General features: G+C 23.4%; 44 protein-coding genes, 1 tRNA gene and 3 pseudogenes (2 of these 48 only partly in view). 14 read left to right on the top strand and 34 right to left on the bottom strand.

Annotation, left to right across the window (positions count from 1 at the left end):
• The 7 genes from RJT32_RS02400 to RJT32_RS02370 all read right to left on the bottom strand — a co-directional run.
• Positions 1-710: the 5' end (the start) of a SmdA family multidrug ABC transporter permease/ATP-binding protein gene (locus RJT32_RS02400; protein WP_343154150.1), read on the bottom strand. 1,039 nt of this gene lie to the left of the window's left edge; only the first 710 of its 1,749 coding nucleotides appear in the window; the start codon lies at positions 708-710; the stop codon falls past the left edge of the window.
• An 822-nt stretch (positions 711-1,532) separates the two neighbouring features.
• Complete coding sequence (locus RJT32_RS02395) at positions 1,533-3,395, bottom strand: SurA N-terminal domain-containing protein (RefSeq protein WP_343154149.1); 1,863 nt, start codon at positions 3,393-3,395, stop codon at positions 1,533-1,535.
• Between the two features lie 83 nt (positions 3,396-3,478).
• Entirely contained in the window at positions 3,479-5,812 is a 2,334-nt protein-coding gene (lon, locus tag RJT32_RS02390) for an endopeptidase La (protein ID WP_343154148.1), read from the bottom strand.
• Positions 5,813-5,974: 162 nt separating this feature from the next.
• Positions 5,975-7,255 carry an ATP-dependent Clp protease ATP-binding subunit ClpX gene (gene clpX, locus RJT32_RS02385; RefSeq protein WP_343154147.1) on the bottom strand — a complete coding sequence of 427 codons (1,281 nt, stop codon included), beginning with the start codon at positions 7,253-7,255 and terminating at the stop codon, positions 5,975-5,977.
• A gap of 87 nt (positions 7,256-7,342) precedes the next feature.
• Positions 7,343-7,936 (bottom strand): ATP-dependent Clp endopeptidase proteolytic subunit ClpP, encoded by a 594-nt coding sequence (gene clpP / locus RJT32_RS02380; RefSeq protein WP_343154146.1) that lies wholly within the window; start codon positions 7,934-7,936, stop codon positions 7,343-7,345.
• Positions 7,937-8,038: 102 nt separating this feature from the next.
• Positions 8,039-9,349 carry a trigger factor gene (gene tig / locus RJT32_RS02375; protein ID WP_343154145.1) on the bottom strand — a complete coding sequence of 437 codons (1,311 nt, stop codon included), beginning with the start codon at positions 9,347-9,349 and terminating at the stop codon, positions 8,039-8,041.
• A gap of 222 nt (positions 9,350-9,571) precedes the next feature.
• Positions 9,572-9,880 (bottom strand): BolA/IbaG family iron-sulfur metabolism protein, encoded by a 309-nt coding sequence (locus tag RJT32_RS02370; protein ID WP_343154144.1) that lies wholly within the window; start codon positions 9,878-9,880, stop codon positions 9,572-9,574.
• Between the two features lie 286 nt (positions 9,881-10,166).
• Here RJT32_RS02370 and cyoA point away from each other — a divergent pair, with 286 nt between their 5' ends.
• The 5 genes from cyoA to cyoE are packed head-to-tail and all read left to right on the top strand — an operon-like array spanning position 10,167 to position 14,848.
• The gene (gene cyoA, locus RJT32_RS02365; protein ID WP_343154143.1) at positions 10,167-11,006 is read left to right on the top strand and encodes a ubiquinol oxidase subunit II; all 840 of its coding nucleotides are present in this window, start codon (positions 10,167-10,169) and stop codon (positions 11,004-11,006) included.
• Between the two features lie 57 nt (positions 11,007-11,063).
• Positions 11,064-13,043 carry a cytochrome o ubiquinol oxidase subunit I gene (gene cyoB / locus RJT32_RS02360; protein ID WP_343154142.1) on the top strand — a complete coding sequence of 660 codons (1,980 nt, stop codon included), beginning with the start codon at positions 11,064-11,066 and terminating at the stop codon, positions 13,041-13,043.
• Positions 13,040-13,642, top strand: coding sequence for a cytochrome c oxidase subunit 3 (locus RJT32_RS02355; protein WP_343154141.1), 603 nt, complete (start codon positions 13,040-13,042; stop codon positions 13,640-13,642). Before cyoB ends, RJT32_RS02355 begins: the two co-directional genes overlap by 4 nt.
• Before the next feature lie 5 nt (positions 13,643-13,647).
• A complete protein-coding gene (gene cyoD / locus RJT32_RS02350; RefSeq protein WP_343154140.1) occupies positions 13,648-13,971 on the top strand; it encodes a cytochrome o ubiquinol oxidase subunit IV in 324 nt (107 codons plus the stop codon).
• A 25-nt stretch (positions 13,972-13,996) separates the two neighbouring features.
• Complete coding sequence (cyoE, locus tag RJT32_RS02345; protein WP_343154139.1) at positions 13,997-14,848, top strand: heme o synthase; 852 nt, start codon at positions 13,997-13,999, stop codon at positions 14,846-14,848.
• A 6-nt stretch (positions 14,849-14,854) separates the two neighbouring features.
• Here cyoE and RJT32_RS02340 read toward each other — a convergent pair whose 3' ends face one another.
• Positions 14,855-15,202: a TusE/DsrC/DsvC family sulfur relay protein gene (locus RJT32_RS02340; RefSeq protein ID WP_343154138.1), complete on the bottom strand. Its 348-nt coding sequence runs from the start codon at positions 15,200-15,202 to the stop codon at positions 14,855-14,857.
• Positions 15,203-15,246: 44 nt separating this feature from the next.
• Between RJT32_RS02340 and RJT32_RS02335 the strand changes: the two genes are divergently transcribed.
• Genes RJT32_RS02335 through dxs form a run of 3 tightly spaced genes read left to right on the top strand, consistent with a single transcriptional unit; the run spans position 15,247 to position 19,162 of the window.
• Positions 15,247-16,437, top strand: coding sequence for an MFS transporter (locus RJT32_RS02335; RefSeq protein WP_343154137.1), 1,191 nt, complete (start codon positions 15,247-15,249; stop codon positions 16,435-16,437).
• Positions 16,438-16,497: 60 nt separating this feature from the next.
• Positions 16,498-17,382 carry a polyprenyl synthetase family protein gene (locus RJT32_RS02330; RefSeq protein WP_343154136.1) on the top strand — a complete coding sequence of 295 codons (885 nt, stop codon included), beginning with the start codon at positions 16,498-16,500 and terminating at the stop codon, positions 17,380-17,382.
• A gap of 19 nt (positions 17,383-17,401) precedes the next feature.
• Complete coding sequence (gene dxs / locus RJT32_RS02325; RefSeq protein ID WP_343154135.1) at positions 17,402-19,162, top strand: 1-deoxy-D-xylulose-5-phosphate synthase; 1,761 nt, start codon at positions 17,402-17,404, stop codon at positions 19,160-19,162.
• 53 nt (positions 19,163-19,215) lie between these two features.
• On the opposite strand, the gene nusB is transcribed toward dxs, so the two are convergent.
• The 5 genes and pseudogenes from nusB to mltA all read right to left on the bottom strand — a co-directional run bounded on the left by nusB (position 19,216) and on the right by mltA (position 23,370).
• Entirely contained in the window at positions 19,216-19,635 is a 420-nt protein-coding gene (nusB, locus tag RJT32_RS02320) for a transcription antitermination factor NusB (protein WP_343154536.1), read from the bottom strand.
• Positions 19,635-20,747, bottom strand: a pseudogene (gene ribD / locus RJT32_RS02315) (bifunctional diaminohydroxyphosphoribosylaminopyrimidine deaminase/5-amino-6-(5-phosphoribosylamino)uracil reductase RibD). Before ribD ends, nusB begins: the two are co-directional and overlap by 1 nt.
• Positions 20,748-20,791: 44 nt before the next feature.
• Positions 20,792-21,763: a thiamine-phosphate kinase gene (gene thiL, locus RJT32_RS02310; protein ID WP_343154134.1), complete on the bottom strand. Its 972-nt coding sequence runs from the start codon at positions 21,761-21,763 to the stop codon at positions 20,792-20,794.
• Between the two features lie 3 nt (positions 21,764-21,766).
• On the bottom strand, positions 21,767-22,246 hold the full coding sequence (gene ribH, locus RJT32_RS02305; RefSeq protein WP_343154132.1) for a 6,7-dimethyl-8-ribityllumazine synthase: 480 nt from the start codon (positions 22,244-22,246) through the stop codon (positions 21,767-21,769).
• A 14-nt stretch (positions 22,247-22,260) separates the two neighbouring features.
• The gene (mltA, locus tag RJT32_RS02300; protein ID WP_343154131.1) at positions 22,261-23,370 is read right to left on the bottom strand and encodes a murein transglycosylase A; all 1,110 of its coding nucleotides are present in this window, start codon (positions 23,368-23,370) and stop codon (positions 22,261-22,263) included.
• Between the two features lie 98 nt (positions 23,371-23,468).
• Here mltA and RJT32_RS02295 point away from each other — a divergent pair.
• Together RJT32_RS02295 and argA are read left to right on the top strand one after the other, a co-directional pair.
• Positions 23,469-23,545, top strand: a tRNA-Met gene (locus RJT32_RS02295).
• A gap of 149 nt (positions 23,546-23,694) precedes the next feature.
• Positions 23,695-25,023: an amino-acid N-acetyltransferase gene (argA, locus tag RJT32_RS02290; protein ID WP_343154129.1), complete on the top strand. Its 1,329-nt coding sequence runs from the start codon at positions 23,695-23,697 to the stop codon at positions 25,021-25,023.
• A 4-nt stretch (positions 25,024-25,027) separates the two neighbouring features.
• On the opposite strand, the gene recD is transcribed toward argA, so the two are convergent.
• The 7 genes from recD to RJT32_RS02255 all read right to left on the bottom strand — a co-directional run bounded on the left by recD (position 25,028) and on the right by RJT32_RS02255 (position 37,607).
• A complete protein-coding gene (recD, locus tag RJT32_RS02285; protein WP_343154128.1) occupies positions 25,028-26,839 on the bottom strand; it encodes an exodeoxyribonuclease V subunit alpha in 1,812 nt (603 codons plus the stop codon).
• A gap of 12 nt (positions 26,840-26,851) precedes the next feature.
• On the bottom strand, positions 26,852-30,322 hold the full coding sequence (gene recB, locus RJT32_RS02280) for an exodeoxyribonuclease V subunit beta (RefSeq protein ID WP_343154127.1): 3,471 nt from the start codon (positions 30,320-30,322) through the stop codon (positions 26,852-26,854).
• Complete coding sequence (locus RJT32_RS02275) at positions 30,306-33,521, bottom strand: exodeoxyribonuclease V subunit gamma (protein WP_343154126.1); 3,216 nt, start codon at positions 33,519-33,521, stop codon at positions 30,306-30,308. Before RJT32_RS02275 ends, recB begins: the two co-directional genes overlap by 17 nt.
• A 46-nt stretch (positions 33,522-33,567) precedes the next feature.
• Positions 33,568-34,419 (bottom strand): small-conductance mechanosensitive channel MscS, encoded by an 852-nt coding sequence (gene mscS / locus RJT32_RS02270; protein ID WP_343154125.1) that lies wholly within the window; start codon positions 34,417-34,419, stop codon positions 33,568-33,570.
• Between the two features lie 144 nt (positions 34,420-34,563).
• Complete coding sequence (gene fbaA / locus RJT32_RS02265) at positions 34,564-35,652, bottom strand: class II fructose-bisphosphate aldolase (protein WP_343154124.1); 1,089 nt, start codon at positions 35,650-35,652, stop codon at positions 34,564-34,566.
• A 33-nt stretch (positions 35,653-35,685) separates the two neighbouring features.
• On the bottom strand, positions 35,686-36,873 hold the full coding sequence (locus RJT32_RS02260; protein WP_343154123.1) for a phosphoglycerate kinase: 1,188 nt from the start codon (positions 36,871-36,873) through the stop codon (positions 35,686-35,688).
• Between the two features lie 146 nt (positions 36,874-37,019).
• On the bottom strand, positions 37,020-37,607 hold the full coding sequence (locus RJT32_RS02255) for a YhgN family NAAT transporter (RefSeq protein WP_343154122.1): 588 nt from the start codon (positions 37,605-37,607) through the stop codon (positions 37,020-37,022).
• Between the two features lie 305 nt (positions 37,608-37,912).
• On the opposite strand from RJT32_RS02255, the gene asd reads away from it, so the two are divergent.
• Positions 37,913-39,025, top strand: a complete 1,113-nt coding sequence (gene asd, locus RJT32_RS02250; RefSeq protein ID WP_343154121.1) for an aspartate-semialdehyde dehydrogenase — start codon at positions 37,913-37,915, stop codon at positions 39,023-39,025.
• Between the two features lie 89 nt (positions 39,026-39,114).
• Here asd and tusA read toward each other — a convergent pair whose 3' ends face one another.
• From tusA to prfB, 12 genes and pseudogenes are all read right to left on the bottom strand, one after another.
• A complete protein-coding gene (gene tusA, locus RJT32_RS02245; protein WP_343154120.1) occupies positions 39,115-39,351 on the bottom strand; it encodes a sulfurtransferase TusA in 237 nt (78 codons plus the stop codon).
• A gap of 54 nt (positions 39,352-39,405) precedes the next feature.
• Positions 39,406-40,036, bottom strand: a pseudogene (gene nadD / locus RJT32_RS02240) (nicotinate-nucleotide adenylyltransferase).
• A gap of 28 nt (positions 40,037-40,064) precedes the next feature.
• Positions 40,065-41,066, bottom strand: coding sequence for a DNA polymerase III subunit delta (gene holA / locus RJT32_RS02235; protein WP_343154119.1), 1,002 nt, complete (start codon positions 41,064-41,066; stop codon positions 40,065-40,067).
• Positions 41,067-41,092: 26 nt separating this feature from the next.
• The gene (gene leuS / locus RJT32_RS02230; RefSeq protein WP_343154118.1) at positions 41,093-43,681 is read right to left on the bottom strand and encodes a leucine--tRNA ligase; all 2,589 of its coding nucleotides are present in this window, start codon (positions 43,679-43,681) and stop codon (positions 41,093-41,095) included.
• Positions 43,682-43,870: 189 nt separating this feature from the next.
• Complete coding sequence (gene corC, locus RJT32_RS02225) at positions 43,871-44,731, bottom strand: CNNM family magnesium/cobalt transport protein CorC (protein ID WP_343154117.1); 861 nt, start codon at positions 44,729-44,731, stop codon at positions 43,871-43,873.
• A gap of 91 nt (positions 44,732-44,822) precedes the next feature.
• Complete coding sequence (ybeY, locus tag RJT32_RS02220; protein ID WP_343154535.1) at positions 44,823-45,248, bottom strand: rRNA maturation RNase YbeY; 426 nt, start codon at positions 45,246-45,248, stop codon at positions 44,823-44,825.
• 36 nt (positions 45,249-45,284) lie between these two features.
• Positions 45,285-46,604, bottom strand: coding sequence for a tRNA (N6-isopentenyl adenosine(37)-C2)-methylthiotransferase MiaB (gene miaB / locus RJT32_RS02215; RefSeq protein ID WP_343154116.1), 1,320 nt, complete (start codon positions 46,602-46,604; stop codon positions 45,285-45,287).
• Between the two features lie 71 nt (positions 46,605-46,675).
• A complete protein-coding gene (gene thyA, locus RJT32_RS02210) occupies positions 46,676-47,470 on the bottom strand; it encodes a thymidylate synthase (RefSeq protein ID WP_343154114.1) in 795 nt (264 codons plus the stop codon).
• Positions 47,467-48,245: pseudogene (gene lgt / locus RJT32_RS02205) on the bottom strand (prolipoprotein diacylglyceryl transferase). Before lgt ends, thyA begins: the two are co-directional and overlap by 4 nt.
• Before the next feature lie 116 nt (positions 48,246-48,361).
• Positions 48,362-49,609 (bottom strand): diaminopimelate decarboxylase, encoded by a 1,248-nt coding sequence (lysA, locus tag RJT32_RS02200; RefSeq protein ID WP_343154113.1) that lies wholly within the window; start codon positions 49,607-49,609, stop codon positions 48,362-48,364.
• A 44-nt stretch (positions 49,610-49,653) separates the two neighbouring features.
• Positions 49,654-51,168 (bottom strand): lysine--tRNA ligase, encoded by a 1,515-nt coding sequence (gene lysS, locus RJT32_RS02195; RefSeq protein WP_343154111.1) that lies wholly within the window; start codon positions 51,166-51,168, stop codon positions 49,654-49,656.
• Positions 51,169-51,176: 8 nt separating this feature from the next.
• Positions 51,177-52,275 (bottom strand): peptide chain release factor 2 gene (prfB, locus tag RJT32_RS02190; RefSeq protein WP_343154110.1). Its coding sequence is split into 2 segments (ribosomal slippage): positions 51,177-52,199 and positions 52,201-52,275, totalling 1,098 coding nucleotides; the frame shifts between segments, so codons are not numbered across the junction.
• A gap of 139 nt (positions 52,276-52,414) precedes the next feature.
• On the opposite strand from prfB, the gene ygfZ reads away from it, so the two are divergent.
• Positions 52,415-53,371 (top strand): tRNA-modifying protein YgfZ, encoded by a 957-nt coding sequence (gene ygfZ / locus RJT32_RS02185; RefSeq protein ID WP_343154109.1) that lies wholly within the window; start codon positions 52,415-52,417, stop codon positions 53,369-53,371.
• A 93-nt stretch (positions 53,372-53,464) separates the two neighbouring features.
• Positions 53,465-54,088, top strand: a complete 624-nt coding sequence (gene gmk / locus RJT32_RS02180; RefSeq protein WP_343154108.1) for a guanylate kinase — start codon at positions 53,465-53,467, stop codon at positions 54,086-54,088.
• A 145-nt stretch (positions 54,089-54,233) separates the two neighbouring features.
• Here gmk and typA read toward each other — a convergent pair whose 3' ends face one another.
• Positions 54,234-56,060 (bottom strand): translational GTPase TypA, encoded by a 1,827-nt coding sequence (gene typA / locus RJT32_RS02175; protein ID WP_343154107.1) that lies wholly within the window; start codon positions 56,058-56,060, stop codon positions 54,234-54,236.
• A gap of 199 nt (positions 56,061-56,259) precedes the next feature.
• Here typA and yihA point away from each other — a divergent pair, with 199 nt between their 5' ends.
• A complete protein-coding gene (gene yihA, locus RJT32_RS02170; RefSeq protein WP_343154106.1) occupies positions 56,260-56,865 on the top strand; it encodes a ribosome biogenesis GTP-binding protein YihA/YsxC in 606 nt (201 codons plus the stop codon).
• A 24-nt stretch (positions 56,866-56,889) separates the two neighbouring features.
• On the opposite strand, the gene RJT32_RS02165 is transcribed toward yihA, so the two are convergent.
• Positions 56,890-57,671 carry the 3' portion of a 5'-3' exonuclease gene (locus RJT32_RS02165; protein ID WP_343154105.1) on the bottom strand. The gene runs 94 nt beyond the window's last position, so only the last 782 of its 876 coding nucleotides appear in the window; the start codon falls outside the window, past its right edge; the stop codon is at positions 56,890-56,892.

Here is a 57,671-nt window from a genome sequence, read left to right as displayed (position 1 = left end):
ACTTGTATATTTTTTTTTCCAGCTTCATTAACAATATCGTTAAATTTTTTTAATTGATTTTCTTCTAATCCAAATGATCGAATCATCCGAATACTAGTAAATATTTCTTGAGTATGATTATTTAATAAAGAAAATGATTGTTGAGAATTTTTAAATTTATCATGTAGTTCTTTACCATATTTTTGAATTAAAACTGCCATAATTGGCATTGGTATAAGAGAGATTATTGTTAATGACCAACTGATTTGAGTAATCATAACAATTAATACAGATAAACCCATAATTGATGAATCTATTAGTGTTAAAACACCTTCTCCTGCTGCGTATACAACACGATCGACATCATTTGTTGCTCTAGCAATTAAATCTCCAGTTCGATGTTTCAAAAAAAACATGTGACTTTGATTGCTAAGATATGAGTAAAATTTTACTCTTAATTTTGTTGCAAGATTATAGGATGCTCCAAATAAAAGAATTCTCCAGAAATATCTTAGTATATATACAATAATGGCTATTAAAAAAATAATTAAAATCCATGGTAGTATATCTATACTATTCATTTTTTCTCTGATAATTAAATCTACTATAATGCCAATGATTTTAGGTGGTATTAATTGTAAAAATGCTATTGTTACTAATAAAATAATAGATCCTAAATAACGTTTCCATTCTTGTATAAAATACCATTTTAATTGTTTGAATAATCTCACAATATAATCCTAAAATTTAAATATTAAGAATATATATTTAAGTTTTTTAAAATTAAAAATATTTTTTATTCTTAATATAATATTAATTATAATATTTTCAAAAATAAATCTATAAACATTAATAAAAAATAAAAAAATATTAATAATTTTAGTAGTTAAAATATTCAATAACTTATTTAATATATCATTCTAATATGAAGTTTATTGTATTATTTTAATTGTTATTAATTATATTAATATTTCATGGGTTTGTTTTTTTATATTGACATATTTTAAGTAAGATATATATTTATAGATGTTTAATTTTAAAATTTTTTTCAAAGTAGTGTAACAATTAAAAATATTGGTATTTACAATCATTTATTCGTCTCTTTGTTAATAATATTTTTGTAGTCGTTCAAAAAATATTTTATTTTTGTTGTTTTTATATATTGTAATCATTAAATTGATCTTGTTTTAGGTGTAAATATAATTAATTTTTTTTGATGATTTAGATTAGAGAAAGAATTTATAAAAATAATAAACTGTATTATTTATGTCGGTCAACATCAAAATTTAATTTAATAAATTCAAATAAATTAAAATCATGATGTCTTTTGAATTATTTGAGTTTAAGTAAATTTATTATTAATATTAGTATATTGCTATAAAAATTTAATCAATAATATTTGTTTTTAAATTGAATATTTAGGATATAATTCATCAGATTATAATTTTAATGTTTCTTAGAATAATTAGAAGCAAATTTATTTTTTAATTAATTATATTTTTATAAATATATTTAAATTAATGCAAAGATATTTTTTAAGAAATGAAATATATTTATACATTTTCTACTTTATTGTATAAAACTTGAGATTTTTTATAAAGACTTTGAATCATACAGTTAAATATTTTTTCTATACTATTTTTTTCTAAATACTTGACAATCATTTCGGTTTCATTTTTTGAAAATTTTTCGTTATAAACTCCTGATATAAACGCGATGATAAAATTTTTATTTTTATCTTGATATAAGATATATTTTTTTTTCTTATTGGGTTTATATGGTATTGAAAAAATTTTAGAGGTAATAGGATTCGGGCTGTATCGAGATAATATTTCGGAATTATTGAAATGTAAATTTTCTTTACTTAATATATCTGTATGATTGTGATTTAATTCAAACAAAATTTTTTTTGTTTTTTTTTGAATTGATTTAAATGCTTTTTTATATTTTAAAATATTTATAATGTTGTTTCTAACAGTTTTAATTTTTTTAATTTTTTTTGTTTTAAAATCTTTTATAGTTAGTAAAAATAAATGATGATTTTTTAATTGAATTAATCTTGAGTATGATGTTAATTTTTTTTCTTTGTTTAGTAATCCTGCATTAAAAATGACGTTTTTTAGAATAGAATTTTGAAATATTTTAGGAATAGAATTTTTATCAAACCATGGAGTTTCTATAGATTTAATATTAGATTCTTTTTCGATTAAATCAAATTGATTTTTATGTTTTTTAGATAAAAATAAAATTTTATTTTTTAATTTATAATATGCATTTAAGTTTTTTTTCTGTTTTATTTCAGATTTTATTATGTCAGATACTTCAGAAATTTTTTTGATTTTTTTGAATAATATTTTGTTTAATTTAATAATTAAAAATTCATTATTAAATTTGATAATATCAGAAATTTGATTATTTTTATTTAAATTTGATTTTTTTATTTCCTCAGGTATTAAGTTGATTGGTATCCATCCAATATTTCCTCCTTTTTTAGAGGATATAGGTTCGATTGATTTTTCTTTTGCTATTTTTGAGAAATTTCCTCCTTTTTTTAATTCTGATAATATTGATAAAGCTTCTTTTTCAGTTTTTATCTGAATAATACTATAATTTCTTTTTTCTTCAGTTAAATATTTATGTATATTTTTTTTATACCACTGTTTAATCTCTTTATCATTACAATGTGTATTAAATTGATTTGGATATATATGAATATAGCTAATTTTAAATTTTTCTGGACTATAAAATTTATTTTTATTTTTATTAAAATAATTTAAAATTTCTATATTTTTTATATTTTGATTGTTAATGGAATTAATTTTAAAAATTTCTTTGTTTATTATTCTCTTTTGGGATAATAAATTTATTACATTTTTTTTTTCGTTATCTAATATAAAATTTGTTTCTGAAATAATATTAATTAAATGTATTGTATTTAATTTTTTTTTAATTAATTCTATATATTCATAGTTTGTTAAATTCATTGATTCTAAATAATTTAAATATTTTTGATTATTAAATTTATTATTTTCTTGAAACAGATTAGAATTTAATATTGTTTTTTTAATTTCATTATTATCTAAATTAAATTGAATATTTTTCGTATATTGTTCTAGTAAAATATTATTAATTAATTGATGTAACACATAATTATATATATTTTTTTGAAATATTTTATCATTACTAATTGTATTAAAATTTGAACCTAGTATTTTTTTTTGTTTATTTAGTTCAATTTTAAATAAATTATTTACAGTTTCAAAGCTAATTGGTTCTTCGTTAACCTGTGCTATATATTTAGTTTTATCTTGATTAATATAGTTATTTAAAGTGCCAAATATTATTGATAAAATAATTACACCTAAAATACATTTAACTACAATGTTTTTTGATCGTATTTTGAAAAATTTAGTCATAATACAACGATCCTAAATATTTTTAATTTTATTATTATAAAGGCTGACAATTTTTGCCAGCCAAATTTAATTTTTGATAAATGTTATATATATGGTTTTTTTTCTAATGCTAATATTAAAACTTCTTGAATATGCTTTACTGGATATATCTTTAATCCATCAATGATATTTTCTGGTATTTCTACTAAATGTCTTTTATTACCATAAGGTATTAAAACTATTTTTATACCGCCGCGATGTGCTGCTAATAATTTTTCTTTTAATCCTCCAATAGCAAGTACTTTTCCTTGTAATGTAATTTCTCCTGTCATAGCGATATTAGATTTTACAGGATTTCTTGTTAAAGAAGAAACTATAGCAGTGCACATAGCAATACCTGCACTTGGACCGTCTTTTGGAGTAGCACCTTCTGGAACATGTACGTGAATGTCGTGTTTTTCATAAAAGTCTTTATTAATTCCTAGTTTTTTGGCTTGTGATCGAACGACTGTTAGTGCTGCTTGAATTGACTCTTGCATGACTTCACCTAAAGAACCAGTATAGGTAAGTTTTCCTTTACCTGATACAGACGCTGTTTCAATCGTTAATAATTCTCCACCGACTTCCGTCCATGCTAATCCAACAACTTGTCCAATTTGATTTAAATGATTTGTTTTTCCATAATCAAATCGTTTTACTCCTAAAAATTTATTAATATTTTCATTATTTATCTCAATATGTTTTAAAGATTTATTTAAAATTAATTTTTTTACTGTTTTTCTACATATTTTAGATATCTCACGTTCTAAACTACGAACTCCGGCTTCTCTTGTATAATAATGAATAATATGCATTATAGCGCAGTCAGTAATTGTTAGTTCATCTTTTTTTAAAGCGTTTCTTTCAAGTTGTTTCGGATACAAATAACGTTTTGCTATATTTAATTTTTCATTTTCTGTATATCCAGAAAGTCGAATAATTTCCATTCTATCAAGTAGTGGCGAAGGTATATTCATTGAATTCGAAGTTGCTACAAACATAATATCAGAAAGGTCGTAATCCACTTCTAAATAATGATCGTTAAAATGAATATTTTGTTCTGGATCAAGTACTTCTAGAAGTGCGGACGCTGGATCTACTCTTATATCAGAAGACATTTTATCAATTTCATCTAGTAAAAATAATGGATTTTTTACTTTTGCCTTGATCATTTTTTGAATGAGTTTCCCAGGCATTGATCCTATATATGTGCGACGATGACCTCTTATTTCTGCTTCGTCTCTTATTCCTCCTAAAGCCATTCTTACATATTTTCTGCCCGTTGATCTAGCAATAGATTTTCCTAATGATGTTTTACCTACACCAGGGGGTCCAATTAAACATAAAATAGGACCTTTAACTTTGTTTGTTCGACTTTGAACTGCTAAATACTCTAATATTCTTTCTTTAACTTTTTCCAGTCCAAAATGATCAATATCAAGAATTTTTTTAGCTTCTTGAATATCTTTTTTTATTTTTGTTTTTGCATGCCATGGAACTTGTATCATCCAATCGATATAACTACGAACTACAGTTGCTTCCGCGGACATTGGTGACATCATTTTTAATTTATGTAATTCTGATTCCATTTTTTCTTTGGCTTCTTTAGGCATTTTTAAAGATTTAATTTTTTGTTTTAATAGTTTATTTTCATCTGGAATTTCATCCATATCACCGAGTTCTTTTTGAATTGCTTTTATTTGCTCATTTAAATAATATTCTCTTTGACTTTTTTCCATTTGTTTTTTAACGCGATTTCTAATTCTTTTTTCTACTTGTAATAAATCAATTTCTGATTCCATCATAGTCATTAAAAATTCCAGTCTTTTATTTACGTTTTCTATTTCGAGGACTGATTGTTTATCACTTAATTTTAATGGCATATGCGCCGCAATTGTATCTGCTAATTTTTCTGAATTTTTTATACTATTCAGAGTATTTAATATTTCTGATGGAATTTTTTTATTAAGTTTAATATAAGATTCAAATTGATTAATTGTTGTTCTAATTAAAACTTTATGTTCTTTATTTATGATATTAGAAATATTAATCAATTCTACTTCGGCAATATAATGTTCTCCTGTATTAATTAAATTTTTAACATGAGCACGTTGTAATCCTTCAACTAGTACTTTTACTGTTCCATCTGGAAGTTTGAGCATTTGTAAAATTGAACTTATAGTTCCTATATTAAATAAATCATTTGTATTTGGTTCATCTTTAGAGGCTTCTTTTTGTGCAATTAACATAATTTTTTTATCATTATTCATAGATGTTTCAATACATTTAATTGATTTTTTACGACCTACAAATAATGGAATAACCATATGAGGATATATAACTACATCTCTTAATGGTAAAACGGGAATTTTAATGCGTTCAGAACGCTCAGAATTCATAGAGCTCTCTCTTAGTTGAATTTCCGTACTGTGTGTAAATTTGAAAACTACAAGATATAAAATATACAGTTATATTAATATTTGATTTAATTTATATTAATAATTGTTTGATATTTGATATACATCTTTTAGGTAAGTATAAAATTTAATTAATTTTTTATGTTATTCACCAGATGCTTTTTTTGATTTAGTTTTTTCATATATTATTTTAGGTAAAGATTTTGAATATATTACTGATTCAGTAATAATTACCTTTTCTACATTTTTCATTGATGGTAATTCATACATGATGTTTAATAAAACTTTCTCAATAATAGATCTTAATCCTCGGGCTCCTGTTTTTTTAAGCATTGCTTGTTTTGCAATAGCTTCAATTGATTTATCATCAAACTCTAATTTTACTTTTTCTAAATGAAATAGTGTTTGATATTGTTTAATTAAAGCATTTTTAGGTTTACATAAAATTTCAACAAGTGCATTTTTTGTTAATTCATTTACGATTGTAATAATAGGTAAACGACCAACAAATTCAGGAATTAATCCAAATTTTATTAAATCTTTTGGTTCCACTTGTTTCAGTAAATGTTCTTTTGATTTTTCCTGATTTTGTTTATGCATTTTTGCATTAAATCCAATTTCAGTATTCACATTAATTCTTTTCGAAATAATATTAGATAATCCTGAAAATGCTCCTGCACATATAAATAAAATATTTGAAGTGTTAATTTGTAAAAATTCTTGCTGTGGATGTTTTCGACCACCTTGTGGTGGAATAGAAGCTAATGTTCCTTCAATAAGTTTTAATAATGCTTGCTGAACTCCTTCTCCTGATACATCTCGAGTTATAGAGGGATTGTCAGATTTTCTAGAAATTTTATCAATTTCGTCTATGTATATAATACCTAATTCTGCTTTTTTAACATTATATTTGCATTTTTGTAATAGTTTTTGTATTACATTTTCAACATCTTCTCCTACATATCCAGCTTCTGTTAGAGTAGTAGCATCAGAGATGCTAAATGGCACATTTAATAATTTAGCTAGTGTTTCTGCTAATAAAGTTTTACCACTTCCAGTAGGCCCAATTAATAAAATATTACTTTTACCAAGTTCAGTTTTTTTTTGATTTTGATTTATATTTCTAATACGCTGATAATGATTATAAACAGCTACAGATAAAACTTTTTTTGTATAATCTTGTCCTATTACATAGCTATCAAGATATTTTTTTATTTCTGATGGTGTAGGTAAATTTTTTAAATCACCACTTTGAGTATCTTTTGATGGCTTTGTTTCTTCAATAATGTTATTGCATAATTTAATACATTCATTACATATGCATACTGATGGGCCTGCAATTAGTTTTTCCACTTCTTTTTGATTTTTCCCGCAAAAAGAGCAATGAAGTAATGTTTTAGAATCATCTTTACTCTTATTTGTCATATGTTTGCAACCTCTTTTTTATATTTCTTGATTTTTGAGTAAATAGATTCTAGTTTATTCTGCTAAAAAAATATTTTATAAAACTTTTTATTTTCGTTGAGTTAGAATTGAATCAATTAGTCCATATTGGATAGATTCATTTGCTGATAAAAAACAATCTCTTTCTGTATCTTTATTTATTTTTTTAATTGATTGTCCAGTATGCAAAGAAAATAGTTGATTTAATCTTTTTTTCGTTTTAATTATTTCTTTTGTATGAATTGCAATATCTGATGCTTGTCCTTGAAAACCACCTAATGGTTGGTGGATCATAATTCTTGAATTTAATAAAGAAAATCTTTTACCTTTTGTACCAGATGCCAAAAGAAAAGCACCCATTGAACATGCCTGTCCTACGCAAATAGTTCTTACATCTGGATGAATAAATTGCATAGTATCATAAATAGACATACCTGAAGTAATAATACCACCAGGTGAATTAATATATAAAAATATATCTTTTTCTGGGTTTTCAGCCTCTAAAAATAGCATTTGAGCTATAATAGTATTTGCCATTCTATCTTCAATAGTTCCGCTGATAAAAATTATACGTTCTTTTAATAATCTTGAATATATGTCATATGAACGTTCTCCTCTTGAATCTTGTTCAATAACCATTGGAATTAATATTGAATGAGACATTTTCTAGTATTCTCTTAAATAAAAAAAATCAAGTGAAAAATAAAATATTAAAATTTTTTATAATCTAAATATTTTAATCGAAATTATTAAAAATTTTGATTTTTAAAAAAATAGTTCTTCTGAATAATTTCTGTTATTACGTATAAATTCATCAAAAGTATAATGTTTATCTATAATATTAATTTTATTTTGTAAAAATATTATAGCTTTTTTTTCTAGTTCTAAATTTTTTATTGTTTTTCTTAATATTTTATTTTGATTATATAAATTAATAATTTCTAACGGATTTTTATATTTTGAAGATATTTCTTTAATGGTGAATTCTATTTGTTCTTCATCAACTACAATTTTATTATCATTAATGATTTTTTCTAAGATTAACTTAGTATATAATCTTTTTTTAGCATATAATTCAAGATTAATATGATATCGTTTATCTAAAATATTTTTTTTTGTTTTATATTCTTCTATTAATTTTTGATGTAAATTTTTTACTTCTTCCTTCAATAAGATAGGAGGTATTTTAATTGGATTTAATGTTACTAGCTTGTGTATAATTTGATTTTTTAATTGATTTTGAATTAATTTGTTTATATCTTGTACTATTTTATTTTTTATGGATTGTAAGTTTAATTCAATAAATTTTGTATTTTGAATATTTTTTTTTATTTTTAATTCTTCTTTTTCTTCAATGCGTATTATTTTAATTTTCAATGTTATATTTTTTTTATGAAGTATTTTTTCAGGATGAAATGAAGAAAAAAATATTTTTAAAAAAATAACATCATCAGTGTAATGATTAATTATTTTGTTATTTAATTCATTTAATAAATTATTGTTTAAAACAATAAATTGAATGTTTTTTATGCCAAATTTTTCTATTTTTCTATTATTATCATATAATGAATAACTAATTTTTACTCGATCATTGATTTTGATAGATCTGTTGACTTTATTCCAAACAGTAGTTTTTGTTTGATTCTCGATGAGATTTTTTTTTACCTCTGCATCAGTGATATTAACAATACTTTTTTCTACTTTGATGAGGTTTAGTTTTTTAATTTTGATATGAGGATAAATTTCATAAATTACAGAATATTTAAAGTTTTCATTTTTTTCTTCATTTTTATTTATAAAATATTTAGGGTGTCCAATAATATTTATTTTTTCTTTACTTAAGAATTCAAAAAAAAATTTTTGCATTAGTTTATTAAATACATCATAATAAACATTATTTCCATATTTTTGTTGTATTATCTTAATAGGCGCTTTGCCTTTTCTAAAACCGTTAATATTGGTTGTTTTATTAATTTTAGAAAATTCTTTAATAAGAGCTTGATCAATTATTATTTTTGGAATATTGATTGTAACACGATGACCTGCATCTTTAGTTTTTTCCAGAAGAAATTTCATTTTATTACCTTAAAAAATTACATTTATCAGTTAATTTTAGATATTGGTATTTTTTATTTATTAATTTTAATGGATTTTTAATTGAATAAATTATTTTAAATATGCTTAGAATGAATAATAAAATGCGTGATATTTTATCAGAATATTTTACAAAAAATTATAAGTAAATTAGTAAATTTTTTTATTTTCACATTATCTTAAAATTATTTATAGCAATAATAGTTATTTATCATGTTGAAAGCATTTTAAAGAATTATTATTTTTATATTTTCTATGTTTCCATTCGTATGAAGTATAAGTATATAATGTAATTGAATATATTTTTTTTTTATGTATTTCACTTAATCTTTTAAAAATTAATCGATGTCTGTTAATTGTTTTGTGATTAATAAAATCATCGCTAATAATAATTATTTTTAGATGCGTAAGAGTATTTGAAGTATTTTTATGAAAGTTACTATCGTTATAAATTTCAATATTGATTATATTGATTTTTAATGTTAAATATTTTTTTATTTTTTCTAAACACATAAAGTTAGTTTTATATCCCAATTAATATTTTAAAAAACAGGTAAAAAATTTTATTTTAGATTTTATGAAATTATTTTGAAATAATTTCTTTAAAAGCAATTCTATTTTTGAAAAATATAATAAAATACTTAATAAAAACATATTTTTATTTTAAATTTTATCAATTTTTTAAAAATAATTCAATTATTTCAAAAATTATTAGTATTTTAAAAATGTAAAATTTGTAATTAATTAAAATAATTATAAAATATTTTAATTAACAATATTAAATTTGAGGTTCTCTAAAATGATATATTCAAATTTTAATAAATTTTTTAAGATATTATTATTAACTTCAATTATTTTCATATTAAATGGTTGTGATAGTATGCTCTTAAACTCACATGGAATCGTCGCTCAACAAGAATCTTCATTAATTCTAATATCATTTATAATGATGTTATTTATAGTTATTCCTGTTTTTTTTATGACAATATATTTTTCAATTAAATATCGTGCTTCTAATATAACTGAAATATATAAACCGAATTGGTCTGAATCTAAAACAATAGAAACAATTATATGGATTATACCTATTTTAATAATATCTTTTTTAGCATATCTAACATGGAATTATTCTCATTTATTAGATCCTAAAAAGTCTATATTATCAAAATATAAACCTATTAAAATAGATGTCATTGCATTAGATTGGAGATGGTTGTTTATTTATCCAGATTATGGTGTAGCAACTATTAATGAAATAGCCTTTCCTAAAAATACACCAGTAGTGTTTCGTATAACTTCAAATTCTGTTATGAATTCTTTTTTTATTCCATCCCTTGGAAGTCAAATATACGCCATGCCTGGAATGATAACAAAATTAAATTTAATTTCTAACGATTTAGGAAAATATAAAGGAATATCTTCTAATTATAGTGGAAGAGGATTTTCTAATATGAAGTTTACTGTTATCTCGTTACCAAATAAAAAAATATTTATAGATTGGATTGATAAAATACAACATTCGCCGAAAAAGTTAAACACTCTAAAAAAATTTAACAAAGTATCTTTTCCGAATGAAAATCATTATGTAGAATATTTTTCTAATGTTGAAAAGACATTATTTGACAGAATAGTGCATTAATTTATTTAATTAATCATATTCAATGTCATTTTTTTCATCAAGCAGGAGAAATAAAATATGTTTGGAAAATTAACATTAGATGCTATACCTTATAATGAGCCCATTATAATGGTGACTTATTTTTTTATTATTTTAATTGGACTATGTTTAATCTCGGGTATTACTTATTATGGAAAATGGAAATATTTATGGTCTGAATGGTTTTCAACTGTTGATCATAAAAAGATAGCTATTATGTACGGTATATTAGCTTTTGTTATGTTATTCAGAGGTTTTGTAGATGCTATATTGATGCGTGCTCAACAAGTTATTTCATCCTCAGGAAATCCTGGTTTTTTACCTTCACATCATTATGATCAAATATTTACAGCACATGGTGTGATAATGATTTTTTTTGTAGCTATGCCTCTTGTTATTGGATTAATGAATTTAGTTATTCCACTTCAAATTGGCTCTCGAGATGTGGCATTTCCTTTTCTTAATAGTTTAAGTTTTTGGTTAAATGTAAGTAGTGCTGTATTGTTAACTATTTCTTTGGGAATTGGTGAATTTGCACAAACCGGATGGTTAGCTTATCCCCCTCTTTCTGGTATTAAATATAGCCCTGGAGTAGGGGTAGATTATTGGATTTGGAGTCTTCAAATTTCTGGAATTGGAACAACTTTAACAGGGATTAATTTTTTAGTAACTATTTTAAAAATGAGAGCTCCAGGGATGAATTTATTTAAAATGCCTGTATTTACCTGGACAGCTTTATGTACAAATATATTAATTATCATATCTTTTCCAGTATTAACTATTACTTTAATTTTATTAACTTTAGATCGTTATTTAAATTTTCATTTTTTTACTAATGATCTAGGTGGAAATGCTATGATGTATGTAAATTTAATATGGATTTGGGGACATCCAGAAGTATATATTTTAGTTCTTCCGGTGTTTGGTATTTTTTCAGAAGTTGTGGCTACTTTTTCAAAAAAGCGTTTATTTGGATATGTGTCTTTAGTATGGGCAACACTAGCTATTACTATTTTATCTTTTATTGTGTGGTTGCATCATTTTTTTACTATGGGTGCAGGATCAAATGTTAATGCTTTTTTTGGAATTACTACTATGATTATAGCAATTCCAACTGGGGTAAAAATTTTTAATTGGTTATTTACTATGTACCAAGGTCGTGTTCATATGCATTCCTCAATGTTATGGACTATTGGTTTTTTATTAACTTTTTCTATTGGCGGGATGACTGGTGTATTATTATCTATTCCTCCAGCTGATTTTATTTTGCATAACAGTGTATTTTTAGTTGCTCATTTTCATAATGTAATAATTGGTGGTGTTGTTTTCGGTTGTTTTGCTGGTATTAATTATTGGTTTCCAAAATTATTTGGTTTTGTTTTAAATGAAATTTGGGGAAAACGTGCATTTTGGTTTTGGATAATAGGTTTTTTTACTGCTTTTATGCCGTTATATTTTTTAGGTTTAATGGGTATGACTCGTCGTTTAAGTCAAAATATTGATGTAGAATTTCATTTTTTATTATGTGTTTCCGCATTTGGCGCTATTTTAATTGGTATTGGCATTATATGTCAAATAGTTCAATTTTATGTTTCAATTAAATATCGTCGTAATAATTTAGATATCACTGGTGATCCATGGGATGGAAGAACTTTAGAATGGTCTACTTCTTCACCTGCACCTTTTTATAATTTTGCTATCGTCCCTCATGTTAAAAACAAAGATGACTTTTGGGAATCAAAAAAACAAAAGAAACATATAAAAAATATTGATTATCATGAAATTCATATGCCAAAAAATACGGGATTAGGAGTGGTGATTGGTTTTTTATCTTTAATATTTGGTTTTTCAGCTGTTTGGCATATTACTTGGTTATGTTTATTATCTTTTTTTACAATAATTACAAGCTTAATTATCAAAAGTACTAATGAACATAATGAATATGTAGTTTCTATAAAAGAAATTAAAGAAATAGAAGATCAAAAATTTTTAAATATTAAAAAAGTAGGTTTAAAATGATAAAAAAAATAACAAATAAAATTCCATATTCCTGCAAAGATGATCATGTACAAAGTAATAAATTATTTGGATTGTGGATATATTTAATGAGTGATTGCGTTATGTTTGCTGTTTTATTTGCCGTATATGCAATTATTTTTAATAATTTACCTGTTAATTTTATTAATCATAAAATTTTTCATTTATCTTCTATTTTTTTTGAAACATGTATTTTATTATTAAGCTCGTTAACATGTGCTATGCTAACTATAGCACAAGATAAAAAAAATATAAAAATGGTTTATTTTTATTTTATATTTACTTTTTTTTTAGGTATAGTGTTTTTGATAATGGAAGGTAATGAATTTTATGATTTATTTATAGAAAATTATACCCCTGATAAACATGCTTTTTTTTCTATTTTTTTTACAATTATAGGTACACATGGTATTCATATTATTTTTGGTTTAATTTTTATATTATCAATCATTTATCAGATTTTTAAATTAGGATTAACTCATACTATTCAAACTAGAATATTGTGTTTTAGTTTATTTTGGCATTTTTTAGATATCATATGGATTTGTATTTTTACTTTTGTTTATTTAAATATGGAGTAATGTAAATGCATAAATGTTTTAAATTTTATTTGGACAAAAAAGTACAATCTTATATATATAGTTTTTTACTCTCTATATTATTAACGATAGTTCCATTTTTCATTTCAAAAAATAATTTTTTACCACATTTAACAAATAAATTAATAATTTTATTATGTGCTTTTATTCAAATTGTCATACATTTTGTCTATTTTTTACATTTGAATAGCATGAAAAAGAAGAATTGGTATTTAACATCGCTATTATTTATTTTGATTATTATATTTATTGTTATATTTGGTTCTATATGGATTATGTTTAATTTAAAACATCATGTTATGATGATATAAAATTATTAAAAATATATTTATTTATATGTTGAGATATTATTTAGAAATAATTAAACCTCGTATTATTTTAGGAAATGTCATTTTAACTATAGGTAGTTTTTTATTCTCGTCTCGTTTTTCTTTTAATTTTTTTTTATTTATATCTACTATTCTAGGAACATCTTTAGTAATTGCTGCTAGTTGTGTTTTTAATAATTTAATTGATATAAAAATTGATTGTAAAATGTGCCGAACTCAAAATAGAGTTTTAGTTAAAAAACTAATTAAACCTATATCAGGTTATATTTTTGGAATTATTATAGGTATTTTAGGTATATGTATATTAGGTTTTTTAGTAAATTTTTTATCAATGTTTTTAGCACTCATTGGATTTATTATTTATGTTTTTATTTATACTTTTTTAAAAAGAACATCGATATATTCTACTTTTTTTGGTAGTTTTTCAGGTTCAATACCATCTGTAATTGGTTTTTCTGCTGTTAATAATAATATTAGTTCATTTTGTATTATTTTATTTATTACTTTAATATTTTGGCAAATGTCTCATTTTTATGCTATTTCTATTGTTTATCTAAAAGACTACAAAAATGCAAATTTATCTGTTTTTTCTGTTGTAAAGGGTGTTTTAAAAACAAAAAAACATATTTTTTATTATATCATCTGTTTTACTTTATCTAGTTTTTTATTAACATTTTTAGGTTATCTAGGTTATTTTTTTCTTTTTTTTATTTCAATTTTAAATTTTTATTGGTTGTATATATCATACTTAAATATAAAAGAAAAAGATAATTTTAAGTTATCTAAAAAACTATTTTATTTATCTATTATAATAATTGTATTTTTTAATATATTAATTTCAATTGATTTTAAATATTAATATTTTTTATAAACATTTTGAAGGTTTCGGTATTCCAGCTATTTTACTAGCTTGCTTTGCTGGACCTTTAGGAAATAATTGAAACAAATAAACGCTATGAATTTTTTTTCCAATTTCTTTTCTAATCCCATTGATTAGCATTCGCATTGATGGTGTAATATTATAGTCGAAATAAAATTTTCTTATAAAATATATTATTTCCCAGTGTTTATCTGTGAGTATTATTTTTTCTTTTTTTGCAATTTCTTCGGCTAATTTAATATTCCAATCTTTATTGTTTTTTAAATAACCTTCTAAATCTTTTTCTATTTTTTCATAAGTGAGAGATGGTTTAGTATTTTTTATTGATAACATAATTTTTTATAGTATAAAGTTTTTTTAAAAATATTGAGTATAATATGAAAAATTATAAAATGAATTTTTTTGAATTACAAGTTACATTGAGTTTTTGTATTGTTTTTTTATTACGTATGCTGGGTGTATTTTCTATGCTTCCGGTATTGAGTAAATATGGCTTATATTTAGATGGGGGTAATAAATTTTTAATTGGATTATCTGTTAGTGCTTATGCTGTTGCTCAAATGATATTTCAAATTCCATTTGGTTTGTTATCTGATAAGTTTGGTAGAAAAGAAATAATTATCTTTGGTCTTTTTGTTTTTTTTATTGGAAGTATAATAGCTGCTAATACAAATTCTATTTCAGGACTAATTATTGGAAGGTTTATACAAGGTTCTGGCGCTATTTCTGGTGTATCTATGGCATTATTATCTGATTTAATTCGTAAGGAAAATCGTGTTAAATCTACTGCAGCTATAGGTATCAGTTTTGCTATTTCTTTTTTGATTTCTATTGTTTTAGGTTCGTTAGTTATTAAAAAATTTAGTTTTTCTTTTATTTTTTGGTTTTCTTCTATATTTTCAATTGTTTGTATTTTTGTTGTTTTTTTTATGATTCCTTCCCTTAACAATAAAGCGAGTATAAAAAAAATTTTTAAAAAAGAAATAGAATTATTGAATTTAAAAAATATTAAATATTTTTTTAATAAAAATTTTTGTAGATTTTATTTAGGTATATTTTTTTTGCATTTTTTATTAACAATGCATTTTTTAATTATACCCCATCAATTAGAAGTTTCTGGAATTATATTAAATTATCACTGGATAATTTATTTAGTTACAATAATGTTTTCTTTTTTTGTTTTATATTTTATAGTGTTTTATAAAAAATTTTATTTTTGTTTAAAAAATATTATTGAATTATGTATTATTTTAATTTTTTTATCATCATTGCTTTTTTTATTATTATATTCTCACTTAGTCTCTTTAATAATAGCTTTACAAATATTTTTTATTGCCTTTAATATATTAGAAGTATTTCTTCCCACATATTTAAGTAAAAAAATATCTATTTATAATTTTAAAGGTAGTATTATGAGTATTTATTCTGTTAGCCAATATTTAGGGATATCTTTAGGAGGAATCATTAATGGATGGTTATATACTTATTTAAATATTTCACAAATTTTTTTATTTGAAATGTATTTGGTATTTATTTGGTTTATTCTTAATTGTTTTTGTAAAAAATAATATTTATATAGTATAATTAAAAAAATTTTATATTAATTTTTTTATTTTAGGTATTGCAATGTGAATTTAACTAATTTTTATGAGTTTTATCAATATCGCATAAATCAAAAACTATTCGATAAATTAAATAATTTACCTTTTCAAAATTCAATTCTTATAAAATCTATGAAATATGGAGTATTGACAGGGGGCAAAAGATTACGTGCATGTTTAGTGTATATTGTTGGTGAAATGTTGAAAGTGGACATTGTTGCATTAGATGCAATATCTATTGCTATTGAATTAATTCATGCTTATTCTTTAATTCATGATGATTTACCATGTATGGATAATGATTATTTTCGAAGAGGAAATTTGTCTTGTCATATAAAATACGGTGAAAGTTTTGCTCTACTTGCTGGGGATGCACTTCAAAGTTTGGCATTTAATGTTTTATCGACAGACCCTATGCCTGGTATTTCTTACCAAAAACGTATAAAAATTATTTCTGAATTATCCAATTCTATTGGATCTAAAGGAATGTGTATTGGACAAACATTAGATTTACAAAAAGATACAAAAGAATTGAATATTACTGAATTAGAAAAAATCAATTTATATAAAACTGCATTTTTAATTAGATCATCTGTTCGATTGTCATATTTTTCTTCAAATTTTTTTTCTAAAAAAATTTTTTTGCTTTTAGATCGTCTTGCTATTTCTGTAGGTTTAGCATTTCAAATTCAAGATGATGTTTTTGATTATCAGAGTGATATTAAAAAGAGTAAAAATAATAACAGTATTTATAATACATACCCATATTTAATAGGTATCGAAAAATCTCAGAAAAAAATCAATTTATTACATGAAGAAGCATTATCTATTTTAGAGTTATTTAAAAAAGAGTGTTTTATTATTAATAAATTAGAATTTTTAATAAATTTTATAATCCAACGTTTAAAATGAATTGAACAATGAGTTTCTAATGAATTTTGATATGAAAAAATATCCGATTTTATCTTTAGCTACTTCAGTTAAAAATTTAAGATATTTACCAATTAATAAATTGCCTCAACTTTGTTTAGAATTACGAAAATACTTATTAGATATAATTTTAATTACTGAAGGGCATTTTGCATCTGGATTAGGTGTAGTGGAAATTACAGTTGCTTTGCATTATGTATATAATACACCATTTGATAATTTGTTATGGGATATTGGACATCAAGCTTATCCTCATAAAATTTTGACTGGAAGAGCAAAAAAAATTGTAAGTATTAGAAAAAAAAATGGTTTACATCCATTTCCTTTTCGTGAAGAAAGTCAATATGATACATTCGGCTCAGGTCACTCTTCTACTTCAATTAGTGCAGGTTTAGGATTGTCTATTGCAGCTCAAAAAGAAGGAAAAAATAGAAAAACTATTTGTGTTATTGGTGATGGAGCCATTACTGCTGGTATAGCATTTGAAGCCATGAATCATGCAGGCGAAGTACAATCTGATTTATTAGTTGTATTAAATGATAATGAAATGTCTATTTCTAAAAATATAGGAGCTTTAAATAAACATTTAAAATATTTAAAAAGTATTCAATATAATCATATATTAAAAAGTTCATTTTTTGAAAATTTATCTTTTCGATATTTAGGACCTTTTGATGGGCATAATATTTTTAATTTAATTCATCTTTTAAAGGATATAAAATATAGAAAAGGAAGTTGTTTACTACATTTATTGACAAAAAAAGGAAAAGGTTATCTTCCAGCAGAATTAGACCCGATTAAATGGCATACAGTTCCGTATAATAATGTTTCATCTTCTAATAAAATTCTTACTTATTCAGAAGTATTTGGTTCTTGGTTATGTGAAATCGCAAATATTGATAAAAAACTGGTAGCCATTACACCTGCAATGTGCACAGGTTCTGGAATGCTGAAATTTTCTCGTTTATTTCCTAAGCAATATTTTGATGTTGCTATTGCTGAACAACACGCAGTTACTTTTGCTGCTGGATTGGCCGCTGCAGGATATAATCCAGTAGTTTCTATTTATTCTACTTTTTTACAACGTGCTTATGATCAAATTATACATGATGTGGCACTTCAAAAGTTATCTGTTTTATTTGCTGTTGATAGAGGTGGAATAGTAGGTAATGACGGGCCGACACATCAAGGTGCATTTGATTTAGCCTATTTAAGATGTATTCCTGGTCTTGTAATTATGACTCCAAGCAATGAAAATGAATGCAGACAAATGTTATATACTGCATATATGTATAAAAAAGGACCTACTGTAGTAAGATATCCTAAAGGAAAAGGAACTGGAGAACCATTAATGCCAATGCAAATAGTACCATTAGGTCAATCTATTTTAAAGAGAATAGGTCGTAATATAGCAATTTTAAATTTTGGTACTTTATTAAAAGCTGCTTTATCGGTAGCAAATAATTTAAATGCTACATTAGTTGATATGCGATTTGTAAAACCATTGGATACAAAGATAATTATTAAGTTGTCTGCTACATGTAAATTTTTCGTTACTATTGAAGAAGGAATTATATCAGGTGGCGCTGGGAGCTCGGTGAACGAATTTATTATGATAAAAAAAATTTTGATTCCCGTATTAAATATTGGTCTACCAGATGCATTTATTTCTCAAGGCAGTCAAGAAGAAATTAGACATGATTATAAATTAGATGCTGAAGGAATTGAAGAGAAAATTTTTTCTTGGGTATCATCTTATTAAATATTTAGATATTTTTTATTGGTTATTTAGTTTTTTATAAAATTAAAATAATATTATTTTTTTTCTTTTATTATTTTTAATGCAGCTTTATCTAAAACACCATTAATAAATTTATGACTATCTTCTGATCCAAATAATTTAGCTAATTCAATACCTTCGTTAATAGAAACTTTATAAGGTATATCATTTCTTGTATATAGTTCATAAAATGAAATTCTAAGAATTGCTTTTTCTACTTGCCCTAGCTTTTTAAGTGAACGAGACAAATATGGCTTCATTAAATTATCGATATTTTCGCAGTTATTTGTTATTCCTAAAATTAGATCATAAAAATATTCTAAATCAATATTTCGTTGATTTTTTTCTTTTAAAAATTCCACTGTATTATCTTGGATATTATTTTTAGAGATTTCCCAGGAATAAAGCATTTGTAAAGCGCAAGCACGAGCTTTTCTTCTAAAATTTGGGTTTATCATAAAGTTTTCCTAATTTTTATTTTTTCTTGAGGTTCTAGAATCAATCTTATATCTGGTCCTATTTTTTTAAGATCTAAAAAATTAAATTTAATACATTCGAATAATTTAAAACTATTTTTTAAAAAAAATAATGGTTTTCCTTCATGACCTAATGTTTTAGGAGCAATATATAAAACAATTTCATCTATTATTTTCATTTTTAATAATGAACCAGCTAAACTACTTCCAGCTTCTATCCATATGTTATTGATTTCTAAATTTCCTAGAAATTTAAACATAGACATAATATCAACTTTATTTTTATATGGTTTTATTATAATTTGTTTAACATTTTCTGGCCATATTTCATTGTCTCGTTTTAATCTGATTAATAAGATTTTTTCTTTTGTATGCATTATTTTATGTGATTTTTTTATTTTATTTTTACTATCTACAATAATTCTGTATGGATGTATAAAGTCTTTTTCAGGAAATTTAGATAATATTTTTTTGCTAAATTCTTGTTTTCTGACAGTTAATCGTGCATGGTCATGTATAATTGTCTTGCTAGTACTCAAAATTGCTGAACTTTTTGCTCGAAACATTTGAACATCTTGGCGTGAATATTTAGAAGTAATCCATTTACTTTCTCCACTTTTCATAGCAATTCTTCCATCTACTGACATTGCTAATTTAAGTTGAATTCATGGGAAACCAGTTTTCATTCGTTTAAAAAAACCTTTATTAGATTTTTTAGATTCGTTTGATAACATACCTATTTCTACAAAAACACCATGGTTTCTGAGATAAATAATTCCTTTACCAGAAACTTTAGGATTAGGATCTAAACTTGATATTATTACATGAGTTATTCCAGAGTTCACTAATGCTTTGCAGCATGGTGGAGTTTTTCCAAAATGATTACATGGCTCTAATGTAATATATGCCGTTCCTCCTTTAGCTTTTTTACCTGCCATGTTTAACGCATTAATTTCAGCATGATTATCTCCATATTTTTTATGCCACCCTTCTCCAACAATATGATTGTTGTTTACTATTACGCATCCAACATTAGGGTTTGGAGCAGTTGTAAACTCTCCCAATTTACTTAGTTGTATTGCTCTTTTCATATAAGATATATTTTTCATATTATACCAGAATGTTTAAAAATTTTTTAATTAAAATGATTAAAACCAGTTTTTGTGAAATTAATTTTTTTATTTTTTTTAAGCAAGTTAAAACCTTTTTCTTTTGAGGTCACATATCCAATATGTTTACAATGAATTAAATGTTGTCTAATTGCTAAATTTAATTGTTCAATATTTTTTTTAGAAACTGTAAAGCATAATTCATAGTCTTCTCCGAAATATAAAATCCAATTCAAATAATTTTTTTCTTTGAAATTTTTAATTAAATTGTTAGAAATAGGTAATTGATTTAGTTCAATATCAGCTCCACATTGACTGCGTTCTAATATATGACCTAAATCAGCTATTAATCCATCTGATATATCTATCGCTGCATTAGCAAATTTATTTAATATTATTCCTTCCGAAATACGTGGAATAGGATGAAGATGTTTTTGAATGAAATATTTTCTTATGTCTCTATTAATCAAATATTTTTTTTCTTGCAGTAAAAAAAAACCGGCAGCACTTTCCCCAAGATATCCTGTGACGTATATTAAGTCTCCTTCTTTAGCATTTTCTCTTAATAATGCTTTCTTTCCTTGAATTAATCCGTATACACTTAACGTAATACTCAAAGGGCCACGGTTAGTATCCCCCCCTATAAGGGCAATTTTATATTTATTTAAAATCTTAAAAAATTTTTCACTAAAACATTGTAACCACTTATTATTTGGTTTTGGCATAGTAATAGATAACGTAATCCACTTGGGTGTTGCACCCATAGCAGCAAGATCACTAAGATTTACAGCAATTGTTTTATATGCTAAATTTTTAGGATTTATATTTTTGAAAAAATGCGTTCCTTCCACCAAAGTATCGGTACTTATTACAAGAATATTATGTTTCGGTATTTGTATTAATGCAGAATCGTCTCCGATACCTTTAATAAGATTTTTTTCTGTTTTTTGGTTTTTATTAAAAAAATTAGAGATAATTTCAAATTCACTATATTTCATGATTTAATTGTTATTTATTTTTAATTTTTCCATGATATTAATCATTTCTAATGCTGCTAATGCAGCTTCAGATCCTTTGTTTCCCATTTTTAAACCTGATCTTTCAATAGATTGTTTTAAGTTATTTGTAGTTAATATGCCTAATGTGATTGGAATAAAATATTTTATACTAATTTTAGAAAGATTATTATATGTTTCACTAGCAATGTATTTAAAATGATCTGTACTACCTTTAATTACTGTTCCTATTGCTACAATAGCATTATATTTTTTATATTTTGCTATATAATTTGCTATTAAAGGTATTTCATAAGTTCCTGGAACATATATCGTTGAAATGTTTTCTTCTTGTACTTGTCCAATTCTTGTTAAGGTATCTAATGCTCCAGATAATAAAGTATTGTTGATAAATTGATTGAATCTAGAAACAATTATCGCAATTGATGCTTTTTGATTAGTGATACCTGATTGAATAATATTCATTGTTTAGTTTTCGTTTATTTTATAAGATTTGTTGTTAATATCCAAGCATATCCGTAGTGATTGTAAAAACCTGCTTGCATACCAGCTTGTTTTCCAATCCCTTGGTAATAATCAAAATGTTGCCCTTTTATCATACCTCCAACGTCTAATGCAATTAATAGTCTCATTTCATATTTATTAATAAAGACACCTTTGCTGTTAAGCAAAGGTATTTGTACTAATAATATACTTCCATTTTTAATAATAGAATGATCAACAGCTATTGCTGATTTTTCTATTAATGGTACAGAGCTAGATCCAAATACTTCTTTTTTTTTAGTTTCTTCAAAAAAAACAAAAGATTTATTTTCTTCGAGTAATTGTCGAACTTCTCGATTAGTGTGGTGATTACACCAATATTTAATACTTTCCATGGATATATTTGATTTATTTATTTCGCCTCGTTTTATCAATATTTTCCCTATACTTGTATATGGCCAATTATTTTTTTTTGAATAGCTGAAAAAAGTTAATGATTTTTTTTTTCCATAGTCTATGAAACCACTTCCTTGGATTTCCATAATAAAATTATCTATCAAAGAATTACTATATGCTAAAATATATTTTTTTTTTAAAACGCCATTATAAATATCTTTTCTTTGTGGTAGAATTTGATACTTGTTTAAAGTAGATGGTGTTCGATATATTGGATATATAAAATTATCTTTTTTTATTTTACTAGCTTTTATTACAGGTGTATAATATCCTGTGATTTTAACATTTCCATAATTATCAATACCTTTCATTTGAAACGTTTTAATTCCAAATTTACTTAATTGATTAATATCTGATATTTTTAACCATTTTTTAATGTTGTTATAAAGATATAGATTTTTTAGATATAAATTAGGAGAAAATTTTTTAATTTTTTCTAATTGCTTAACAAATTCTTTTTGGTTGATTAATTGTGTTGAAATATCTATTTTTTTTGTTTCAGTAAAATTTTTAATTAGTTTTATTTTATATTGCTGACCTTTGCTAGAATCGTAATTATTACATGAAACTATAAACATAAACATTATATTTATAATTATTTTTTTGATATTTTTATTCTTTTTAATTTTTAAAATACTGTAATTAATCATCGTAATGTTATGTAATTTATATTAAATTGGTTTTTATGCAAATGTATTTAAAAAAAGGTTGCATTTTTTTTATTAAAGATGTATTCTTTACTAACTGAAGCGGGGTGGAGCAGTCTGGTAGCTCGTCGGGCTCATAACCCGAAGGTCGTTGGTTCAAATCCAGCCCCCGCAACCAAATAAATCCCATCTTAAAAAATCTTCCAAAATTTATATCTTCTTGATAAAAATTTTTATTTTAAAAATTAAAAATTTTATTATAAAATAATTAGTTATAATTACTAAAAAATAATATAGAGATTTAAGTTAAAAAGCAAGAGGATTATTATGAAAGAGCGTACTACTGAATTAGTTCAGGGTTTTCGCCATAGTGTTCCTTATATTAATGCTCATCGTGGAAAAACATTTGTAATTATGTTAAGTGGTGAAGCAATTAAGTATGGAAATTTTTTTGGTATTATTAATGATATTGGATTATTGCATAGTTTGGGTATTAAATTAGTAGTTGTATATGGTGCCGCTCCTCAAATTAATTTAAATTTAAATGAAAAACAAATTAAAATATTATATCATAAATATATTCGTATAACTAATTTAGCATGTTTAGAGCAAGTTAAACAAGCAGCGGGAAGATTACAACTAGATATTACCGCTCGTCTATCAATGACTTTAACTAACACCCCTCTTCAAGGTGCAAATATTAATGTCGTTAGCGGAAATTTTATTATTGCACAACCTTTAGGTATTGATGATGGTGTAGATTATATTCATACCGGTAAAATCAGAAGAATTGATAAAAATGCTATTGATTGTCAATTAAAAAATAGTTATATAGTTTTGATTGGTCCTGTTGCCGTTTCTGTCACAGGAGAGAGTTTTAATTTAAGCTCCGAAGAAATTGCTACGCAAATCAGCATTAAGTTAAAAGCAGAGAAAATGATAGGTTTTTGTAGTAATCAAGGAGTTCTTGATGGTAAAGGTAAAACTATTTCAGAGTTACTTCCTGATGATATTAATAAAAAAATTAAAAATTTAGAAAAAAATGGAGATTATACTTCTTCAACAATTCGTTTTCTAAAAGGCTCTATAAAAGCATGTAAAAATGGCGTTAATAGAAGTCATTTAATTAGTTATCACGAAAATGGAGCTTTATTGCAAGAGCTTTTTTCTCGTGATGGTATTGGAACACAGATGGTTATGGAGTCTGCTGAAAAAATTAGACAAGCTAATATTAATGATATTGGTGGAATTTTAGAATTAATTAGACCTTTAGAAAAAAAAGGAATTTTAGTCCGAAGATCAAGAGAACAATTAGAAATGGAAGTAGATAAATTTACCATTATTGAACGTGATAATTTAACTATTGCATGCGCTGCATTATATCCTTTTTTCAAAGAAAGTATAGGAGAAATGGCCTGTGTTGCAGTGCATCCTGATTATCGAAATTCTTCTCGAGGTGACTGGTTGCTTAAAACAATTAAATTACATGCTAAACAAATAAATTTAAAAAAAATATTTGTACTTACTACACATAGTATTCATTGGTTTCAAGAAAGGGGTTTTATGATTTCTAATATTAATATTCTTCCTGAAAGTAAGAAAAAAATATATAATTATCAACGTTGTTCTAAAATTTTAACAATAGATTTATTCTAAAATATTAAATTTTTTGTTTTTTTGATGCCAAAATAAATATTTTTTTATTTGAAAATATGCTTATTTTTTTTCGAGATCTAGTTACTGCTGTATATAGAATTTCTTTATTTAATATTTCTGAATTTTTATTCGGAAGTATTAATGTTATATTATCAAATTCAGAACCTTGTGCTTTATGCACTGTAATACACCAAGCGGTTTCATAATGTTCTAGTAAATCAATTGGAATACATTTAATGCTATCATTATTTTTTAAAAAAAATACTTGTAATTTATTTTCATAATTTAAATGAGTAATCCCTATTTCGCCATTAGATAAATTTAAATATTTGTTATTTTTATTTATAATAATAGGTTTTCCTATATACCACATTTGATTTTTGATCAAAAAAAATTTTTTAATAATATTTTTTTTGTGCATTGTTTTTTCTAAAATTTTATTTATGTTATTTACCCCGAATAAACCTTCTCGAAGAACACATAGTGTTTGATGTTTTTTAAATATTTTTATTATTTCTTTGATATTTTCTTTTTTATCTATTTTATCCCAATATCTTTTATTATAAAAAATGATTTTTTCTATCATGTCTTTATATTGATTTTCGAAGTTAATTTCATAAAATAAAACATTTTGGATTAAATTTTTAAATAATTGAATAAAAACTTTTTCTTTATATTGATATATTGCATTTGATATTATATAAATTCCTGAATTTTTTTGAAATCTATAATTTTTTTTTAAAATACATATTTTATCACTTATTAAAAAAGTATTATTTTTATTTTCTTTATTGTATATATTCGAATATTTTGTAATTTTTTTTAAAAAATATGTTGTTTCTAAACTATAACCATGACTTGAATAATTATAAATTTTTTTTAAAATAGAACCTATTCCTATTGGAGATAATTGATTATGATCGCCAATAAAAATAATTTTAGTATTTTTTTTAGTAGATAAAAAAATATTATTCATCATTAAAATATCTATCATAGATACTTCATCAATAATTAAAACATCTACATTTAAAGGATGAGTTTCATTAAAAAAAATTCTATCTGATATTTTAGATATTCCTAATAGTTGATGTATAGTTACGGGTTTTAATAGAGAACATTTAATTTGTTCTTTAGATAGATATAAATTTAAAAATTTATAATGATTATTTAATATTTCAATTAAACGTTCTGTAGCTTTTCCAGTAGGTGCGGATAATTGTATTTTAATATTTTGTTCTGAATATTTTATTAACGCAATAATAATTGTTATTATTGTGGTAGTTTTTCCTGTACCAGGACCTCCTAAAATAAAAAGGATTTGATTAATTAAACTCAATGCTATAGCTATTTTTTGGGAATTATATATTCTACTAGGAAATAATTCGTCTAAAAATTTATAATTTTTTATTAAATGAAATTTAGTACTTGTTTGTTTTTGATTTAAATATTGAAAAATATTTTTTTTTGCTTTCCATATCTTATAAAGATAAATTTTTTTTTGCACAAAAACGAATGGTGTTACAATGTTTCCATTGTTAAAAGCGTGATGATTTAATAATTCTAAATGCCAGTTTATTTTTTTTTGGTTTAAGATAAATAATATTTTTTTAATAATTTTTGGATTTTTAGTAGAAAAAAAATTATTTTTTTTAAAATATTCAAGTGGCAAATAAAGATAACCATTATTGCTTTCAAAGCTTACACAAGCTGCGACCAGCATAATAATATTATTTTTTTTAGAAATAAATTGTGAAAAGACAACATCAATCATACGTATTATTTTCTTTTTTTCTAAATCTCTTAATAATTTTTTCATTTAAATAATTATTTAATTTTTCAATAAAAGTAAATTAACTAATTTTTCCACTAAGGAATACTCCGGAACAATATAAAAAATACTATTATTTTTTTCTTTTTCTATCCCCCTTAAAAACATATAAAATATTCCACCAAAATGATTTTTATATGTATATTTTTTTATTTTTTTCTTTAAATATTGATGTAATGCAATTGTATATATTTGATATTGTATATCATATCTATTTTTAATTATTTCATTTTTTATTTTTTCAAAAGAATAAGAATTGTTATTATCACCTAAATAATTAGATTTATAATCTATTATATAATACTTTTTTTCCCAAAAAAAAACTAAATCAATAGATCCTTTTAAAATTCCCTTTGTTGAATTAAAAGATATTTTAGAAGTTAGCGAAGAAATTGGATCAAAAGATTGAATAATATTATTAAAATTTGTACTATTTAATGTTTTTTGTATAGGTAAAAAAAATTTCATTTCTTTTACATATTGATTTTTTTTTAACATAGATAAACTAAAATTTATATTCTTAAATCTTATATTTATAATACTATCTATCCAAGACATTAATATTGGAGCCCATTTTTCTGAAAATTCATATTTTTTTAAAACTTTTAAAAAAAAATCAATATTTAATTTTTTTGAAAAATCAATTTTATTTAATATATAATGTATAAAAATTCCGATATTTTTTCCTCTTGGAAAATTTGCTAATGTTATTTTTTTGGAATTAAAACTATAATTTATATCACAATTATTGTAATTGGTATTAATAGACGAATTTTCTTTTTTAAATTTTGTAAAACTTGTTATTTGAAAACAATTTTTTGTTTTTTTTATTAAAGATATAGGAGGTGATAATAAATATATATCTTCTCTAGAATAAGAAAACTGAACATTAATCGTATCATATTTAATTGTCATATATGATTTTTTATGTAATAAGTTTATTTCACTTATCAAATTAGTATAATTCATATAATTTCCGCGTTGTATAATATATCCTAAAGCGCTTTTATGGTTATTATTTTTTTTTTGATTTTTTTTATTGATAATATCTCCCATTCCAAAACTACAATGATAAATACTTCTTGTAATGGCAACATATAAAAAACGTAGATCTTCTGATAATCGTTCTTCGTCTGATATTTTTTCAGTTTCTTGACTTTGATCTAAATCGAAAAATATTTTTAATTTTTTTTGATCGTGATATAAATATGATTTTGATTTTTGATAAGTTCCAGCAAATGGGATCCAAACTATAGGATATTCTAATCCTTTAGCTTTATGTATAGTGATAATTTTTATCGTTTTAGATTGTTTAAAATATCTAACATGTTCATTCTCTAATATATTTTTTTTATCTAATATTTTTTTTTGAAACCATCTGATTAAAGAAGAATCTTGAGAAAAATATTCTGATTGTTTTTCTAGCAATTCTGCTATATGCAAAAAGTTTATATTTTTTTGATAATATTCATATTTGTTTGTATTGTTAGAATATTTTTGATAATCTATGATTATAGCTTTAACAGTATAAAAAATTCCTATATTTTTCCACATTTCACGATATTTATATAATTTTTTTGTTATAAAATATGATTTTTCTATTTTTTTTTGTTTATTTCCTTCTAATAAAATTTTATAAAATATATGCGTAAATATAGATTGTTTTAATAATGTAATATTAGTTGGTTGTAGAATTGTTTGAAGTATTATAAGAAGTTCATAAGCATCATTAGTTTGAAATATATTTTTATTAGAAGATGAATAAATAGATTTAATATTAACTTTATCTAATGAGTTTTGAATAATTTTTGCTTCGTTTTTATTTCTTACTAATATAACAATATCGCTTTCTTTTAAAATTTTTTCTTGATTTTGATTAATTAATATAGCTTCATTTTTTTTAGCGCAAAGTAACCAATAACAGATTTCATTCGCACACTGTTTTGAAATCCATTCTTGGTAATCCTTGATATGTATTTTTTCTTCTTTTTTAAAGAAAAAACTTATAGGTTTTTGAATTTTTCCTCGTATTTTGAATTGTATATTTTTATTTTGTAATGCAGAAGAAACCTTTGAAAATGAAATATCTTTTAAAAAAAATGGATTTTTATTTCTAAAAAATAGATCATTTACAGCTTGACACATATCTATTGAAGATCTCCAGTTAATATCAAGATAATAATATTTTTTAATCTTAGATTTAGCATATAAATAAGAAAAAATATCTGCACCTCTAAAACTATATATTGATTGTTTTGGATCTCCTACTAAAAATAGTGCAGTATTTTTTTTGCTGGTATTATATAAAATATCAAAAATTTGATATTGTTGAAAATCAGTATCTTGAAATTCATCAATGAATGTTATCGGATATTTTTTAATTATAGATTTTCTTAATTTTTTATCTTTTTTGATATATTTTAAAAGAATACTTAATAAATCATTAAATCCTAATAAAGATCTTTTTTGTTTTTCTTTTTTTAAAAATTTAACTACTGTTTTTATAGCTTCAAATAAGATAATATTTTTTAAAGAAAACTTTTGTTTTATTATTTCTTCAATATCTTCAAAAAATGTATGAAATAGAGGTTGATCATTTTTTTTATTTTGTATAATCTTTTTATGTAAAAAATATTTTAAGATAATTGGGATATGATAATCTATAGTTTTAGATTGAGCCCATTTTGTAATATTTTGGATCCATCTAGATATATTATGTTCATTATATATTTTTTTATTAAGTTTTAGTGTCATCATAATACTTGACATAATTAGATGATATTTTAACCATTTTTGTTTAAAATGATTTATTATTTTAATATTTTCTTCATGACAGTTTATAATATTTTGATTTTTAGTAAACTTTTTTTTAAAATATACTTTACTAAAATTAAATATTGGTTTTAAATCAGATGCTAAAGATTCTGGATTTTTATAATCTTTTAAAATTATATTGATTATATCTTTTGGGACTTTATAAAAATACGATCTCCAAAAATCTTCTACGGCTTGTAAGAATAGTAGATTTTCGTTGTCAATTATTTTTTCATTAATTTTAAGAAAATTTACTTTTAAAGTATTTTTGCTAAATTCATGTATTGTATAAACAGCCATATGATTTATATTTTTTTTTGCTCGCTCTAAAAAATATATAGATTCTTCTAAATTTTTAATTTTTTTTAAAAATGGTATTAAAATAAAATTATTAGTATTTTTAGTAATAAAATATAGGTATAATTGTTCAATATTTTGCTTAATTCTTTTACATATTTCATTTTTAGCAAAATTAGTAAAAGTGACTATTAATATTTCTTGTATTAATAATGGTCTAGTATTTTTTTTATTTCTGATTCCAAGTAATAAACGTAAATACATGAGTACAATTGAAGTAGTTTTTCCAGTTCCAGCAGAAGCTTCAATTAAATTTATACCATTTAAAGATATATCAAATATATTAAGTTTTTTTTTCATTAATTTTTTTATGTTGTAATATTGGAGTTAACCATTTTTTAGAAATATGACAAATTTTTTTTACATCTAGTATAGAAGTTATTTTTTGAATGTAAATATCTTCTTTTTCTCCTTTTTTATAGGAGTTTCCTGTCCATGTATCATATAATGTTTTATATGCTTTTCTTTTAATTTCTGGATTTTTATAAATACAATGATTTTTAATATCATAGACTTGATCAAACCAAGCAGAACCTGACTTGGTTAACAACAAAGGATTATTAATTCCTTTTATATATCCCTCAATATAATCTAATAAATAATTATATGATTGATCATATGATAAAGAATGAAATGAAAATATTTGTTTTTTATGTCCTATAATTTTACTTTCACCAATACCTCCTAAAATACAGTAAATTAAATGTTCTAACCATAATGATATTCGATCAGAATAATTAATTGAATTAACTTTCCATCTGAGTAAGCCGGTTTTTTGTATTTCTTTTAAAGTTCCTTCGATACAATATTTTTCTATTTTAAGATTAAATGCTTTTTCTTGAGGAAGTAATCTATATTGATGAATTATTTGCGCTGTTTGTTCTATTTCTTTATATTTATTTCTTAAAGCTATTTCTCCGAAATTTTTATATGGTAATATTCCAGATAATTTTATTTGTTCTAATATATTTTGTAAATCTTTATTATTTATCATGCTTTCTAATAAAAAATTACTTATTTTAAAATTTTCTAATTGATTAATAATAAAAGGTTCAGTAGTTAGTAGTTTTTTTTGTATTGCAAAATTTGTATTTAATGTAAAGTTAAAAAAATATCGTATTGGATGTTTCCAAAAACATATTAAATCTTTTAAATTAATTAAAAAATTTTGTTTTTTAGAATTCTCTATATTAAGTATATTTTTAAAAAATATTTGATGAATATTTTTAATATTATTTTTATTTTTATGTTTTATTATTTTTGTATGTATTTTGTTATAAATATGTTCTTTTTTGTGTGTTTTTACAAGATAATGTGATATTTTTTTTATATTATCTTCTATTTTTAACTTTTCATCTTTTTTAATATAAAAGTGTAATGCTATATAATGAATTAGTTGTTCAATTAATATACATGGATTTATTTTATTTTCATTTTTTGATGAGTATCCAATATAACTCATATAAAAATACTTTTGAGCAGCAATTAAGTTTTTCAGGAATATATGAAATGTTATATCATCAATATTAATGTCAGTTATTAAAGGATAATCTTTTAAAAGATTTAAATGATCGGTATTACTTTTTTTCATTATTCCCTTAGAGTCTAATCCTATCACAAATACCATTTTAAATGGTATATAACATACTAAAGAGGGATGGCAGAAATTTATAGCTCCTAATTTAAATTTTTGAGTATTTATTTTTTTTGTCATGTATAAAAAATTTTTTTGTAAAATCTTAATAGATATTTTTTTTTGATAATTAGATAATATAATATCATCAATCATTTTTTCCCAATTTTGATTCATCATTGTTAAAATGTATTTCAACTCGGATTGATTATTCAAAAAATCCTTTGAAAAAGACTTAAATAATGAATGCCAGCATTTTATTTGTTTTTTTCTGGATAAAATTACACGCCATTTATTTAGTATATTAATTAAATATGATAATTTTCCTATTAATTCTGACTTAGATAAATCAATAGAAATACATGATAAAATATTATTCCAAATTTTATTTTTTTCATTTATTGCATAACTTAGTAATAATTTTTCAATTCCATAAAACCAAGTATTTTGATTAATTTTTAAAAAATTTAAATTATCTTTATGTTTTTCATTTATCCCCCATCTAATATTTGTAGATTCAATCCAATTATATAAAATTTTTATTTCTTCTTCTGAAATATTAAAATTTTTTGATATCATTGGCAAATCAAGTAATTCTAAAACTTCTTCATTATTAAATCGAATATCAGATAATTCTAATATTTTATTAAAAGTATAAAATATTTGTTGTGTTTTTTTACAGTTATTTTGAGAAATATAAAAAGATATTTTTTCTTGATTTTTTAATTTAAATATAGAATTAATATATGTTATATAATTATTTAATTTGAATGAAGTAACAACAATATCATGAAATTCTATATCTTTATCATTATTAAGAATTTCTATTAATATTTTATATAACACTTCAATTTCATGTTGTTCGCTATAACAAATATTTATAGAAATTGAATTATCTTTTGGATTGAAAGTTTTTTTTAGTAATTGTTTGTTTTTTTTGAAATTTAAAATATTATTTTTAATATTATTTAACAAGTCATTTTTATGATATGTATTAAAATATTTTTTAATTTTAGAATTTTTAAAATTTTTTATAAAAAGTAGATAAACATGTTCATATTTTCCCCATAATTCTTCTAATCTATAAGGAGAATTATTTTTAATTGGTACATTAGATAATGTATTATATAAACAATTTTCATGATAAATAATGCTATTTTTATAGGCAGTTAAATATAAAAAATATACATTAGTATATGTACTTATTTTTTGAAATATTTCTATATATGACGGATTTATAGCAATTGACCAGATAATAAAAATTCGTTTTGGAAGTGCTATGTTTTTTTTTTTTATTAAATTATTAAATTTATCAAATAAATTTGCAAAATTATTTATGTTTTGATTCAAATTTTTATTGTCATCTATAATGGCATTCCATAATTTGATTTGCCATGATTTTTCTAAGTAAATTTTTGATATTTTTTTTGTTGATTGTTTCCATTCTTCAATCCATTTTGGTCTATATAATATATATTGTTGAAATAAATTTTCCATGAATAACGAAAATTCAAATTTTTTTGTTTTATTATCATTTGTATTGATATTTTCAAAAAAATTTTTTTCTTCAATAATTTTCATGATTTTCCAAATATTAGTTGTTTGTTGTAAAATATTTTTAATTGAATTTTTAGGTATTATTTTTTTAAATATTTCAAAAATATAAATATTTGGGTGAATTAGTTTAAAATCCGACGAAATACCTGTATAGTTTGCTGTAAATATATTTAGGTACTGTAATAGTACTTTATTATCATGAATAATAATTTCTTTTTCGAAAATATAAGGAAGTGGTTTTTTTTTAATAATTTCACATACTTTTAAAAAAAGTATATTTAATTGATTAAATTCATATAAAAAAAACATAAGAACCTTTTAATTTAAAATAAATTTCAAATATCAAATCTAGAATTTAATATTTATTCTTATTATAAAGATGAACATCTATTTGTGGAAAAGGAATATTAATATTATTTTGATCCAATGCTTTTTTAAATGCAGCCATTAGATCCCAATATACTGAATTTAATTCATCTGTATTACTCCAACATCGAACAATAAAATTTAAAGAAGATGGTGCTAGTTCACTTAAACCAATTACAATGTCTCGATTTTTTATAACTCTATCTTCTTTTTCTATCACTTTTCGCAATACTTTTATTACTAAGTCAATATCTGTATCATATGAAACACTAATAGAAAATTCATTTCTTCGGGCAGGTTCTCTTGAATAATTAATAATATTTCCAGAAATAATTTTATTATTAGGAACAACTACAATTTTACCATCTAAAGTACGCAAAGTTGTATAAAAAATATGAATATTTAAAACTGTTCCTGCTACATTACCTAAATTTACATATTCTCCTGTTTTTAATGGTCTCAATGTAACTAATAACACACCTGCTGCAAAATTAGATAGAGAACCTTGAAGAGCTAATCCAATAGCCATTCCCGCAGCACCTAAAATAGCAATAACAGAATTTGTTTGAACTCCGATTCTTCCTAATGCTGCAATTAATGTAAAAGTAATAATAATATATCTCATTAATGTAGAAAGAAAACCAGCAATAGTTGCGTCGATATGTCTAGTAATTAATATTTGATTTACTCCGTTAGATATTATTTTTGATACAAACATGCCAGCGATTAAAATTACAATAGATGACATTAAATTAATTATATATCCTAATAATAATTCTTGATTTCGTATTAACCAATTGCCCGCATGATTAATATCATTTACTACATTAAGTTCGCTCATTTTTATCTCTTATTAGTTTTAAAAATTATTGTTTTATTTAAACTATTCGAATTATATAATTTATTTTTTTCAAACGTATTATATTAATGATTTTTGATAGTTTTTCGGAGAATATTTTTATTTATTCCCCGCATTTAAAATAGATTATTTATTTTGTTGTAAAATACTTAGAGTATTCAGCTCATGAAATGTTTGTTCTAATCTTGTAGACATTGATTCTTGTGATTTTCTTATCCATGATCTTGGATCATAATATTTTTTATTTGGTTGATTTTTTCCAGTTTTATTACCTAGTTGACTTTGTAAAAAATATTTATTTTTTTTATAAAAATCTAAAACACCTTTCCACGCAGCCCACTGTATATCAGTATCAATATTCATTTTTACTACGCCATATTTGATAGATTCTTTAATTTCTTTTAAATTTGATCCTGATCCACCGTGGAATACAAAATTTAATGGTAATTTTTCGAGGTTATGTTTCATGCTAATATATTTTTGAGATTTTTTTAAAATCATAGGTTTTAAATGAATATTTCCAGTTTGATAAACTCCATGAACGTTTCCAAATGCAGCAGCTATAGTAAAATTTTTACCAATTTGAATTAGCTTTTCATATGCGTAGTTTACATCTTGAGGTTGTGTATAAAGTAGTTTTTTTTCAATAGTACTATTATCTATACCATCTTCTTCGCCACCTGTACATCCTAACTCAATTTCTAACATCATATTGATTTTTTTTATTTTTTTAAAATATTCAGTACAAATTAGAATATTTTCTTCTAATGATTCTTTAGATAAATCAATCATATGAGATGTAAAAAGAGGTTTTTGATGTATATTATAATGTTTTTCTCCTGCTTCAATTAGACCATCGATCCAAGGTAATATTTCTTTGTGACAGTGGTCAGTATGCAGTATAACTGGAACATTATAATTTTGAGCAATTAAATGTACATGTTGAGCTCCTGATATAGCACCTTGGATTGCTTGTTCGTGATCTTTGTTAAATGTTTCTTTAAATCCTGCAATAAAAGCAGCCCCCCCATACGAAAATTGGATAATAACGGGAGATTTTATTTTAGAAGCTGTTTTTAATACAGCATTAATTGAATCATTTCCTATACAATTTACTGCCGGTATTGCGCATTGTTTTTTTTTGGCTGATTCGAATATCATTCGACATTCATCACCGGTAACAACACCAGGCTGAATAGAGTTTAAATTCTTCAAATTTTTACCTATTTAAATTTAAGTTTTTTAAAATTAAAAAATATTTTTTAATATTTGTTGAGAAAAATTTTTTTCTAACATATCAATTGCAGGTAATTTTTTACCTTCAATAAATTCCAAAAATGCACCTCCTCCTGTTGAAATATATGAAATTTCATTTTTTATGGAAAACATATCAATAACCGATAACGTATCACCGCCTCCTGCTATGGAAAATCCGGAGTTTTTTGCTATGGCTTTAGCTATTTGTTCTGTGCCTTTTCTAAAATTAGGAAATTCAAATACTCCTACAGGTCCATTCCAAATAATTGTTTTGGCTTTTTTAATAATTTTAACAATTTTTTTTATAGTTTCATCTCCAAAATCCATAATTTCTTCATTTTTTTGAATTTTTGATGGTAATCTAATAATAGATTGTTCGGTATCAGAAAAATTTTTTCCTATACGAGAATCAATCGGTATTACAATATTATTATATTTATCACGTAATTTTTTAGCTTCTAATATAAATTCTGGTTGATATAATGATTTTCCTATATCATAATCAATTGCTAAAAAAGTATTTGCAATTCCACCTCCAACAATGACAGTATCTGAAATTTTAGAAAGTTTATTCAATACATTAAATTTAGTGGAAACTTTAGCCCCTCCTACTATAGATATCATAGGACGTTTTGGATTTTTTAGTACGTTTTTCAACATGTTAATTTCATATTTTAAAAGAGGACCAGCACATGCAATATTGACGAATTTTCCAATTCCATATGTTGATGCTTGTTTTCGATGCGCACTTCCAAAGGCATCCATAACAAAAATATCACATAATTTAGAATATTTTTGGGATAAAATAGCATCGTTTTTTAATTCTCCTGAATTAAAACGAACATTTTCTAAAACTAAGAGTTCTCCAGGATTGATTGAATCAGCATTGAAATAGTTATTAGAAAAATATACTTTGGTATAATTTATTTTTTTTTTTAAATATTCAAATATAGGAAATAATGAATATTTTTTTTCATAACATTCATTTTTTGGTCTTCCTAAATGTGACATAATAATAACTTTTGCTTGTTTTTGAAGTGCAAATTCAATTGTAGGAAGTGAAGCTAATATTCTAGCATCAGATTGAATAATTCCATTTTTAATAGGGACGTTCAAATCACATCTTATTAAGACTCTTTTTCCTTGAATGTTTAATTCATTCAAATTTCGTATATTCATAAAACACCTTTAAATATTATTTTTTTTATAAACATTCAATAAAATGATTTATACCTGTTATTAGTTATTTATAATAACAGGCGCTTTCAAAGATATATAATAATTTACTTTTCAGTGAAAGATTTCGTATGAAAGTAAAAATTTATTTAAGCTCGAAACCAGTCTCTAATTCCATCAAGAAACATTTGAGTAGCTAGCATAATTAATATTAAACCCATTAATCGTTCCAAAGCATTTACACCTTTAGAACCAAATAATTTTAAGAAAAACCCTGATAGTAATAATACTATGATAGTGAAACACCATGCTATTAATAAAGAGCCTACTAAATATGACATATGATGTAAATATTGATGAGATAATAACATTAATGTGGCTAATAAAGATGGTCCTGCGACTAATGGGATTGCTAATGGAACTAAAAAAGGTTCTTCATTAGAAGATACTCCGTTACTATTTTCTGTGGGAAAAATCATTTTAATAGCAATTAAAAATAAAATAATTCCACCAGATATAGATACCGTCTCAGTTTTTAGACTTAAAACACTAAGTATTTTTTCTCCAACGAATAAAAATAGCAGCATAATAATTAAAGCTATAATCATTTCTCGTATAACTACTATTCTTTGTCTTTTTGCATTTAAATTTTTCAATATTGTCATAAAAACAGGAAGATTTCCTAAAGGATCCATGATTAAAATTAATAATATAGTTGTAGAGGTTATTTCAGTCATTTTAATTTATTATGTCCTTGTAAAAATGTAAAGTTGTAACTATTTAATATATTTAAAAAAATAATGGAAGTTTTTTAAATTATATAAATATTTTAATATATCAATATTGTTTTAAGATAAATTTATCATTTTATAGTATATTAAAAATTTAAATAAAATTTAATATTTTCATAAATAACTATTATTTATAAAATTATACAATAATTATATTTATTTTCGGAGGTCGGAAAATTTTTACTAAAAAATTTTGTTTCATTTTATTTAAATTAAAATTTTTTTATAAAAATTCCGTATATTTATTCATGATGAAATCTGTTGGATTTATTGGATGGCGTGGTATGGTGGGTTCAGTTTTATTAGATCGGATGCATAAAGAAAACGATTTTGTAAAAATTATTCCTCATTTTTTTTCAACTTCTCAATCTGGAAAACATGGTCCTATCATAAATAATGTACCATTTAAAAAACTTAAAGATGCGTATAATATTAATTTGTTAAAAGAAATGGATATTATTTTAACATGCCAAGGAGGATCTTACACTAATACTATTTATTCTAAATTACGTGAAAATCATTGGAAAGGTTATTGGATAGATGCTGCTTCTACTTTGAGGATGAAAGATGATTCTATTATTGTATTAGATCCAATTAATCTAAAAAATATTGAAAAATCTTTAAACGATGGAATTAAGACATTTGTAGGTAGTAATTGCACTGTTAGTTTGATGTTAATGGCTTTAGGTGGGTTATTTTCAAGTAATTTAATAGATTGGATTTCTGTATCTACTTATCAAGCAGCATCAGGTGCTGGTGCTCAATATGTAATAGAATTGTTAAAACAAATGGGCGCGTTATATAATATCGTATCTGAAGATTTATCAAATCAATCATGTTCAATTTTAAATATTACAAAAAAAGTAACCAAAAAAATTCAAGATGATGATTTTCCATTAAAATATTTTCCTGTTCCATTAGCTGGAAGTTTAATACCATGGATAGATATTAACATGGGTAATGGTCAAAGTAGAGAAGAATGGAAAGGACAATTTGAAACAAATAAAATACTAGGTTACAAAAATAAAGTTGTAATAGATGGTACATGCGTTCGTATTAGTTCAATAAGATGTCATAGTCAATCATTTTTAATTAAATTAAATAAAAATATTTCATTAAAAAATATAGAAGAAATTATTACTAATCATAACAAATGGGTGAATTTTATTCCTAATACTATTGATGAAACAATATCTAAATTAACTCCATCTGCTGTTACTGGTACGTTAAAAATACCAGTAGGAAGATTAAGACAACTAAGTATAGGGAATAGATATGTTTCTGCTTTTACTGTAGGAGATCAACTATTATGGGGGGCTGCCGAACCTTTAAGAAGAATGTTAAATTTATTAATTAACATATAGTGTTTTAATATTAAATAAAAATTTAATTAATATACACACATTGTGTGTATATTACTTTGTTAAAGTGTACTTATTAATTAATTTTTTTTTCATATGTTTAAATACACTCCTTTTTTTAATAAGTAACGGTAAGGTTTTACATGGGTAAAGTGCTCTACAAGTTGATGTTTCATAAAATTACAAAAATACGGAATATCTCTTTTAGTAGATGGATCATCTGATAAAACTAATATAGTTTCATATTGTTTAATTTTTCTAATCGTTTTCCGAATAATCATAATTGGTTCCGGGCATCTAAGCCCTACTAAATCTAATGTAATATTCATTTTTTTATTTTATCAATTTAATATATTTGATATTTATTTAAGATAAATCAATTTTTAATATAATTTTTTTAAAAAAATGTATTTTTCTACTGATATGGGTAAAAATCCATTCACACTTTTTCCACTAGAAAAATTTTTTCTTATTTGAGTGGATGAAATTTGTATAGGAGGTATAGATGAAAAAAAAATCAATCCAAATGCTTGTTGATGTAAAGAATTTTTATTTTTGGTAGTATGTAAAATAATCCATTTTTTTAATTCATGATTATTTGTGTCGATATGTTGTCTTGGAATAATTAATAAATGAGTATATAATAATATTTTTTTCCAATTTTTCCAAAGATTTAAATTATTTAAATTATCCTCTCCTATTATAAAACACAATGGTTTCAAGAATCCAATTTTTAGTCTTATTTTTTTTAATGTTTCTATAGTATAAAATTTTTTTTTTTGTTGTCTCCAATAAGCTTATTTCAAATAAATTATCATTTTTAGTAGCGTATTTAATCATCTTTAGTTTATCTTTCAGAGATGTTGTAGTTTTATTACGATGAGGAGGATAATGATTAGGTAATAATATTATTTTTTTTATTGAAATTTCTTTTGCCAAGTTTTTTGCAGAAATAAGATGTCCATAATGAATAGGATCAAAATTACCGCCAAAAATTGCATATATTTCTTTCATTTTAGTCTATATTTTAGTTATGTAGTTTTTATGAAGACAGCAACAATGTTAGTGTTTTTAAAGCTTCCCATACATTATAATTATATTCTTCTTTAATTTTAATCTCTATCTGTAATAAAATTCTAATTACTTTGAAAAAATTATTAAAATTTATTGATTTAATAGCGAAATTAAAAAATTTAATTCTGTCATAAAAAATATTATTTTGTTTAAAAAATACACTCATTTTTATTTGTTTTTCACGTTTAATATTAATTAATATTAATAAATCTTTTTGTAACGCACGTATCAAAATAAAAGAATTATATTTTTGTTTTTGAAAATTATCTAATATATACAAAGCTTTTTCTGTTTTATTTTGAAAAATTGCATTAATCCAGTCTAAAGGAGTAAAAATAGAAAATTTATTAATAATATTTATTATTTTTCTTGATGTAATATTTTTATTTGGCCATATGATTTTTATCATATTTAATATATTATATATAAATAATGTATTTCCTTCATAAGATTTATATAAAAGTAAAAAAGCATCATTAGTTATTTGTATTTTTTTTTCTTTTATTTCATATTTTAACCAATTTTTAAAATTTAAACCATTTGGTGTAAAGCACCATATAATGTTCATATAATCATTTAATATTTTTTTTTTGGTTAATAAATAATTTTTAAATCTTTTAGATAGATGATTAAATTTGAATATGGTTAATATATCTATATTTTTTAAAAAAAATAATTCATTTATATTTTGTTCTAATAAAGGATTTAAATTTTTTATTATTAAGTCTATAATTAAAACTTTTTTTTCAAAAAATAAGTTATTTGAATGATAAAAATTAATAACTTTAGTCCAATCTGTGTTTTTTTCTATGCTAATAATATAATGTTCTTTAAAATTTTTTTTTGCAGCAAAATTTAATATTATTTTTGTGTTTATATTCAATAAAATTAAATCTTCTCCTAGAAGAATATAAAAAGCATTTAAATTTTTAATGTTTTTTTTTAATTCTTCTGTATGTATAAATTTCATATAAATAAAATACCATGTTAATTTTTTTATATTACAAAATTAATTATTTTTTTAGGAATATAAATTATTTTATTTATATTTCGATTTTTTATTTTTTTTTGTACAAATAAGTCATTTTGAATATAAGAAAAAATTTCTTTTTTTGTTAAATTGTTTGGAATTTCTATAGTAGATATTTTTTTTCCATTGATTTGAATAACTAATATATCATTGGTTTTTAATAAAAATTTTTTTTGAAAAACAGGCCACTTTTCATCATCTATAAAACAATTGTTATTTAAATATTTCCATAATATAAAACACAAATGAGGTGTAAATGGATAAAGCATTTTTATAATTGAAACCAATGTATCTTTCATAATACATTTATCTTCTTCATTTTCTAATTTAAACTTTCTTAATGCATTTACTAATTCCATAATTCTAGCAATAGCAGTGTTAAATGATTTTCTATGACTAATATCATCAGAAACGTGGAAAATAGTTTTATGTAATAAATGATACATTTTTTTTTGCTTGATATTTAAATGGTTAATATCTATTTTTTTATATATATGTTTAATTTTTATATAACTAAATGATAATTTCCATAATTTTTTTAAAAACCGAAAAATTCCTTGAACTCCAGATTCATTCCATTCTAATGATGATTCTATTGGCGCAGAAAACATAATAAATAATCGAATTGTATCAGCTCCATAATTATTAATCATTAATTCCGGTTCAACTCCATTATTTTTAGATTTAGACATTTTAATCATTCCGGCATATATAACGTTTTTTCCTTTTTTATCTGTGACTTGAGTAATCTCTCCTTTGATGTTTTTTTCAATATGTACATTAGATTTATGAATCCAATTTCGCTCATTATTGTTGCCAATTTGATAAAATGCTTCTGATAAAACCATTCCTTGACATATTAAATTATTCACTGGTTCATCAAATTTAACCAATTTAAAATCACGTAGTAATTTATGATAAAATCTAAAATACATTAAATGCATAATAGCATGTTCTATACCTCCAATATATTGATCAACAGGTAACCAATATTTAGATGCTATAGGATCAATTATACCTTGTTTAAAATTAGGACAAGTATACCTTGCGTAATACCAAGAAGATTCCATAAATGTATCAAAAGTATCTTTTTCTCTAATAGCAGTCTTATTGTTAATTTTTGTCACATAGAAATTTGATTTTTGATCTAAAGAGTTGTTTAATGAATTAAAATGATTTTTTATTTCTGGTAACAATACAGGCAAATCTATTTCTGGTACTGAAACAATTTTTCCATTTTTCATTTTTGCCATTGGAATTGGAGCTCCCCAATAACGTTGTCTAGATATACACCAGTCTTGTAGTTTATATGTAATTTTTATTTTTATTTTTTTTTCTTTTAATAATTTTTTTTTGATTTTTTTTGTTGCTTCTTCAGAATCAAGCTTATTAAATTCGCTAGAATTAATTAATATTCCTTTTTTAGATAAAAATTTTTTTTCAATTGAATTAACATCTTTTATATTTTTTTGTTGAATTACATATTTAATTTTTAAATTATTTTGTATAGCAAAATTCCAATCATTTTGGTTATGACCAGGGACAGACATTACGGCTCCAGTACCATAATCATTAATTACAAAATTTGCTATCCAAATAGGTATTTCTTTATTTGTAATAGGATGAATCGCGAATATGTGAGTATTTATCCCTTTGAATTTTGTTTTTTCGATGTCTTTGACAGAAAAATTTGCATTATTTTGTTGTTTGATAAAATTTTTTAATTTTTGATTTTTTTTAGATAGATATATAGAAAATTGATGAAATGGAGATATAGCAATATATGTAACGCCCATTATAGTATCAATTCTCGTAGTAAATATTTTAATTTTTTTATTGTTATTTTTAACATTAAAGGTAATTTCAAATCCTTCTGATCTTCCAATCCAATTTTTTTGCATGTTTTTAACTTTTTCTGGCCAGTTTTTTAATTGATTTAAATCATTGTATAAAGATTCTGCATAATTTCTAATTTTCATAAACCATTGTGGTATTTTTTTTATTTTTACAGTGCTTTGACATCGCCAGCAACAACCGTTTATTACTTGTTCATTAGCTAATACAGTTTTATCGTGAGGGCACCAATTTACAAAACTATTTTTTTTATACACTAGTTTTTTTTTATATAATTGAATAAAAAACCATTGCTCCCATTTATAATATTCTGGTTTACATGTAGTGATTTCTCGATCCCAGTCATAGCTAAAACCTAATGATTTCAGTTGTTTTTTCATATAATTGATATTTTTATATGTCCAAGATGCTGGAATCGTATTATTTTTAATAGCAGCTTCTTCTGCGGGCAAACCAAAAGCATCCCAGCCAATAGGCTGTAAAACATTTTTTCCTAACATTCTTTGATATCTTGAAATTACATCACTAATAGTATAATTTCTCACATGACCCATATGTAATTTTCCAGAAGGATATGGAAGCATTGGGAGACAATAGTATTTTTCTTTTGTATTATCTTCATAAACATGAAAAGTTTTATTTTTGTCCCAATATTTTTGTACATATATTTCTATATTTTTTGGGCAATATTCTTGTTCCATAATTTTTCTCTGAAATAATTTTTATATTTGTAACAACAAATAAAATTTTTTATTCTAAATTTAATTTTAATATAAAATTAGAAATTTATTTTTTAATGTGAATAAATTTTTTAGGTTAATTAATATTATTAAAATATTTTAAGATAATAAATAGAAAATAAATAAACACCTAAATATTTTATTTTTATATTATTTTAGAGTTTTCTTTGGAATAGTCACATGTATTTGTATTATTTTTCTGCTATTTGCTGAAGATATTTCAAAATTATATCCATTGATATTTATATTTTCTCCGTGACTGGGCAAATGTCCAAATGCTTTCATTACCAATCCTCCAACAGTATCTACTTCTTCATCATTAAAATGAGTATTAAAAAATTCATTGAATTCTTTAATTTCTGTCAATGCTTTAATAGAAAATATATCTTCTTTTAGTTTTCGAATATTTGCTTTTTCTTCTTCATCATATTCGTCTTCAATTTCTCCAACTATTAGTTCAAGAATATCTTCTATAGTTACCAATCCGGAAACTGCTCCAAACTCATCTATGACTATTGCCATATGTGTTCTTTTTAAACGAAAATCTTTCAGCATTCTATCTACATATTTACTTTCAGGTACAACAACAGCGGGCCTTAATATATTTTTTATATGAAAATCTTTGTTTGAGTTTCTCATAAATGGTAGTAAATCTTTTGCAATCAAAAATCCTTCTACATAGTTTTTATCACTATTCATTACTGGAAATCGTGAATGCGCAGATTCTAAAATAATATCAAGACATTTATTTAAGTTATCATTTAGTTTTAATATTATCATTTGTGTTCTAGGCACCATAATTTCTTTAATTTTTTTCTTTGCAATATGTATAACACCTTCTAACATATCACATGTGTCTTGATCAATCAGTTCATTTTGTTCCGAATCTCTAATTAATGCGAGTAATTCTTCTCTATTTTTAGGTTCATCATGAAATATGTGATTTAATAAAACAGAAAAAAAACCTTTTTTATTAATTTTTTCTGAATTTTCCGCATCTTTTCCACTCATAATATTTAGTTATCTATTTTTAAAATATATTTTATTATTCTATGTTATAAAATATTAAGTTAAAATCATTTTTATGGACAATAATTATTTTTTATAAATATGGTTTATTATAATTTAAAGATGACATAATTTTATTTTCTATGTTTTCCATAATTTTTTGATCTTGATAATTTTTATGATCATACCCCAATAAATGCAGTGTTCCATGTATAATCATATGTGCCCAACGAGACTCTAATGTTTTATTATACTGTATAGATTCTTTTTCTATAATTGTTTTGCATATTACTAGATCTCCTAATAATTCAATGTTTTTGTGTATAAAACAGTCGAATTGAAAAGACAAGATATTTGTTGGATAGTTTTTTCCTCGATATTTAAAATTTAAATTTTTTATTTCTTCTTCATCTACAATTCTAATTGTAATAATTTTAATGTTTTTTTTATATACAATTTTTTTTATCCATTTTTCAAACATATTTTTTTTTGGTATTTTTTTTTTGTTTTTACAATTGATTTGTATATTTAATATAATATGATTTTTTTTTTCATTTTATAATAATTTTCCATGTAATACATGAGTATGTACTTTATTAATTTTGACTGGAATACATTGGCCAATTATTTTTGATGATCCATAAAAATTTACAATTCTATTATTTTCTGTTTTTCCATATAATTTCATACAATTTTGTTCTGATGCACCCTCTACTAATACTGATTGTATACTCCCCAACATTCTTCGACTCCAAGACATAGTTTGTTGGTTAATACAGTTTTGCAATATATATAAACGTTCTTTTTTTTCTTGAAGATCAATATCATCTTTCATTTCTGAAGCCGGTGTTCCTGGTCGATTTGAATATATGAAACTATAACTCATATCGAAATTAATTTTTTTTATAAAATCTATAGTTTGTTTAAAATCTTCTTTAGATTCCCCGGGAAAACCAACAATAAAATCAGAACTAATTTGAATATTTGGCCGTGCTAAAATTAATTTTTCAATAATTTTTTCATACTCCTCTATAGTGTAAGATCGTTTCATAAGTTTTAATATTTTATTAGATCCGCTTTGAACAGGTAGATGTAAAAAACTAACTAGTTTTGGCGTATCTTTATAAACTTCGATAATATCATCACTAAACTCAAGTGGATTACTTGTAGTGAATCGAATTCTTTGAATACCATCGATTTCTGAAATTAATCGTAATAATTCAGAAAAAAAACAAATTTTTCCATTAAAGGTTGGTCCTTGATAGGCATTTACGTTTTGACCTAATAAATTAATCTCTTTTACACCATTGTCAGCTAAATGTGATATTTCAAATAAAACATCGTCAGATGGTCGGCTGATTTCTTTTCCTCTTGTATATGGCACTACACAAAAGGAGCAGTATTTATTACATCCTTCCATAATTGAAATAGATGCTGTATACCCATTGTTTTTCGCTGGTAAAGCATGGTTAAATTTATCTAGTTGTGGAAAGCTAATGTCAATAATAAGTTTTTTGTTTTGTTCTGATTCTTTGATCATTTGAGGTAATTTATGTAGACTTTGAGTGCCAAATATGATATTTACATAGTTAGCTCTTTTAAAAATTTCTTTACCCTCTTGTGTTGCTACACAACCTCCAACAGCAATTATAACATCAGGATTTTGGTTTTTTAATTTTTTCCATCTTCCTAATTGATGAAAAACTTTTTCTTGAGCTTTTTCTCTTATTGAACATGTGTTTAACACTAAAATAGCTGCTTTTTCAGGGTTTTGAGTAATTAAATATTCACCTGTTTTCTCTAAATATCTAGTTATCATGGATGAATCATATTCATTCATCTGACAACCCCATGTTTTAATATATATATATTTCATTTTATTATATAAATTTTAGTTGGAATGTTAAAATACTGTATTCAAATAAATTAATTTTAAAGTTTTTATTTTTAAATAGATATTTCACCAGGAATGGGAGGATAAGGATTATAATTAATAATTTTAAAATCTTCAAAAATATAATTAAATAATGAATTTGGTTTATTTAATATTATTAATTGTGGTAATTTTCGAGGGTTTCGAAGTAATTGCTTTTTTGCTAATGTAATATGATTTTGGTATAAATGAATATCACCACCTGTCCATATTAATTCATGAACTTTAAAATTACATTGTTGTGCTATCATATGGATAAGTATTGCATAACTTGCAATATTAAATGGTAAGCCAAGAAAAACATCGCAAGAACGCTGATATAATTGACAACTGAGTTGATTGTTCAATACATAAAATTGAAACAACACATGGCAAGGAGGTAAAGACATTTCATTTATTTCACCAACATTCCAGCTAGATACCAGTATCCTTCGAGAATCTGGATTTTTCTTTAATTGTTTTATTACATTTTTTATTTGATCAATTTTTGAACCATCTGATGAATTCCAACTTCTCCATTGTTTTCCATAAATAGGTCCAAGATTCCCAAATTTGTCAGCCCAATGATCCCAAATATATACTTTGTTTTTATTGAGATAATTAATATTCGTATCTCCTTTAAGAAACCATAATAATTCGTGAATAATAGCAGGTATATAACATTTTTTTGTAGTAAGAAGTGGAAAACCATTTTTTAAATTAAATCTAATTTGATGCCCAAAAATAGATAACGTTCCTGTTTCAGTTCGATCTTTTTTTGGTTTTCCATATTTAATTATTTTTTTTATTAATTGTAAATATTTTTTCATAATATCTCAAAGTTTGATGGTTTTTTATAAGATTGAAATATTATAATTAACCCGAATATAATCATAGGAATTGATAATATTTGGCCCATTGTGAGATAATTTAAAATTAACCCAATTTGGGGATCAGGTTCTCTAAATATTTCAGCAATAATTCTAAATATTCCATAACTGAATAAGAAAATACCACTACTACTTCCTATCGGTTTAGTTTTTTTATTGAATAAGTGCATTATTAGAAATAGTAAAACACCTTCTAAAATAAACTCATAAATTTGTGAAGGATGACGAGGTAATGCTCCATATTTTTCCAGTATTAATTGTAATTTAGGATATTTTAATGCTAATTTTAGATCTTGATTTTTTGCATGAGGGAAAAAAGCTGAATATGGAAAGTTAGGCGCGATACGCCCCCACAATTCTCCATTAATTAAATTTCCTAATCTTCCAGCACCTAAACCAAAAGGTATTAGAAGACTTATAAAATCAGAAATGATAAAAATTTGAATTTTATTTTTTATAGAAATATAATACATGCTTATAATTGCTCCTATTACCCCCCCATGAAATGACATTCCCCCTTCCCAGATATAGAATGAACGTAAGATATGTTGAGAAAAATATGAAAAATTATAAAAAATTATATATCCTATTCGACCTCCAATGCAAGAACCTAAAAAAATAATATATAAAAATGGTTCAATTTTAATTATATTTATTTTTTTTTTAGTAGTTTTTTCCCATAAAAAAGTGCAAAGATAAAACTTATAACATACATAAAACCATACCAATGTGCAGAAAATGGTCCTATAGAAAAAATAATGGGATTAAATTTTGGTAAATTAATATACATATTTTTTTTAATTCTCTTTTGATAAGTATTGATTAAATATATTATTGTTCTAAGCTTAATAATTCTTGAATGGTTTGTCTTTTTCTAATAATTTTAAAAGTATTATTTTCTATTAATATTTCTTGAATGAGCGGTCTGCTATTATAATTAGATGACATTGATGCACCATATGCACCTGTATCATGAAAAATTAAATAATCTCCTATTTTAACAAAAGGTAGTTTTCTAGTTTTTATATTGCCTCCTTCCTGTTGTGTAAATATATCGCCTGATTCGCATAATGGACCTCCTATTACTGCGTCGATTGTTTGATTTGTTTGAATTTTTCTTCCATCTGATGGCACAACAGATATATGGTGATAACTTCCATACATTGTAGGCCGCATTAAATCATTAAATCCTGCATCAACTAAAACAAAATTTTTATTGCCCATTTTTTTAATTGCTCTTACTTGAGAAACTAATATTCCTGATTCTGCAACTAAAAATCTTCCTGGTTCAATTTCTAGTTGAATTGATTGGTTTAAAAATTTAGAAATTTTTTGTCTTGCTTGATTCCATAAAGTAAAATATTTTTCTATATTAATAGGATTTTCATTGAATTTATAGGGTATTGGTAACCCTCCTCCTGCAGAAATATGCGTTATTTTTGAATTTATTTGAATTACATTTTTCACCATAGCATGACATACTTTTTCTAAATGTTTATAATTTACCCCTGAACCAATATGCATATGTAAACCTATTAATTTTAATTTGTATTTGTTTATAATAGGTATTGCTAAATGCGGGTTCCAAATTCCATGTTTACTATTTTCTCCTCCAGTATTTGTTTTTTTGCTATGTCCGTATCCAAATCTAGGATTAATTCTCAACCAAACATGATGACCCGGAGAGAGACTTCCTAATTGTTCCAACATATCTAATGATCCTGCATTTACTGGAATATTATATTCAATAATTTTTGACAATGTTGCTTCATCGAATAAGTCTGCAGTAAAAATAATTTCATTGCTATTTTTTTTAAATCCAGCTAGTATAGCACGTTCTATTTCTCCTAATGATACAGCGTCTATTTTTAAATTATTTTTTCTCATTAATTTTAAAATATTAATATTAGAGCAAGCTTTTTGGGCAAATCTAATAACATCAAATTTTTTTAATAATTTAATTTGATTATAAATTATATTTGAGTCATAGACCCAAAATGGAGATTGATATTTTTTTATTAATAATTGGATATTTGTAATATTAAGATTGCTTGTAGTTGTATCGATTAATTGAGGCATTTTTATTCCATGATTTAGAATTTATATAAATTGTTTTAAAAAGATTATTTCTGTTTTAAAAATGGACGTAAAGTAGGAAATAAAATAACTTCTCGAATACTTTTTTGATTAGTTAATATCATTATTAAACGATCAATTCCAATGCCTAATCCTGAGGTTGGAGGTAGTCCATATTTTAATGCTTCTATATAGTCTGCATCGTAAAAAATGTGTTCATATTTTTCTTTATTTATTGTTTTTATTTGATTTAAAAACCTATATTTTTGATCTTCTGCGTCATTTAATTCTGAAAATCCATTGCCTATTTCATATCCAGAAATAAATAATTCAAACCTATCAGTGATATTTGGATTGATATTATTACGTCTAGCTAATGGAGAAATTTCTACTGGATATTCAGTGATAAAAGTAGGTTGAATTAAATTTTTTTCTACTGTTTGTTCAAAAATTTCGTTTTCTATTTCACCTATACTCCATTTTTCATCTATTTTTATACCAATATTATTTGATGTTTGTTTAATTGTTTTTAAATCTTTAAAATCAGATAAACAAACGTTTTTATTAAATTTTAAGATAGCTTCTCTCATAGTTAATCGAGAGAATGGTATTTCAAAATTTAGATCGTGTTCTTTATATTTAATTTGATTATTTTGGAATAAAGTATTTATGATATTTTTTAGCAATTGTTCTGTAAATTTCATCATATATTGATAGTCGGAATAGGCAATATATGCTTCCATCATGGTGAATTCTGGATTATGTCTAGAGGAAACACCTTCATTTCTAAAATTTCTGTTTAATTCAAAAATACGTTCAAATCCTCCAACAATTAATTTTTTCAAATATAATTCAGGTGCTATTCTTAAGTACATTTTTTTATTTATTTCATTATGATAAGTTTCAAAAGGACGTGCAGAAGCACCACCAGGAATATTATGAAGCATAGGAGTTTCTACTTCTAAAAATTCATTTTCTAACATAAATTTTCGAATTAATTGAATTATATTTGAACGGGTTTTAAATATATTATATAGTTGATTATTACTAATTAGATCTAAATATCTTTGTCTATAACGTTTTTCTTGATTAGAAAGCCCATGAAACTTATCAGGTAAAGATCTTAAGGATTTTGTAAGTATTATTAGATTCGTAGCATAAATAGATAATTCTTTTGTTTTTGTTTTAAACAAAAAACCATGTACACCTAAAATATCTCCAATATCCCATTTTTTAAAATGATTATGGTACAATTCGTATTCTATTGTTTTTTCTTTAACATATATTTGTACTTGTCCTTCTATGTCTTTTAATATAAAAAAAGCAGCTTTTCCCATTACTCTTCTTTGTATCATTCGGCCTGCAATAGAAATTTCAATATTGATTTTTTTAAGGTCCTCGCTTGTATGATGTCCGTATAGCATATGAATTTTTCTAGAATTTATAGTTTTTGTAAAATTATTTGGATAGGAAAATCCTTTGTTTCTCATATCAATTAATTTTTCTTTTCTTATTGTTTTTTCATTGTTTATTTTATTTAATAAATCTTTTTCTTTTAACATTTTCGCCTCTATAGTCCTGATATTAAACTTGCTTCAATAAAATCATCTAAATTTCCATTTAATACTGATTGTGTATCATATTTTTCTATTCCAGTTCTAAGATCTTTAATTTTTGAATGATCTAGTATATAAGAACGTATTTGATTACCCCAGCTAATATCTAATTTACTATCTTCTATTTTTTTTTGTCTTTTTCTCTCTTTTTGCATTTTTAATTCATATAATTTTGAGTTCATTTGTTTCATTGCTTGTTCTTTATTTTTATGTTGAGATCTATTATTTTGACATTGAGTGACAAGATTAGTAGGTATATGAGTAATTCGAACAGCAGATTCTGTTCGATTTACATGCTGCCCTCCTGCTCCAGAAGCTCTATATACATCTATTCTTAAATCAGATAAGCAAATTTCAATGTTAACTTTTTCTTCTATGTCTGGATATATGAAAACTGAACTAAATGAAGTATGTCTTCTTTTTCCAGAATCAAATGGACTTTTTCTGATAAGACGGTGAATTCCCGTTTCAGTTCTTAACCATCCAAAAGCATATTCTCCAAATATTTGAACTGTAGCAGATTTAATGCCAATTATTTCACCATGAGATTCTTCAATAATTTCAGTTTTAAATCCTTTTTTATCAGACCATTTTAAATACATTTTTAACAACATCTTTGACCAATCTTGTGCTTCTATCCCGCCAGATCCAGATTGTATATCAATATAACAATTACAGTTGTCATGTTTTTTTGAAAACATACGGTAAAATTCAAGTTTTTTAATTTTTTCTTCTGTTTTTTTTATTTCTATAATAATATCTTTTATGAGCATATTATCTTTTGTTTCTTCGGCTAATTCTATAAAAATATTAATTTCTTTTAATTTATCTTCAATTTTATTAAGATTATCAACAATTATATTTAATAAGTTTTTTTCTTTATTTAATTGATGTATAGATTTTTGTATTTTCCATACATTAGGTGTTAATAATTCTAAATTTATTTCTGAAATTCTTGATTTTTTTGAATTATAGTCAAAGATACCTCTTCAAATCATTTTTCCGATGATTTAGTGTTATAATTTGATTTTTTATTGTATAAATATCTATCATAATTTTATTATTCTTCTAAGATTAATTGTAAGTAATAGCTTTAAGCTAAATATAAAAATTAGTTTTTTTATTATATATTTAATCATATAAATTTATTTATTACTTGATATATTTTGATTTGTATTTAGGAGAAATAATAATGTTATTTCATTTTCCAAAAAACGTTGTTTATTCTTCGGATAAATTACCTTTAACATTAATTTCTCTTGAAGAATGGTCTATTATTTATATAAATGGTCTTGATAGTAAAAAATTTCTTCAAAATCAATTAACAATTGATATGAACTATTTAAAACAAAATGAATATCAAATATCCGCACATTGTAATTTAAACGGAAAAGTATATAGTACTATGTTGTTATTTCATTATAAAAAAGGATATGCCTGTATTATAAAAAAGAGTTTATCTAATTTACAAATTAAAGAATTTAAAAAATATTCTATTTTTTCAAAAGTTAAAATATATCAATTAGATAATGTGTTTTTATTAGGATTATCTGGAAATGGTTCTAAATTATTTTTGTCAAAACAATTTGTAAAAATACCCAATTATAAAGATCCAGTTGTTTTTGATAAAGACACGTCTATACTTTGGTTTAAAAATCCATGCGAACGATTTTTATTAGTTTTATCCTTAACAGATTTTTTATTATTTAAACAAAAAATTAATAAAAATATTTTATTAAATAATAGTAAGCAATGGATTTTGTTAGATATTGAAGCCGGATACCCAATTATTGAAAAAAATATGTCTCAAAAATTTTTACCACAATCTATTAATTTAGATAAGTTTAAAGCTATTAGCATGAATAAAGGTTGTTATTATGGTCAAGAAATAATAGCTCAAGTTTTTTATAAAGATTTAAATAGACATGCATTATATTTATTATTTAGCAAAGGAACAATACATCCTAAAGTCGGGTCTATTATAGAAACAAAAGTACTAGATAAATGGTTTAGAATTGGTTTTTTATTAGCAATAGTTCATGTTCATTATAATGAAATTTGGGTACAAGCCGTTTTAAATAAATCTGTTAATATTCGAAATAATTTTAGAATTTACGGATTTAAAAAAATTTTTTTAGTTAAAAATTAATATTGTATGTTATAAAATTTTTACATACATATAATATTTTTATATTAATTAAAATATTTATTAAAAACTTTAGAAGATACTTTTAAAAACATTATGTCACAAGGTATTCTTTTTATTATTTCAGCTCCTAGTGGAACAGGAAAATCTAGCTTAATTAAAGGATTGCTTGAAACGCAATGTTTATACAACATTCAAGTTTCTATATCTCATACAACTAGGATTATGAGACCTGGTGAGTCTCATGGAAAACATTATTATTTTATATCTAAAAAAGAGTTTCGAGTTATGATTAAACAGAAGTCTTTTTTAGAATATGCTAAAGTATTTAATAATTACTACGGAACTTCACGTGAATTTATTGAAAAAATGTTGCTTTCTGGAATTGATGTTTTTCTTGATATTGATTGGCAAGGAGCTAGTCAAATTCGATATAAAGTACCTAATTCAAAAAGTATTTTTTTATTGCCTCCATCTAAAGATATATTATATAAAAGATTACGAGAAAGAGGTCAAGATAGCGATAAAGTAATTTCAAAACGTATGGAAAAAGCTGTAGATGAGATGAATCATTATTCAGAGTATGATTATTTAATTATTAATGATGATTTTAAAAAAGCTATAAGTGATTTAAAAACTATTATTATTGCTGAACATTTATGCTTATTTCACCAAAAAAAGAAACACAACATATTAATTTCTCAATTATTAAATACTTAATATTTTTTTTATTAAAAACACGATTTTAAACTATTTTTTTTTTGATTATTTGATATAAATAAATTTTTTCTTTTAAAGTTACTTATATAATTCTATTGATCAAATAGAATTATATAATTAATAAAAGTATTAAAATTAAATATTTTTAATTGAAGTGATTTTTATTTCTATTTGATTTTTTTCGTTCGTTTTCCTTTAAGTATCGTTTTCGAAGTCGTATAGAATGAGGGGTAATTTCAACTAATTCATCATCATTAATAAAAGATAATGCTTCTTCTAAAGTGAACTTTGTGTGAGTAGTTAAGACTATAGCTTCATCAGTTCCGGATGCTCTCATATTAGTTAATTTTTTACCTGTTAAGCAATTTACAGTCAAATCGTTAGATCGATTATGAAGTCCTATTATTTGTCCTTCATATACTTCACTTCCATGACCTAAAAATAGTTTTCCCCTTTCTTGTAAATTAAATAAAGCAAATCCTACAGCTGTTCCTGTTCCATTTGAAATTAAAACACCGTTTTTTCTTTGGCCAATATCATTTTCTTGTTTTTTTTCATGATGACTATAAGATGTATAACATATTCCAGTTCCAGAAGTAATACTCATAAATTCAGAACGAAAACCTATTAATGCTCTACTTGATAAAACATATTCAAGACGTATTCTTTTATTTGATTCTACAATTATATTTTTTAGCTCACCTTTTCTTTCTCCTACAAATTTCATAATATTACCTTGATGTTTTTCTTCAATGTCTAAAGTTAAATATTCAAATGGTTCTTCTATAATATTATTTTTTTCTCGGAAGATAATTTTTGGTCGAGAAACTTGTAACTCAAATCCTTCACGTCGCATATTTTCAATTAATATAGACAAATGTAATTCACCTCGTCCAGATACAGAAAAAATGTTAGCATCTTTTGTTTCTTTTACTTGCAATGCGACATTATGCATCGTTTCTTTTTTTAATCTTTCTAATATTTGACGAGATGTAATATATTTTCCTTCTTTACCAGAAAATGGAGATGTATTTACCAAAAAAAACATATTAACTGTGGGTTGATCAATATTTAATACAGGTAAAGCTTTTAAATTTTCCGGATGACAAATTGTATCAGATATATTTAATTTACTAATACCTGTTACTGCAATTATATCTCCAGCTTCTCCTTTTTCTACTTCTATTCGTTTTATTCCAAAATAATTTAATACTTTATTAATTTTTCCATTTGCATGTTTACCTAGATAATTGATGATAGTTACTGGTTCATTATTTTTTATCTGACCTTGCTTAACTCGACCAACACCTATTAACCCTAGATAATTATCATAATCAAGTTGAGAAATTTGCATTTGAAATTTTTCGTTAGGATCAACATTGGGAGCGGGTACATATTTAATAATTGCTTCATATAATGGTGTCATATTGTTTTCTAGTTGACGATAATTAACACCAGATGTTCCATAAATTGCAGAGGTATATATTATAGGAAAGTCAAGTTGCTTATCGTTCGCGTCTAAATTGACAAATAGATCAAATACCTGATCTACAACCCAATCAGGACGAGAATTTTTTCTATCAATCTTATTAATAACTACAATAGGATTAAGACCATATTTAAAAGCTTTTTGAGTGACAAATCGCGTCTGTGGCATAGGCCCATCTAGAGCATCTACTACCAACAATACTGAATCTACCATAGACATGACTCTTTCTACTTCACCACCAAAATCTGCGTGACCAGGTGTATCTACAATGTTGATTTTATATTCTTTCCATTTTATAGAGGTGTTTTTAGATAATATTGTAATACCTCGTTCTTTTTCTAGATCATTAGAATCCATGATACGTTCAGTTTTTTCTTCATGTTTTCCAAAAGTTCCTGATTGTTGTAATAGTTGATCAACTAGGGTTGTTTTTCCATGATCAACATGTGCTATAATAGCAATATTTCTTATTTTTTGATGCATTTTGATTCCTTAAAAATTTCATTTAAAAATATATGGATATAATTTAGATTTTTTTGATAAAATATTAGAAAAGATTAAATTCGTGAGGATTATTGTTGCTATTAATGAACAAAAAAATATATTTTAATGTTACCTATAAATTTAAACATATAAATAGATTATATTAATAAATTTTAATTGTAAAAGTTAAGGTTAAATTTTGAGTATTATAGATTATAATAAAACTTTTTTTTTAAAAAGTGTTTCTAAAATTTCCAAGATAAATATTGAATATGGAATTGAAGTTGCTTTTATTGGGTATTCTAATTCAGGAAAATCTAGTGCTATTAATGCTTTAACAAATCAAAAAAAATTAGCTAGATGCAGTAAAACACCTGGTTCTACTCAGCTAATTAATTTTTTTCAAGTTATTAATAATTTTAGAATAGTTGATCTTCCTGGTTATGGTTATGCCAAATGTCCGATATTAATCAAATTAAAGTGGGAGAAATTAATATATAATTATTTAAAAAACAGAAAATTTTTAAAAGGTTTAGTTTTATTAATGGATATTAGAAATCCTTTGAAAGTTTATGATCAAAATATTATTAATATCATTTTAGATCAAAATATACCTGTTTTTATATTATTAACTAAATGTGATAAGCTTACATTAAGCCAGCAAAAAATACAATTTCAAACTGTATATAAAAGATTACAAGTTTTATTAAAAGAATTTCAAATTGAATTTTTTTCATCATCTAAAAAAATTGGAATTCGTAAGCTTCAGTTTCAATTAAATAGTTGGTATAAAAAATATCAATAATTTGTAAATTATAAAATAGATATTTTATAAATATTTTTTTTGTGTAATATTATATTCTTTAATCATATTAGATAATTTATATAAAGAGATTTTTTTTAAAATAATATCATCAGAATTTATACAGATAGGAACATTTATATTTATTTGTGCTAATTTATATGAAAGAAAAGCAGTATCTTTATATATTTTCAGTTGGTTTGAAACATTATTAGCATTTCTTAGAGATAAAAATTTTATTTTTTCAAGATTATTATAAATATTTTGAATATTTGAAAATTTTTGAAGTAAAAATAAAGCAGTTTTTATACCTATTTTAGGAATTCCTGGAATATTATCAGATTTATCTCCCATAAGAGCTAAAAGATCAATAAATTCTTTAGGATAAATACCATATTTTTCTTGTATTTTTTTTGGGGTAATAATTGTATTATTGCTGGTATTGAATATACTAATATTGTTTGTTAAAAGTTGTATCATATCTTTATCGTTACTGATAATTAACACTTGTTCTCCAGATTTTTCTACTTTATGAGCAAAACTTCCAATAATATCATCTGCTTCCACCCCAGGAATACTTAAGGTTTTAATTCCAATCTCTTTTAATATATGAAAAAGAGGTTTTATTTGAATATAAAGTTCGTTAGGCATTTTAGGTCTATTTTTTTTATACTCATTAAATATTTGATTTCTAAATGTTTTTTTAGATGAATCAAACATAACAATAATTTTTTTTGAATTATAGTATTTTGATAAAATGTTTTTTATTGTTTTTAATATTCCATATATTGCTCCATATGGATTTTCTT

The organism is Buchnera aphidicola (Aphis aurantii) (assembly GCF_039388985.1).
GTDB classification, from domain to species: Bacteria; Pseudomonadota; Gammaproteobacteria; order Enterobacterales; family Enterobacteriaceae; genus Buchnera; species Buchnera aphidicola_BL.
The sequence above is the reverse complement of the archived record's forward strand: the minus strand, read 5'-3'. Positions and strand labels throughout refer to the sequence as shown.

Coding starts and splice junctions, on each gene's coding strand:
- RJT32_RS02395 (WP_343154149.1), bottom strand. CDS start 3,395: ATGACTAAATTTTTCAAAATACGATCAAAAAACATTGTAGTTAAATGT.
- lon (WP_343154148.1), bottom strand. CDS start 5,812: ATGAATTCTGAGCGTTCTGAACGCATTAAAATTCCCGTTTTACCATTA.
- clpX (WP_343154147.1), bottom strand. CDS start 7,255: ATGACAAATAAGAGTAAAGATGATTCTAAAACATTACTTCATTGCTCT.
- clpP (WP_343154146.1), bottom strand. CDS start 7,936: ATGTCTCATTCAATATTAATTCCAATGGTTATTGAACAAGATTCAAGA.
- tig (WP_343154145.1), bottom strand. CDS start 9,349: ATGAAATTTCTTCTGGAAAAAACTAAAGATGCAGGTCATCGTGTTACA.
- RJT32_RS02370 (WP_343154144.1), bottom strand. CDS start 9,880: ATGTGTTTAGAAAAAATAAAAAAATATTTAACATTAAAAATCAATATA.
- cyoA (WP_343154143.1), top strand. CDS start 10,167: ATGATATATTCAAATTTTAATAAATTTTTTAAGATATTATTATTAACT.
- cyoB (WP_343154142.1), top strand. CDS start 11,064: ATGTTTGGAAAATTAACATTAGATGCTATACCTTATAATGAGCCCATT.
- RJT32_RS02355 (WP_343154141.1), top strand. CDS start 13,040: ATGATAAAAAAAATAACAAATAAAATTCCATATTCCTGCAAAGATGAT.
- cyoD (WP_343154140.1), top strand. CDS start 13,648: ATGCATAAATGTTTTAAATTTTATTTGGACAAAAAAGTACAATCTTAT.
- cyoE (WP_343154139.1), top strand. CDS start 13,997: ATGTTGAGATATTATTTAGAAATAATTAAACCTCGTATTATTTTAGGA.
- RJT32_RS02340 (WP_343154138.1), bottom strand. CDS start 15,202: ATGTTATCAATAAAAAATACTAAACCATCTCTCACTTATGAAAAAATA.
- RJT32_RS02335 (WP_343154137.1), top strand. CDS start 15,247: ATGAAAAATTATAAAATGAATTTTTTTGAATTACAAGTTACATTGAGT.
- dxs (WP_343154135.1), top strand. CDS start 17,402: ATGAATTTTGATATGAAAAAATATCCGATTTTATCTTTAGCTACTTCA.
- thiL (WP_343154134.1), bottom strand. CDS start 21,763: ATGAAATATAGTGAATTTGAAATTATCTCTAATTTTTTTAATAAAAAC.
- ribH (WP_343154132.1), bottom strand. CDS start 22,246: ATGAATATTATTCAATCAGGTATCACTAATCAAAAAGCATCAATTGCG.
- mltA (WP_343154131.1), bottom strand. CDS start 23,370: ATGATTAATTACAGTATTTTAAAAATTAAAAAGAATAAAAATATCAAA.
- argA (WP_343154129.1), top strand. CDS start 23,695: ATGAAAGAGCGTACTACTGAATTAGTTCAGGGTTTTCGCCATAGTGTT.
- recD (WP_343154128.1), bottom strand. CDS start 26,839: ATGAAAAAATTATTAAGAGATTTAGAAAAAAAGAAAATAATACGTATG.
- recB (WP_343154127.1), bottom strand. CDS start 30,322: ATGAAAAAAAAACTTAATATATTTGATATATCTTTAAATGGTATAAAT.
- RJT32_RS02275 (WP_343154126.1), bottom strand. CDS start 33,521: ATGTTTTTTTTATATGAATTTAATCAATTAAATATACTTTTTTTAAAA.
- mscS (WP_343154125.1), bottom strand. CDS start 34,419: ATGAGCGAACTTAATGTAGTAAATGATATTAATCATGCGGGCAATTGG.
- RJT32_RS02260 (WP_343154123.1), bottom strand. CDS start 36,873: ATGAATATACGAAATTTGAATGAATTAAACATTCAAGGAAAAAGAGTC.
- RJT32_RS02255 (WP_343154122.1), bottom strand. CDS start 37,607: ATGACTGAAATAACCTCTACAACTATATTATTAATTTTAATCATGGAT.
- asd (WP_343154121.1), top strand. CDS start 37,913: ATGAAATCTGTTGGATTTATTGGATGGCGTGGTATGGTGGGTTCAGTT.
- tusA (WP_343154120.1), bottom strand. CDS start 39,351: ATGAATATTACATTAGATTTAGTAGGGCTTAGATGCCCGGAACCAATT.
- holA (WP_343154119.1), bottom strand. CDS start 41,066: ATGAAATTTATACATACAGAAGAATTAAAAAAAAACATTAAAAATTTA.
- leuS (WP_343154118.1), bottom strand. CDS start 43,681: ATGGAACAAGAATATTGCCCAAAAAATATAGAAATATATGTACAAAAA.
- corC (WP_343154117.1), bottom strand. CDS start 44,731: ATGAGTGGAAAAGATGCGGAAAATTCAGAAAAAATTAATAAAAAAGGT.
- miaB (WP_343154116.1), bottom strand. CDS start 46,604: ATGAAATATATATATATTAAAACATGGGGTTGTCAGATGAATGAATAT.
- thyA (WP_343154114.1), bottom strand. CDS start 47,470: ATGAAAAAATATTTACAATTAATAAAAAAAATAATTAAATATGGAAAA.
- lysA (WP_343154113.1), bottom strand. CDS start 49,609: ATGCCTCAATTAATCGATACAACTACAAGCAATCTTAATATTACAAAT.
- lysS (WP_343154111.1), bottom strand. CDS start 51,168: ATGTTAAAAGAAAAAGATTTATTAAATAAAATAAACAATGAAAAAACA.
- ygfZ (WP_343154109.1), top strand. CDS start 52,415: ATGTTATTTCATTTTCCAAAAAACGTTGTTTATTCTTCGGATAAATTA.
- gmk (WP_343154108.1), top strand. CDS start 53,465: ATGTCACAAGGTATTCTTTTTATTATTTCAGCTCCTAGTGGAACAGGA.
- typA (WP_343154107.1), bottom strand. CDS start 56,060: ATGCATCAAAAAATAAGAAATATTGCTATTATAGCACATGTTGATCAT.